Genomic DNA, 56566 nt, shown 5'->3' on the forward strand with positions numbered 1-56566 from the left:
GTGGTCGCCAGCCAACAGGACGTGGACGCCGGCAGTGGCCGCGAGCGCTTCCCGGCGCAGGCGCTGCCCAACCTGGCGATTGAAGCCAAGGCCAACCAGCCGCTGGAAGCGCTGTCCAACTTCCTCGGCGACTTCCCTGGCCGCGTGCTGTTTACCGCCGAATCCGCCGGGCGCCGCGAAGTGCTGCTGGAGTTGCTCGAACGCCTGAAGCTGCGGCCGAAAACCGTCGACAGCTGGCCGGACTTTGTAAAAAGCAAAGACCGCCTGGCGATCACCATCGCGCCGCTGGACGAAGGCTTGCTGCTGGAAGACCCCGCCCTGGCGCTGATCGCCGAGAGCCCGTTGTTCGGCCAGCGCGTGATGCAGCGCCGTCGCCGTGAAAAACGTGCCGACGCCAACAACGACGCAGTGATCAAGAACCTCACCGAGCTGCGCGAAGGCGCGCCGGTGGTGCATATCGACCACGGTGTGGGCCGTTACCTGGGCCTGCAAACCCTGGAGATCGACAACCAGGCCGCCGAATTCCTCACCATGGAATACGCCGAGGGCGCCAAGCTGTACGTGCCGGTGGCCAACCTGCACTTGATCGCGCGCTACACCGGCAGCGACGATGCGCTGGCGCCGTTGCACCGCTTGGGCTCCGAGACCTGGCAGAAAGCCAAGCGCAAAGCCGCCGAACAAGTGCGCGACGTGGCAGCCGAATTGCTCGACATTTATGCCCGCCGCGCCGCGCGCGAAGGCTACGCGTTCGCCGACCCGAAAGCCGACTACGCCACCTTCAGCGCCGGCTTCCCCTTCGAAGAAACCCCGGACCAGCAAACCACCATCGAAGCGGTGCGCGCCGACATGCTCGCGCCCAAGCCGATGGACCGCCTGGTCTGCGGCGACGTGGGCTTCGGCAAGACCGAAGTGGCCATGCGCGCCGCCTTCATTGCGGTACACGGTGGCCGCCAGGTGGCCATCCTGGTGCCCACCACCCTGCTCGCCCAGCAGCACTACAACAGCTTCCGCGACCGCTTTGCCGACTGGCCGGTGACCGTCGAAGTGATGAGCCGCTTCAAGTCGGCCAAGGAAGTGAATGCCGCGGTCGCCGATTTGGCCGAAGGCAAGATCGACATCGTGATCGGCACCCACAAGCTGCTGTCGGACGATGTGAAGATCAAAAACCTGGGCCTGGTGATCATCGACGAAGAACACCGCTTTGGGGTGCGCCAGAAAGAACAGCTCAAGGCCCTGCGCAGCGAAGTCGACATTCTGACGCTGACCGCCACGCCGATTCCGCGCACGCTGAACATGGCGGTGTCGGGCATGCGTGACCTGTCGATCATCGCCACGCCACCGGCGCGCCGCCTGTCAGTGCGTACCTTCGTGATGGAGCAGAACAAAAGCACGGTCAAGGAAGCGTTGCTGCGCGAACTGCTACGCGGCGGGCAGGTGTACTACTTGCACAACGATGTGAAGACCATCGAGAAATGCGCCGCCGACCTCGCCGAGCTGGTGCCGGAGGCGCGTATCGCCATCGGCCACGGCCAAATGCGCGAACGCGAACTCGAACAAGTGATGAGCGACTTCTACCACAAGCGCTTCAACGTGCTGATCGCCTCGACCATCATCGAGACCGGCATCGACGTGCCGAGCGCCAACACCATCATCATCGAACGCGCCGACAAGTTCGGTCTGGCGCAGTTGCACCAATTACGCGGCCGGGTTGGGCGTAGTCATCACCAGGCGTATGCCTACTTGCTGACACCGCCCCGCCAACAGATCACCTCCGACGCAGAAAAGCGCCTGGAAGCCATCGCCAATACCCAGGACCTGGGCGCCGGTTTTGTACTGGCCACCAACGACCTGGAAATCCGTGGCGCCGGCGAACTGCTGGGGGACGGCCAGAGCGGGCAGATCCAGGCGGTGGGTTTCACCCTGTACATGGAGATGCTCGAACGTGCGGTGAAGGCCATCCGCAAGGGCGAGCAACCGAACCTCGATCAACCGCTGGGCGGCGGCCCGGAGATCAACCTGCGCTTGCCGGCGCTGATCCCCGAGGATTACCTGCCCGACGTGCATGCGCGGCTGATCCTGTACAAGCGCATTGCCTCGGCCACCGACGAAGAAGGTCTCAAGGACTTGCAGGTGGAGATGATCGACCGCTTCGGCCTGTTGCCGGAACCGACCAAGAACCTGGTACGCCTGACCCTGCTCAAATTGCAGGCCGAGCAGCTTGGAATAAAGAAAGTCGATGCCGGGCCGCAAGGCGGACGCATCGAGTTTGAAGCGCAGACGCCGGTGGACCCGCTGGTGTTGATCAAGCTGATCCAGGGCCAGCCCAACCGCTACAAGTTCGAAGGGGCTACGCTGTTCAAGTTCATGGTGCCGATGGAACGTGCCGAAGAACGCTTTAATACCCTGGAGGCGTTGTTCGAGCGCCTGATCCCGAAACCTGTATGAAGGACGCCACAATGCGCCTGTTCCGCATGTTGAGCCTGTTGTTGGTGGTCGTGGCCCCTGCGGCGTTCGCCGACAGCCCGTACCAGGTGGAAATGATCCTGGTGCGCCAGAACGCCGAGCCGGTGATCAACAGCCGCGCTGCGCCGGAAAACTGGGATGCTGGCGCCGTGCGCCTGGGCGATACATTGAGCCCGCCGCGCCTGAACAACATCGTCGACAAACTCAGCGCCGACAACAGCTACACCGTGTTGGCGCACAAGGCATGGGAGCAAAACCTCGGCGAGCAGGCGGTGAAGATCGCGATCACCGACGGCCAGGAGCAGTTCGGCCAGTTTCCCATCGAAGGCGTGCTGAACCTGCAACTGGGGCGCTTCACTGACATTGACGCAGACTTCTGGATCAACCAGTTCGACAGCAACGGCAGCGTAATCGCCAGCGAGCACCTGAGCCAAAAAGACGTGCGCACCAAGAACAACCAACTCAACTACCTGGACGGTGGCCATTTGGCGCTGCTGATCAAGATCACTTCGCTGACCGCCAAACCACCCAGCGCACCACCGCCCGACATTCAGGACTGATCCCGCACCATGTCCCTGACGTCGCAGTTGACCAAACCCCTGGCCCCTTCGTGGGCCAATCGCTTTAAAGAGCAAAGCCTTGAGCGCGGCCGGCGTTATGCCCTGGAGAACCGGGTGCGCATTGTCGAATCCGGTGACAGCACCATCGTCGCCAGTTGCGAAGGCTCAGGCGGCAATGTTTATCGCCAGACCATCTCACTGCGCGAATCGGCCAAAGGCACGCTGATCCTGGTGGACAGCCGCTGTACCTGCCCGGTGCACACCAACTGCAAACATATCGCAGCCGTGCTGCTCAAGGTCCAGGAAACCCTGGCCTACCCGGCCGCGGCTCAAGATGCCGAACTGCTGGAAAAACTCCAGGCCGTGCTGGATAACCGCGTGGTGCTGCCGCAAGTGGTGATGGAGGATGTCAAACCGATACCGCGCCTGTGGCTGGCCAGTGTGGAGTTCAGCGCGTTTGAGCCGCGCAACGGCAAGATGCAGCGCTATATCCAGCACCGCGCGGCGCTGTCGTTCAACTATTTGGGTAACTACGTCAGCGGGCAGAAGAACGCCGATATCGTGGTGCGCCAGGAAACCCAGAGCCTGCGGATCAAGCGGCATCCGGAGCTTGAGCAGCCGTATCGCGAACAGTTGCGCCTGCTGGGTTTCAAGATCGCCACGCGCCAAAGCAAGGCCTTGCCGGAGAGCGCCGGCGAGCTGTTCGAGATGGTCAATGACAGCGCCTGGCTAAACTTCACCCTCAACGTTTCACCCACCCTGCGCACCGAAGGTTGGGAGCTGCAAATCGATGAAGATTTCGGCTTCGACCTCAGCGCCGTCGATGACTGGTACGCCACGGTCGACGATGGCCCGGAGCGTGATTGGTTTGACTTGGAGCTGGGCATCATCGTCAACGGCGAGCGGCTGAGCCTGTTGCCGATCCTGTTGAACTTGATGCGCTCCCACACCGAGATCCTCAACCCGGAGAAGCTTGCACGGCGCCGCGATGATGAGCTGATCCTGGTGAATATCCCAGGCCTGCCCAACGGTCATGGCCCGCTGCAAGTGGCATTGCCCTACGGCCGACTGAAACCCGTACTGGCGACCCTCGGCGAGTTTTACCTACAAGAATCCGGCACCACCACGTTACGCCTGGCCAAGGCCGATGCGATTCGCTTGAACCCGCTGGAAGACCTGCCTCTGCAATGGGAGGGCGGCGAAAAGATCCGCAACTTCGCCCAACGCCTGCGGGATATCAAGGATTTCAGCTGCGTGGCACCCGAGGGGTTGAACGCGACCTTGCGCCCGTATCAGTTGGAAGGCTTGAGCTGGATGCAGTCGCTGCGCCAGCTCGACGTTGGCGGGATTCTTGCGGATGACATGGGCCTGGGTAAAACCCTGCAAACCCTGGCGCATATTCTGACCGAGAAAGCCGCCGGGCGCCTGGATCGCCCCTGCATGGTGGTGATGCCCACCAGCCTGATCCCCAATTGGCTGGATGAGGCGGCGCACTTCACGCCGCAGCTCAAGGTAATGGCGCTCTATGGCGCGGGGCGCAAGAAACATTTCGCGAACCTGCAGGACTATGACCTGCTGCTGACCACCTACGCCTTACTGCCCAAGGACATCGAACAACTGGCCGCCCTGCCCTTGCACGTACTGATCCTCGATGAGGCCCAATACATCAAGAACCCATCCAGCAAGGCCGCTCAAGCCGCGCGCGAGCTGAATGCCCGGCAACGCCTGTGCCTGAGTGGCACGCCGCTGGAAAATCACCTGGGCGAGCTGTGGTCACTGTTCCACTTCCTGCTGCCGGGTTGGCTGGGGGACGTCAAAAGCTTCAACCGCGATTACCGCGTGCCCATCGAAAAGCGCGGCAGCGATGTACGATTGCAGCACCTCAACGGTCGAATCAAACCCTTCCTGCTGCGCCGCACCAAAGAGCAGGTGGCCACGGAGCTGCCGCCCAAGACCGAGATCATCCACTGGGTCGACCTCAACGAAGCCCAGCGCGACGTATACGAAACCATGCGCCTGGCGATGGACAAGAAGGTCCGCGACGAGATCACCCGCAAGGGCGTGGCGCGCAGCCAGATCATCATTCTTGAAGCGCTGTTGAAGCTGCGCCAGGTGTGCTGTGACTTGCGCCTGGTCAACGATGCCACCCTGCCTACCCGAGGCAGTAGCTCGGGCAAGCTCGACAGCCTGATGGAAATGCTTGAAGAACTGTTTGCGGAAGGACGGCGGATTTTGCTGTTTTCCCAGTTCACTTCGATGCTCAGCCTGATCGAAGTCGAGCTGAAAAAACGCGGGATTTCCTACGCCCTGCTAACGGGCCAGACCCGGGACCGGCGAACGCCGGTGAAGGATTTCCAGAGCGGCAAGCTACAGATCTTCCTGATCAGCTTGAAGGCCGGCGGTGTGGGCTTGAACCTGACCGAAGCCGACACCGTGATTCACTACGACCCGTGGTGGAACCCGGCCACGGAGAATCAGGCCACCGACCGCGCGTATCGCATCGGCCAGGAGAAGCCGGTATTCGTTTACAAGATGATTGCGCGGGGTACGGTGGAGGAGAAAATCCAGCACTTGCAGAAGGAAAAGTCCGATCTGGCCGCGGGTGTTCTGGATGGGCGCACGACTGGGGATTGGCAGTTGGGTAATGAGGATATCGAGGCGTTGTTTGCGCCTTTACCGCACAAACAAGAGAAGCGCTGACTGTCCGATTGCTATCGCAGGCAAGCCAGCTCCCACAGGGGAATGCATTCCAAGTGTGGGAGCTGGCTTGCCTGCGATGGCCACAACGCGGTTTTCAGTCGATCAATTGAGCATCACGCAACGCTGTCAGCGCCGCCAACCAACGCGGGTCCTGCTTATAGTCCGTCGAAGCAATGGCTTGCCCACGCATCCGCGCAATCCGCGCAGACGGCGTTACCTTCATCCTCTGGGCAGCGCTCAGCGCCAACTCTGCAGCAGCACGGTCGTTACACACCAACCCCATGTCACAACCCGCCGTCAGCGCAGCCTCGATACGGCTGGCCGCATCGCCCACCACATGGGCACCGGCCATGGACAGGTCATCGCTGAAAATCACCCCGTCGAACTGCAACTCGCCACGCAAGATGTCTTGCAGCCAGCAACGGGAGAATCCAGCCGGCTGCGCATCGACCTGCGGATAAATCACGTGAGCTGGCATCACGGCCGCCAACTGCTTGCTCAGACGTGCGAAAGGCACCAGGTCATTGGCGCGAATCTGCTCCAGGCTGCGTTCGTCATTGGGGATCGCGACGTGGGAGTCGGCCTCGGCCCAGCCGTGGCCTGGGAAGTGTTTACCGGTGGCGGCCATTCCGGCGCTGTTCATGCCGCGAATGAATGCGCCCGCTAGCACGGCGGCACGTTCAGGATCACCTTCGAAGGAACGGGTGCCGACGACTGCGCTGCGTTGATAATCCAGATCGAGCACCGGGGCGAAGCTGAGATCAAGGCCCACAGCCAGCACTTCGGTGGCCATGATCCAACCGCACTGCTCGGCCAGGTATTCGGCGTTGGGGTTGTCGGCCAATGCGCGCATGGCCGGCAGACGCACAAAGCCCTGGCGTAGACGCTGCACCCGGCCGCCCTCCTGGTCGACCGCCAACAGCAGGTCCGGGCGTACTGCGCGAATCGCCGCGCTCAGTTCCCGCACTTGGCGCGGATGCTCGATATTGCGCGCAAAAATAATCAGGCCACCCACCTCAGGCTGGCGCAACAGATGACGATCCTCGGCCGTCAGCCAGGTACCGGCAACGTCGACCATCAATGAACCTTGCAGGGCAGCAGTCATAAACCTTCCTTAAATAACGCACACAACCCGTTGCCCTTACCAGGCACGGTGAGGGCAACGGGTTGCGGATAAATAGCTGAAATCGGCATGGCGGCTAGCTTAGCGGATGCAAGCGGCCGCGCACACCCGGGACGGTCACGCCTTGGCGGCGGGCGGTGCGGTTTTGCTGCGCGGGCGCAGTTGGGCGGCAGCCATGGCAGGGTCGGTCACCCCGGTTTCGGCACGCATGCCGGCAGCGAGGAATGGCACCATCAGGCGCATGACTTGCTCAATGGAGGTGTTGACGCCGAAATCGGTCTCGGCAATGGCGCGCAATGCCTTGATCCCGGACATGCTGAACGCCGCCGCGCCGAGCATAAAGTGCACACGCCAGAACAATTCAATAGGAGGAATACGCGGAGCGGCCTCGTTCACCAGCAGCATATAACGACGGAAAACCTTGCCGTACATGTCTTCCAGGTAGCGCCGCAGGTGACCCTGGCTCTGGCTGAATGCCAGGCCGAGCAAGCGCATGAAGATCGACAGGTCGTTGCCACTGCGCGGCTGCACCACCAGCGCCTGCTCCACGAGCATTTCCAGCAGGTCTTCAAGGGAAGGCTTATTGTCGGCCTTGGCCTGGCGCCGTTCCAGCTCGCGATCAAGGCTGGCGCAGAATGGCCCCAGGAAGCGCGAGAACACCGCCTGGATCAGGGCCTTTTTCGAGCCGAAATGGTAGTTCACGGCCGCCAGGTTCACCCCGGCCTTGCTGGTAATCAGCCGCAATGAAGTTTCAGCAAATCCTTTTTCCGCGAACAATTGCTCGGCAGCATCGAGAATGCGTTCAACGGTTTCCGACTGGGCCATGGCTACTCCGCCTGACAAACACTTGTTTGAAACATACGTTTCAGGGTGTGTCTTGTCAAGCCTGCGGGTTCGTATTCCGGCCGGGCAGTCATGTATTTCAGCGCTATTTAATCACATCCGCCAACGTCTGTAGGCAGCGCTATCTCTGCCTCGTAGGACAGATGACGAATGACCGTCCAGCGGAGTCGCCAAAAAGGATGATTGCCAAGCGCAGTTCACTGTATATAATCCCAGTCACTGTGTAAAAAGACAGAGCGATCAACATGCTAAAACTGACGCCACGCCAAGCTGAGATTCTGGCTTTTATCAAGCGCTGCCTCGACGACAACGGCTACCCGCCGACCCGAGCGGAAATTGCGCTGGAACTGGGGTTCAAGTCCCCCAACGCCGCCGAAGAACACCTCAAGGCCCTCGCACGCAAAGGCGCGATCGAGATGACCCCCGGTGCTTCACGCGGCATTCGTATCCCTGGCTTTGAAGCCAAGGCCGACGAATCGACACTGCCCATCATCGGCCGCGTTGCCGCCGGTGCGCCGATCCTGGCACAGCAGCACGTCGAAGAATCCTGCAACATCAACCCGACCTTCTTCCACCCTCGCGCCGACTACCTGTTGCGGGTACATGGCATGAGCATGAAGGACGTGGGCATCTTCGATGGCGACCTGCTGGCCGTCCACACCACCCGCGAAGCCCGTAATGGCCAGATCGTCGTCGCCCGCATCGGCGACGAGGTCACCGTCAAACGCTTCAAGCGCGAAGGCAGCAAGGTCTGGCTCCTGGCCGAGAACCCTGAGTTCGCCCCGATTGAAGTGAACCTGAAAGATCAGGACCTGGTGATCGAAGGCTTGAGCGTCGGCGTCATTCGCCGCTAAAGGAGGCATCATGCAGCTCGTGCACACCCCACAACACACACAACTGTCGCTGTTCGAGGCCTTTATGGCCCAACCCCTTGCGCCCATCCTCAAGGAAACGGTCGAGGCGCCCTGGAGCGCCGAGCCGGAGGCGTTCAGTGAATTGTCGTTGCGCGGTGCTGCTGGCAGTTGCCTGAGCCTGCTGGCGCCGATCCTTCGCGAACTCAGCGAGGAACAGGATGCTCGCTGGCTGACGCTGATCGCCCCGCCCGCCAGCCTGACCCAGGCCTGGCTGCGGGACGCCGGCCTCAACCGTGAGCGTATCCTGTTGCTGCAACCGCGCGGCGCGCAGAGCGCCCAGCAGTTGACGTGCGAAGCGCTGCGCCTGGGCCGTAGCCATACGGTGGTGAGTTGGTTGAATCCGCTGAATGCGAGCGCAAAGCAGCAACTGATCAGCGCCGCGCGTACGGGCGATGCCCAGAGCTTGAATATTCGATTGGGATAGTTTTTTGTAGTGAGCGGGCTTGCCCCGCGCTAGGCTGCGAAGCGGCCCTAGAAAGGTTAATGCGGTATATCAGTCATTACGCGGTGCCAGGTTTTGGGGCCGCTTCGTAGTCCAGCGCGGGGCAAGCCCGCTCACTACAACAGCTCACCGTCACTCAGTGCAGCACCCGCGGCCCATCTTCCTTCTCTGGCTCACCTTCCGCCAAACGACCCGCCATCTGCACACCCACGCTCAACATGGCTTTTGCCACTTCCACGTGCTGGCCTTGCAGGAACGCTTTGGCGTCTTCGGAAAAATCCAGAATAACCAGAGAACCCTCGTCCTCAGCCCGACGCAGCTCGATTCGGCCGTCAGGCAACTCTACGATTTCAAGAAAGGACGTTGGCATAAAAATCAGTTCTCCACGAAAGGCCGGGATTATATCAGTCATCCACCCGGCATCGCTGAGGATCTGAAGAGGTTTCTTTACAGCTTGATGAACGGTGCACTCTGCTGTGTATCTGAATAATGGGGATGCATCAGCACTCGTTCAAGCCTTCGCGAAACCGCAGCGCCAGCTTTTTCAGCTCCTGACGCCAGCTTTCCAGCTCTTCCCGGCTCAGCGGCTTGGGTTCGTCTTCTTCCAGCGCAACAGCGACGATCAATGGTTGAGTGACGTCGCCCTTGGGCACATGGGGAATACGAGGCGGCTGGAACATATCAGCATGAGCCTTGAGCAAACGCGCCACCCAGCTATCCGGGCTCTGGGCCATTTCCACCAACTCAGCCAGCTCAGGAATGGCCATGGTCTCCAGCACTTCACGGGTCATGATCGCTTCTGCACGCGGCGCACCGGCCTGAGGCAAGCGGTAGAACCCGGCGATTTCATGGCACAGGCCCAGCAAAGCACCGTAGAGGTGGAACAACGCCGCTTCACGCCCCGCCTGGACCAGCGCGATGGCGTTCATCTCCTTCCCTTCCTCGGCGCGACCAAGGGCTTCCAGAGACAAACCCGCGAAGTAAATTTTCTGATTGGTACGGGTATAGAGTTCGTTGGCCATAACGGCAGTCTCCACAACGAAAAGGGCGTGATGCTGGCTTACTTAATTGTGGCGAGGGAGCTTGCTCCCGCTGGGGTGCGCAGCGCCCCCAAAAGCTGGGGCCTGCTGCGCAGTCCAGCGGGAGCAAGCTCCCTCGCCACAGCAAGCTCGCCCCCTACAACTCGGACAGATTAGTCGATCAAGCGCCTTGGCGCTTGTCCTCGACCTTCCACTTGCCGCCCTCGTAGAACGCTTTCCAGCCAGTCGGCTTGCCGTCCACTTCGGTCTGCACGTACTGCTCCTTGGTCTTGCGGCTGTAGCGGATCACGGCTGGGCGACCATCCGGGTCCTTCTTCGGCGCTTCACACAGGAAGTGGTACTTCGGATCGATCTCATCCTTGTGCGGCACGATTTCCAGCACCAGTGGTGCACGGGTCTCGCGGTTTTTCGGGAACTGGCTAGCGGCCAGGAACAGGCCCGAAGCACCGTCACGCAGGATGTAAGTGTCGTTGACCTTCTCGCACTTGAGCTCCGGCATCTTCACCGGATCCATCTTCGGCGGCGCCGCATCGCCGCTTTTCAGCAGCTTGCGGGTGTTCTTGCACGTCGGGTTGGTGCACCCGAAGAACTTGCCGAAACGGCCGGTCTTGAGTTGCATCTCGCTGCCGCACTTGTCGCATTCCAGGCTCGGGCCTTCATAGCCCTTGATGCGATAGGTGCCCTCTTCAATCTCGTAGCCGTTGCAATCCGGGTTGTTACCGCAGATGTGCAGCTTGTGTTTCTCGTCCAGCAGGTAGGCGTCCATCGCCGTGCTGCAGATCGGGCAACGGTGCTTACCACGCAGTACCAGCGATTCGGACTCACCCTCGTCGTCAGCAGCGATTTCATCACCCGGCACCAGGTTGACGGTGGCCTTGCAGCGCTCTTTCGGCGGCAGGCTGTAGCCCGAGCAACCGAGGAACACCCCGGTGGACGCCGTACGAATCTGCATCGGGCGGCCACAGGTCTGGCACGGGATGTCGGTCATCACCGGCTGGTTGGCGCGCATGCCGTTTTCCGGGCTTTCGGCTACTTCGAGCTTCTTCTTGAAGTCGCCGTAGAACTCGTCCAGCACGTTTTTCCAGTCGCGTTCGCCCTGGGCCACGTCATCGAGGTTCTCTTCCATGCCGGCGGTGAAGCCGTAGTCCATCAGGTTGGAAAAGCTCTCGGACAGGCGCTCGGTCACGATATCGCCCATCTTTTCCGAGTAGAAACGACGGTTGTGCAGCGCCACATACCCACGGTCCTGGATGGTCGAGATAATCGCCGCGTAGGTCGAAGGACGACCGATACCGCGTTTTTCCATCTCTTTCACCAGGCTGGCTTCCGAATAACGCGCCGGCGGTTTGGTGAAGTGCTGGGACGGGTCGAGCTTGATCAGCTTGAGCGTGTCGCCCTGGGCCATGTCCGGCAGCACGTCGTCATCGCCTGGCTTGGCGATTTGCGGCATGACGCGGGTGTAGCCGTCGAACTTGAGGATACGGCCCTTGGCACGCAGCTCGAAGTCGGATGCCGCCACGGTGACCGTGGTGGACAGGTATTGCGCCGGCAGCATCTGGCAGGCCAGAAACTGGCGCCAGATCAGCTCGTAGAGGCGTTCAGCGTCGCGCTCCATGCCGCTCAGCTTGGAAGGCTCGGTGTTGGCGTCGGAAGGACGAATCGCTTCGTGAGCCTCCTGTGCGCCTTCCTTGCTGCTGTAGACGTTCGGCTTCTCCGGCAGGTACTTCTTGCCGAATTCGCTTTCAATATAAGTGCGCGCCATCGCCACTGCGTCCACCGACAGGTTGGTGGAGTCAGTACGCATGTAAGTGATGTAGCCGGCTTCGTACAAGCGCTGGGCCATCATCATGGTTTTCTTCACGCCGAAGCCCAGGCGGTTACTCGCGGCCTGTTGCAGGGTGGAGGTGATGAACGGCGCCGAAGGCTTGCTGCTGGTCGGTTTGTCTTCACGCTTGACGATGCTGTAGCTGGAAGCCTTGAGCTTCTCCAGCGCAGCCATGGCCTGGGCTTCGTTCAGCGGCTTGAAGGCTTCGCCTTTCTCGCGAGCGACTTCAAAGCGCACGTTGGCGCCCTTGGTGGTGCCGAGGTCGGCGTGGACTTCCCAGTACTCTTCGGGAATGAACGCACGGATCTCGCGCTCACGCTCCACCACCAGCTTGACCGCGACCGATTGCACACGGCCGGCGGACAAGCCACGGGCGATCTTGGCCCACAGCAACGGCGAGACCATGTAACCCACGACGCGGTCGAGGAAACGACGCGCTTGCTGGGCGTTGACACGGTCGATGTCCAGCTCGCCCGGCTTGGAGAAGGCTTCCTGGATGGCTTTCTTGGTGATTTCGTTGAACACCACGCGCTTGTAGCGGCTGTCGTCACCGCCGATGGCTTCCCGCAGGTGCCAGGCAATGGCTTCCCCTTCGCGGTCCAAGTCCGTCGCGAGATAGATGGTGTCAGCATCCTTGGCGAGCCGGCGCAGCTCTTCGATGACCTTTTCCTTGCCAGGAAGGATCTCGTACTTGGCTTTCCAGCCATGATCCGGGTCCACACCCATGCGCGAGACCAGCTGCTTGCGCGCTTTCTCTTTAGGGGTGAGCACCGGACCTTCGCCCGCAGCGGCCTTGCCGCGCTTGGCGGCAGGCTCCTTGCTGGCGCTAGCCGAACCGCTGGTGGGCAGGTCTCGGATATGGCCGATACTCGACTTCACCACGTACTCGTTGCCCAAGTACTTGTTGATGGTCTTGGCCTTAGCCGGGGATTCCACAATGACCAGCGATTTGCCCATGGATCGGAGTATTCCTGAATTCGAGAAGTGAAAGGCAGTTGGCGCCTGTCGCGGCAACGCTATATATAGTGGCAACCGGGTGAGGTCAAGCGCAGCATTCTGCGCGGCCCGCCGTTATTGCCCTGAAAAAAGACTGGGTTCGGCCTGCACCAAAGCAAAGCGCGGGACCTGCTCGCCGTCAACTTCGACGGTCTCCAGGAACATGCTCAAAGGGCGCACCCAAAAGCCGTAATCGCCATACAGTGCTTGGTAGAACACCACTTCTTCTTCCGTCTCGGAGTGCCGCGCCACGTTAAAAACACGGTACTGCGGACCTTTATAATGTTGGTAGAGCCCTGGTTCGACTTTCATGCTCTGGCCCTCTCACAAAAAATTGTTAAAAAAAAAATACAAAACTGCCAAAAAACAAAAACCGGGGCACTGGGCCCCGGCTTCCGTCAACCCAACGCTTAAACGCGTTCGAAGACGGTGGAAATGCCTTGGCCGAGACCAATGCACATGGTGGCTACCCCGAGGTTGCCGCCATTTTGCTTCATCACGTTAAGCAAAGTGCCGGAGATACGTGCACCGGAGCAACCGAATGGGTGGCCCAGGGCAATCGCGCCGCCGTGCAGGTTAACCTTCTCATTCATCTTGTCGAGTACTTTCAAATCTTTCAGCACTGGCAAGGCCTGTGCGGCGAAAGCTTCGTTGAGCTCGAAGAAGTCGATGTCGTTGATGGTCAGGCCCGCGCGCTTCAAGGCTTTTTGTGTGGCCGGTACTGGACCATAGCCCATGATCGCCGGGTCCACACCCGCCACGGCCATCGAGCGGATCACGGCCAGCGGCTGGATACCCAGGTCTTGGGCACGCTGCGCCGACATCACGATCATGCACGAGGCACCGTCGGTAATTTGCGACGAAGTACCCGCCGTCACGGTGCCGCCCTTTGGATTGAATGCCGGCTTCAAGGCCGCCAGGCTTTCCAGGGTGGTGTCCGGACGAATGGTTTCGTCGTAGTCGAACAGTTTCAGGAAACCGTTCTCGTCGTAACCGTTCATCGGGATGATTTCATCCTTGAACTTGCCTTCCACGGTTGCCTTGTGGGCCAACTGGTGGGAACGCAGGCCGAACGCGTCCTGGGCTTCACGGGTGATGCCGTGCATCTTGCCGAGCATTTCCGCTGTCAGGCCCATCATGCCCGAGGCTTTTGCCGCGTACAGCGACATGTGCGGGTTAGGGTCGACGCCGTGCATCATGCTGACGTGGCCCATGTGCTCCACGCCACCGACCACGAACACATCACCGTTGCCGGTCATGATCGCCTGGGCGGCAGTGTGCAGCGCGCTCATCGACGAACCGCACAGGCGGCTCACAGTCTGGCCCGCGGCGGTGTGCGGGATCTGGGTCATCAGCGACGCCATGCGCGCGATGTTCCAGCCCTGCTCCAGGGTCTGGTTGACGCAACCCCAGATCACGTCCTCGACTTCGTTCGGGTCGACCTTGTTGTTGCGTTCCAGCAGTTTGCTGATCAGGTGCGCCGACATGTCTTCGGCGCGGGTGTTGCGGTGCATGCCGCCCTTGGAGCGGCCCATCGGAGTGCGACCGAAGTCTACAATCACGACGTCTCTTGGATTCAAGCTCATAAATAGTCTCGCTCTAGTCGTTTGGGCGCTTAACCGAAGAAGCTCTGGCCGTTCTTGGCCATTTCACGCAGCTTCGCGGTCGGGTGGTACAGCGGGCCCAACTCAGCGTATTTGTCAGCCAGGGCAACGAACTCGGCCACACCGATGGAGTCGATGTAACGCAGCGCACCGCCACGGAATGGAGGGAAACCAATACCGTACACCAGGCCCATATCGGCTTCGGCGGCGGTCTCGACGATGCCGTCTTCCAGGCAGCGCACAGTTTCCAGGCACAGGGCGATCATCATCCAGTTGATGATGTCCTCGTCGGACACCTCACGCTGCTCGTAGATGACCGGAGCCAGCACTTCGTGCACCGACGGGTCGGTCACTTTCTTCTGCTTGCCCTTCTTGTCGGCCTCGTAGGCGTAGAAGCCTTTGCCATTCTTCTGGCCCAGGCGCTTGGCCTCGTACAGCGCGTCGATCGCCGAACGACGGTCGTCTTTCATGCGGTCCGGGAAGCCTTCAGCCATGACGTCGCGACCGTGGTGGCCGGTGTCGATGCCGACCACGTCCATCAGGTACGCCGGGCCCATCGGCCAGCCGAATTTTTCCATGACCTTGTCGATGCGCACGAAGTCCACGCCAGCGCTGACCAACTTGGCGAAACCGCCGAAGTACGGGAACAGCACACGGTTGACCAGGAAGCCCGGGCAGTCATTGACCACGATCGGGTTCTTGCCCATTTTCTTGGCGTAGGCAACGGTGGTGGCAACGGCCAGCTCACTGGACTTCTCGCCACGGATCACTTCCACCAGCGGCATCATGTGCACCGGGTTGAAGAAGTGCATGCCGACGAAGTTCTCAGGACGCTTGAGGGCCTGGGCCAGCAGCGAGATGGAGATGGTCGAGGTGTTCGAAGCCAGGATGGTGTCGTCTTTGACCTGGGCTTCCACTTCGGCCAGTACGGCTTGCTTGACCTTCGGGTTCTCGACAACCGCTTCGACCACCAGGTCGACGTGGCCGAAATCGCCGTAGGACAGCGTAGGACGAATACCGTTGAGCACTTCAGCCATCTTCGCGGCGGTCATGCGGCCTTTATCCACGCGGCCCACCAGCAGCTTGGCGGCTTCCGCCAGGCCTTGCTCGATACCGTGCTCGTTGATGTCTTTCATCAGGATCGGCGTGCCTTTGGACGCCGACTGATAGGCGATACCGCCGCCCATGATCCCGGCGCCGAGTACGGCAGCCTGTTTCACGTCGCGGGCGATTTCGTCGTAGGCCTTGGCCTTTTTCTTCAGTTCCTGATCGTTCAGGAACAGGCCGATCAGGCTCTGGGCAGCGGAGGTTTTCGCCAATTTGACGAAGCCAGCTGCTTCCACTTCCAGGGCTTTGTCGCGACCGAAGTTCGCGGCTTTCTGGATGGTCTTGATCGCTTCAACCGGCGCCGGGTAGTTCGGGCCGGCCTGGCCAGCGACGAAACCTTTGGCGGTTTCGAACGACATCATTTGTTCGATGGCGTTGAGCTTGAGTTTTTCCAGTTTTGGCTGACGCTTGGCCTTGTAGTCAAATTCGCCGCTGATGGCGCCTTTGATCAGGTTCAGCGCGGCTTCGGCCAGTTTGTCCGGAGCAACCACAGCGTCGACAGCCCCGACTTTCAGTGCGTCTTCTGCTTTGTTTTCCTTGCCGGCGGCGATCCACTCGATGGCGTTGTCGGCACCGATCAGGCGCGGTAGGCGAACAGTGCCGCCGAAACCTGGGTAGATGCCCAGCTTGACTTCGGGCAGGCCGATTTTTGCAGTAGCGGACATGACACGGAAATCCGCCGCCAGGCACATTTCCAGGCCGCCGCCCAACGCGATGCCATTGATCGCGGCAACGGTCGGCACGTTGAGGTCTTCGAAATCGCTGAAGATCTTGTTGGCTTCGAGGTTGCCAGCCACCAGCTCGGCATCGGGCAGCTTGAAGTTGTCGACGAATTCGGTGATGTCAGCGCCGACGATAAACACGTCCTTGCCGCTGGAGACGATCACGCCCTTGACCGAAGCATCTGCTTTGATGGTGTCTACGGCCTGACGCAATTCATTCAGGGTTAGACGGTTGAACTTGTTGACGGACTCACCCTTGAGGTCGAATTTCAATTCGACGATGCCACTTTCAAGAGCCTTAACCGTGATGGCTTTACCTTCGTAAATCATCAACTGATCTCCACGATATGGAAGCTGAACAGTACACACTGGACGCTGGCCTAGGCTTGGACATTGATGATTTGGTCAATGTTCACGCCCATTCGCCAGGCACACCCGCCAATGCGATAGTCGGGATTCTGTATGAGTCGTCTGACAGACAAACGCTCAATTCATACGCCCGTTTGATTTGGGTATGCCACCTTCATCCAATTCCGGACAATTGTCAATCGCTCAAAAAGACTAGGAAAAACGCGACTTTCCAGTCATTTCAGAACCCCGACCATAAGCCCGCACTTCGTCAATATTCAATTATTCACGAAATCAATAATGGAAAAGTTATGGGAAAAGGCTGTACATAGCGCGATATGCGGCTAGGCTAGCCGCAACGCAAAACGCGCCTGGATGAACATCCGACGCGGGGAACCACAGATTTACCGGCCTGCCTGGCCAACTCCAGCCCGATGATGATGTCGGGCTTTTTATTGCGTTGCGTTTCTACAGGGGCGGGGTCAGGCCAGGGCCTTGAGCAACGCATCAATGTCTTTCAGGACGCTCACCTCGCCCTTCTCGCCCCAGTACAGGGCGATCATCTGCTTGTCAGCCTCGATCTTGTAGACGTTGTCCGGCAGCGTCGCAAAATACGGCAACAACTTCTCATCGACGCACACTTCGCGCCATTGATTGACCCACACACCCGGTTCCAACTGCCAATAACTCCAGAGCGCCGGCGTGCTGCCGCGCCGTGGCCGACAGTACTGCGCACACGGGCTCGGCGGCTCTTGCTTCAGCCAATGCGGCCACTCCTGAGGCGCCAATTGCATGGCCAGGCCGATGCGGCGCGCCTCCATTCGCAGGGCCATGCGCCCACTCTGATGACGCGACGGACGCAGCCATGCCAAAGGGCTCAGAACCACCACAAGGATTGACACCACTATCCAGACCGTCATATGTGTACTCCCGAATTTCTAAATGAGCGGATTTGACCTGACGCAACCCCATCCGCTTGAAAGCAGCCATACTGAAGTTATTGCAGTCCCCTGGAGGAACGCCTCATGCCCTACGAACATATCCTGGTCGCTGTCGATTTGACCGAAGAGTGCGATCCCGTGATCAAGCGCGCACAGGAATCGGCACTGGCCAATGGCGCCGTATTGTCGCTGGTGCATATCGTCGAGCCCATGGCCATGGCTTTTGGCGGTGATGTGCCGATGGACCTTTCCCAGTTGCAGCAACAACAATTTGACCAGGCCAAGGAGCGCCTGGACCGTTTGATCCTCAAATACCCGCATTTGAAAAAGGAAGACTGCCACCTCACCTACGGCCAACCGCGCCAGGAAATCCACCATCTGGCCAAGGAAAAGGGTTGTGACCTGATTGTGGTCGGCAGCCACGGTCGTCACGGTTTGGCGTTATTGCTGGGTTCTACCGCCAATGACGTGCTGCACGGTGCGCCGTGTGATGTGCTGGCCGTAAGACTGGTCAAAGCCCCTTCTTAAATCAATGAAGGTCAAATGTGGGAGGGGGCTTGCCCCCGATGGCGGAGTGTCAGTCACCAGATGTATCAACTGACAGACTGCTATCGGGGGCAAGCCCCCTCCCACATTCAAACTGCATTCTCATATGAAAAACCCGGTGCTCATCAGATGAGCACCGGGTTTTTTAATGCTGGAAAATCACTCAGGCATCCAACTCAGCCCAACGCTCAACCAGTACTTCCAGTTCCTGGTTCAACGTCTCCAGCGAAGCAATGACCTTGGCGGTTTCAGCCGCCGGACGCAGGTAGAACCCACCGTCAGCCATTTCCGCTTCTACCGCGGCAATCTGCTGCTCCTTGGCGTCGATATCACCCGGCAAGGCTTCCAGCTCACGCTGCAGCTTGTAGCTAAGCTTCTTCTTGCCGGCCGGCGCGGCTTCCTGGGCAGGCGCAGCAGTGGCCACCGGAGTCACCACCGCAGAATTCAAGTCGGCCTTGCCGGACTTGCTCTCGGTCACGCCCAGCAGGCGCGGCGAGCCGCCCTGGCGCAGCCAGTCCTGATAACCACCGACGTATTCACGCACCTTGCCTTCGCCTTCGAAGACCAGCGTACTGGTGACCACGTTGTCGAGGAATGCCCGGTCGTGGCTGACCATCAGCACGGTGCCGTTGAAAGTCAGCAGCACTTCTTCCAGCAGTTCGAGTGTTTCCACGTCGAGGTCGTTGGTCGGTTCGTCGAGTACCAGCAGGTTGGCCGGCTTGCTGAACAGCTTGGCCAACAGCAGGCGCGCACGCTCGCCACCGGACAAGGCTTTCACCGGAGTACGTGCACGCTGCGGGCTGAACAGGAAGTCGCCCAGGTAGCTGAGCACGTGGCGGCTCTGGCCGTCGATGTCGATAAAGTCGCGGCCTTCGGCCACGTTGTCGATCACGGTTTTTTCCAGGTCCAACTGGTGGCGCAACTGGTCGAAGTAGGCCACGTCGATCTTGGTGCCCTCCTCCACCTTGCCGCTGGTGGGTTGCAGGCCACTGAGCATCAATTTGAGCAAGGTGGTCTTGCCGGTGCCGTTGGCGCCGAGCAGGCCGATACGATCGCCGCGCTGCAGGACCATGGAGAAGTCCTTGATCAGGAACGGACCGTCCGGGTGATGGAAGCTGACGTTTTCCAGCACCATCACTTGCTTGCCCGACTTCTCGGCGGTGTCCAGCTGGATATTCGCCTTGCCGGTGCGCTCGCGGCGTTCGCTGCGCTCAACGCGCAGGGCCTTGAGGGCACGCACGCGGCCTTCGTTACGGGTGCGACGGGCCTTGATGCCCTGGCGGATCCAGACCTCTTCCTGGGCCAGCTTTTTGTCGAACAGGGCGTTGGCGGTTTCTTCGGCCGCCAGCGCAGCTTCCTTGTGCACGAGGAAGCTGGCGTAGTCGCCGTTCCAGTCGATCAGGCCGCCACGGTCCAGTTCAAGGATGCGCGTGGCCAGGCTTTGCAGGAAGGCACGGTCGTGCGTGATGAACAGCACGGCGCCCTGGAAATCCTTGATGGCTTCTTCCAGCCAGGCAATGGCACCGATGTCCAGGTGGTTGGTCGGTTCGTCGAGCAGCAGCAAATCCGGCTCGGACACCAGGGCCTGGGCCAGCAGCACGCGACGACGCCAGCCACCGGACAACTCGGCGAGGGTCTTGTCGGCCGGCAGTTGCAGGCGGCTCAGGGTGCTGTCTACCAGTTGCTGCAAGCGCCAGCCGTCACGGGCTTCGAGGGCCTGCTGCACGTGCATCAGCTTGTCCAGATCGGCTTCGGTGACGCAGTTCTGCGCCAGGTGATGGTATTCGGCGAGCAAGGCGCCCACGCCATCGAGGCCTTCGGCAACCACGTCGAACACTGTCCGTCCGTCGGCCACCGGCAATTCTTGCGGCAATTCGCCGATCTTGAGGCCCGGGGCACGCCACACAGAGCCGTCATCGGGCTTCTGGTCGCCTTTAACCAGCTTCATCATGCTGGACTTGCCGGTGCCGTTGCGGCCGATGATGCACACCCGCTCACCACGGGCGATCTGCCAGGACACCTTGTCCAACAACGGCATAGCGCCGATAGCAAGGGACACATCGCTGAATTTGAGCAGGGTCATACGCTTCTCCAAAAACTGGGCGCGCATTCTACCTGAGTTGAGGGTGGGATGCGGCCAGCATTTTCGCTACAGACATGTTCTGTAGGACATTTCCGTCGAACCTGAACGAACCGGCCGGCAAAGCTTTCGTAGGTGTCGGGCAAAAGGCTAAGCTAGGGACAATCAGTGTCGGCAGTGCCGGCGCTCTTCGTGATTTCTCTGCACGGACGTCTCATGCGCAGCCGCCTTTTCAACTTTTTATCTTGTCTGCTTCTTTCCGCCACTGCCGCTCAATCCGCCCAGGCCGTGGACCTCACCACCCAACGCCAGTATTACGATGAAGCCAAGCGCGCCCTGGCCAAAGGCGACAGCGGCCCGTACATGCAATACAGCCAGGCCCTGGCCGATTATCCGCTGACGCCGTACCTGGCCTACGACGAGCTGACTGCACGCCTGAAAACCGCGAGCAACCAGGAAATCGAACAATTCCTCGCCAAAAACGGCGACCTGCCCCAGGCCAACTGGATGAAGCTACGCTGGTTGCGCTGGCTGGCCGACCGTGGCGACTGGCAGACCTTTGAAAAGTACTACGACGCCAAGCTCAATTTCGTCGAGCTCGACTGCCTGCATGGCCAGTACCAGCTCACCCATAATCTGAAAGCCGAAGGCTACAAGACCACCGAAAAACTCTGGATGACCGGTAAATCCCAACCGGCCGCCTGTGATGCCACCTTTGGCCAGTGGGCCGCCGATGGCCAACTCACCGAACAGAAAATCTGGGACCGCGCCAAACTCGCCGCCGAAGCGCGCAACTACGCGCTGGCCAACAGCCTGGTGAAAACCCTGCCCACCCTCGGCGCCCAAGGCCGCTTGATGGTGGACGTGGCGCAAAAGCCCGACATGCTCAGCGACCCATCGCGCTTCCTGCCGGCCAACGAGGCCATGTCCGACGCCGTAGGCCTGGGCCTGCGCCGCCTCGCGCGTCAGGACCCGGAGAAGGCCATGGCCTTGCTCGATGGCTACGCCAGCAGCATGCACTTCTCCCGTGACGAAAAAGTGTCGATCGCCCGGGAAATCGGCCTGACCCTGGCCCGTCGCTATGACCCGCGCGCCTTGGACGTGATGACCCAATACGACCCAGAGCTGCGAGACAACACCGTCTCCGAATGGCGCCTGCGCCTGCTATTGCGCCTGGCCCGCTGGGAAGATGCCTACCAGCTTACCCGCAAGCTCCCACAAGACCTGGCGACCACCAATCGCTGGCGCTACTGGCAGGCGCGCAGCCTGGAGCTGGCCGAACCGAAGAACCCACAGGCCCTTGTGCTGTACAAGAACGTGGCCAAGGAGCGGGATTTCTACGGTTTCCTGGCGGCTGACCGCTCCAAGTCGCCTTACCAGTTGACCAACAAGCCGCTGGTGATGAGCCAGGCGTTGATCAACAAAGTGCGCAACACCCCCGGCGTACGCCGCGCGCTGGAGTTCTACGCCCGTGGCCAGATCGTCGATGGCCGTCGTGAGTGGTACCACGTCAGCCGCCACTTCAACCGCGATGAGATGGTCGCCCAGGCCAAACTGGCCTACGACATGAAGTGGTACTTCCCGGCAATTCGCACCATCAGCCAGGCGCAATACTGGGATGACCTGAATATCCGCTTCCCGATGGCCCACCGCGACACCCTGGTGCGTGAAGCCAAGGTGCGTGGCCTGCACTCCAGTTGGGTGTTCGCCATCACCCGTCAGGAAAGTGCGTTTATGGACGACGCCCGCTCCGGCGTCGGCGCCAGCGGCCTGATGCAACTGATGCCCGGCACCGCCAAGGAAACCGCACGCAAATTCAGCATTCCGCTGGCCTCCCCGGCCCAGGTGCTGGACCCGGATAAAAACATCCAGCTCGGCGCCGCATACCTGAGCCAGGTCCACAGCCAGTTCAACGGCAATCGTGTGCTCGCCTCCGCCGCCTACAACGCCGGCCCAGGCCGCGTGCGCCAATGGTTGCGCGGTGCGGACCACCTGAGCTTCGATGTGTGGGTGGAAAGCATTCCGTTTGACGAAACCCGCCAGTACGTACAGAACGTGCTGTCTTATTCGGTGATCTACGGGCAGAAGCTCAACTCACCGCAGCCGCTGGTAGATTGGCATGAGCGGTATTTTGATGATCAGTAAGGCGTGACGCTTAAATGAAAATGCCCGCATTGAGAAATGCGGGCATTTTTTATGGCGCCGCTGGACGCTCACTTTGCACAGCCTCAGCCAGCGCCTGGCTCAGAGCCTGTAGCATGAACTCGACGAAAGGTGTCGCTTCTGCCTGTCGATCGGCATCTGACAGCGCGGCGTAGTAGGCATCCTGCTGTTCCCGTATCACCGCCTCTACCGGAAGGTACGCCAGTACGGGGCGCCATTCGCTGAGGATCAGGGTTTGCCAGAGCCGCCCCATCCGCCCGTTACCATCGGCGAAAGGATGGATAAACTCGAACTCGTAATGGAATACGCAACTAGCGATCAACGGGTGCCAGTCCGAACCCGACAGCCATTGCAGTAAGTCGTCCACCAGATGTGTCACTCGGCTCGCGGGCAAAGCCATATGCACCAGTTGTTCGCCCCGGTAGATACCAACCCCAGACTGACGAAATTGTCCTGCATCGTCGATCAATCCATACATCAGCAGTTCATGTGCTTGCAGTAGAGCGACACGCTCACTCGGACGCCATTGCGGCATGGCCTCGTACGCTGCAAATGCATTACGCACCTCCTGGATTTCCCGAGGCAGGCCCAATACTCGCTTTCCCTCCAGAACAGCGGTCACCTGTTCGACGCTGAGGGTATTGTTCTCAATAGCCAAGGAGGCCTGAATGGTGCGGATTCGGTTGCCACGCCGCAACTGAGGCGTTTGGCGATTATCGCCGGCCACTGATAGTTGACCGATCTGCTCACTGATATCGGCAACCAGCGCCAGCATCTTGGTGGTCAAGGTCAACGGAGGTTGATAGCGGCTCATGTCCTCATCCAGTTCAATCAACGAAAGGCCCTATGATGCCCTAAGGGCTCGACGCTGCGCAGCTTCAATCAGCTTGCGCCCCATCACTGAACTGCAACGCCGCCAACCGCGCATACAGCGGATTGCTCGCAATCAACTGCTGATGCGTGCCCACCGCCACCAACTTGCCCTGGTCCATCACCGCAATGCGGTCGGCGTTCTTCACGGTCGCCAGTCGATGGGCGATGACCAGCGTGGTGCGGCCTTGCATCAGTTGCGGCAAGGCTTGCTGGATCAGGTGTTCACTCTGGGCATCCAAAGCGCTGGTGGCCTCGTCCAGCAGCAGGATCGGCGCATCCACCAGCAAGGCGCGGGCGATGGCCAGGCGTTGGCGCTGGCCGCCGGAGAGGCCCATGCCGCCGTCGCCGAGGTGGGTCTGGTAGCCGTTGGGCATTTGCAGGATGAAATCGTGGGCGTGAGCGATGCGGGCGGCGGCTTCGACTTGCGCGGTGGTCGCCGTCGGGTTGCCGTAGCGGATGTTTTCCTCGACGCTGCCGAAGAACAACGCCGGGCTTTGGGAAACCAGCGCGAAGTGTCGGCGCAGGTCCATGGGATCCAGGTCGGTCAGCGGATGGCCTTCGAGCAGGATGCGGCCGTGCTGTGGGTCGTAGAAGCGCAGCAACAAGTCGAAGATCGTCGACTTACCGGCACCGGAAGGGCCGACCAACGCCAGGGTTTCACCGGGATTGATCGTCAGGTTCAAGCCATCGATGGCGTAGCTGTCGGGCCGTGACGGGTAGGAAAAACGCACATCCTGCAATTCCATGCGACCGCTGACGCGCTCGGGCAATTGAACGGTTCCCGCAGCGGGCGCCTTGATCTCGTTGCTCGACTGCAACAACTCGCCAATACGCTCAGCCGCACCGGCGGCACGCTGCAACTCGCCAAGCACTTCGCTCAGGGTGCCGACGGCGCTGCCGACGATCAGGCTGTAGAACACGAACGCCGCCAGTTCACCACCGGAAATGCGCCCGCCGATCACGTCCATGCCGCCGACCCACAACATCACACCGACGGCGCCCAGCACCAGCATGATCACCAGGGTAATCAGCCAGGCACGCTGGACGATGCGTTTGCGCGCGGTCGTGAAGGCCTCTTCCACGGTCACGGCGAAGCGCTGTTCGTCCTGAACCTGGTGGTTATAGGCCTGAACGGTCTTGATCTGCCCGAGGGTCTCGGACACGTAGCTGCCTACATCGGCAATCCGATCCTGGCTCTGGCGCGACAGGCTGCGCACGCGACGCCCGAAGATCAGGATCGGCGCCAGCACCAGCGGCAGCGCCACCACCACAATGCTGGTGAGCTTAGGATTGGTGACAAATAGCAACACGATCCCGCCCAACACCATCAAGGCATTGCGCAGGAACAGCGACAGCGAAGAACCGATCACCGATTGCAGCAACGTGGTGTCGGTGGTCAGCCGTGATTGGATTTCGGAACTGCGGTTGTTCTCGTAGAAACCGGGGTGCAGGTAGATCAGGTGGTTGAATACCTGGCGCCGGATGTCGGCCACCACCCGCTCACCGATCCACGACACCAGGTAAAACCGTGCAAAGGTGCCCACGGCCAGGCCCAGCACCAGCAACATGAACAGGCCGATGGACTGGTTAAGCAGGTGCGGCGATTGGGTCATGAACCCCTGGTCCACCAAAAGGCGTATGCCCTGCCCCATGGACAAGGTGATGCCTGCGGTCACGACCAGCGCCAGCAAGGCGCCCAGCGCCTGCCAACGGTAGGGCGCAATAAAGCGGCTGGCCAGGCGAATCGCACGACGTTGGCGGACTGAGAACATGGGAGGGCATCACCGATGAGGAACCTGTAGCCCTACATGGGGGGAACTTGGGCGAATAACAATGAGTCAGGTTAATTATGCCCGTCGCTTAGGGACCCTAGAGGCTATCGGTCTAATGGCTGGCTGGAGTTTTGTATCGGTTTCTGGTGGACTGGATGTTCGAACCGCCGATCGTGTATGGCGTTGTAACAGCGCGGTCACGCGGGGGTATTAGAGTAGGTACACAACCTGATGAGGAGACAGGCCATGACCTTGCACACTAGCAGCACTGACAAAGTAGAAGTCGTCCGCAAAGAACATCAGGCACACCTGGGTTGCTCGATTATCGACGCCCAAGGACGTGAGGTGCCGATCACTGAGGACATGATCCAGCAAGCGTGCCGCGAGCTGGAACTGCGACTGGTCAAGCCTGCGCAGCAAGGCTGAAGCGCCTAAGCTCTTTCAAAACCGGCCCGGGTGGCCGGTTTTTTTATGGCCGTTTAAATGACTTGAGCGCCCAACGCCTCGACGATCTGCGACAAGGCCGCCGATTCGCCGTTGATGCGCACCTTCAAACCGTCGATCTCGCGGCGTGCAGGATAGTGCTTGCGCAGCAGGTCGAAGGCCTTACGCTGCTCTTCCACTGTGCCTACCAGGCTGCGGCGGAAATCCGCATCATCCCGGCGCGGGTCGAACACACTGCGACACAGGGTCGCCAATGCCCACGCCGGATCGGTCTCGGCATTCAGGTGCACTTCAGCCAACCATAACGGCGGCAACAGGTCACTCAGCTGAATACTCGGCGCCTGCCCCAGATGTGCACAGAACGCCTGATAAATCTGCGCCGTGCCGCGCTGGCGGCCTTCCAGGCTGTAGCCGGCGATATGCGGCGTAGCCAGTACGCACAGGTCTGCCAGGTCGACATCCACTTCGGGCTCGCCTTCCCAGACGTCGAGTACCGCTTGCAGGTCTTCGCGCTCCAGCAACACTTCGCGCAGGGCGGCGTTATCCACCACCGGGCCACGGCTGGCATTGATCAGCCACGCACCGGGCTTGAGCTGGTTGAGGCGTGTACGGTCGAACAAGTGCCAGGTCGAGCCATTGCCGGATTTGGTCAGTGGCGTGTGCAGGCTGATCACATCGCACTGCTCGATGATCTGTTCCAGGCTGACGTAGTCGCCGTCCTCGGCGATCTGCCGCGGCGGGTCACACACCAATACATTCCACCCCAGGCCCTTGAGCACCTTGACCAGTCGCCCACCGACTTCACCGGCCCCCACTACGCCGTAAGTGCGTTGGTTGAGGTCGGCGCCTTCGATCTCGGCCAGGGTCTGCAGGCTGCCCAGCACGTAATCCACCACGCCACGGGCGTTACAGCCCGGTGCGCTGGACCACTGGATGCCGGCCTGCTGGAAGTAGTCGAGGTCCAGGTGATCGGTGCCGATGGTGCAGGTGCCGACAAAGCGCACCTTGCTGCCTTCCAGCAAGGCACGATTGACGTTGGTCACCGAGCGCACCAGCAAGACATCAGCCTGCTCGACGGTGGCGCGGTCGATGGAACGGCCGGGCACGCGGCGGATCTCGCCAAACCCTTCGAAGAAGGCATCGAGCAGCGGAATATTTTCGTCGGCAACAATCAGCATGGCAGGCTCCTTTGGCGGATGGGCAGTGTACACATATCCACTGTGGGAGGGGGCAAGCCCCCTCCCACAGTGGATCTACAGTGTTCGGGGGAGTGCTTACAAATCCCCAACACAGGTTTTTTCCTGACCAATGCGTCAAGGCGTAGAATCCGCCGTCCTTGCGTTCCCCTTATTCCTGGACACCCCGTACGTGAACACTGCCACCACCGCCCTCACCCGCCCCGCCCGCATCAGCCGGGAAGTGCGCGACCTGTTGACGCTCGCCCTGCCGATCATGATTGGTCAACTGGCGACCACCGCCATGAGCTTCGTCGATGCGGTGATGGCCGGGCGCGTCAGCCCGCAGGACTTGGCGGCGGTGGGCCTGGGCAATTCGATCTGGATTCCGGTGTACCTGCTGATGACCGGTACGTTGCTGGCGACTACGCCGAAAGTCGCCCAGCGCTATGGCGCCGGCCAGTTCAGCGAGATTGGGCCGTTGGTGCGTCAGTCGCTATGGCTGGCGCTGGTGGTCGGGATTACGGCAGCGCTGTTGCTGCTCTGCGCCGAACCGATCCTGCACGCGATGAAGGTCGAAGCCGACCTGATCAAACCGTCCATGGGCTACCTGCACGGCATCGCTGCCGGTATGCCGGCCATCGCCTTCTATTACGTATTGCGCTGCTTCAGCGACGGTCTGGGCCGCACCCGTCCCAGCATGGTCATGGGCCTGTGCGGCCTGGCGCTGAATATTCCTCTGAACTACATCTTCATCTACGGTCACTTCGGCGTACCGGCCATGGGCGGCGTGGGCTGTGGCTGGGCCACGGCCATTGCGATGTGGGTGATGATGCTTGGGCTGGCCGGCTGGACGCGGTTCGGCCCGGCTTACCAGAGCAGCGAACTGTTCAAGCGCTTCGACTGGCCGCAATGGGCGATGATCAAGCGCGTGCTGGGCATCGGCCTGCCGATTGGCGTGGCGATTTTTGCCGAGTCGAGCATCTTTGCGGTGATCGCCCTGTTGATTGGCAGCCTGGGCGCCACCGTGGTGTCCGGCCATCAGATCGCGCTGAACGTCAGCTCCCTGGTGTTCATGATCCCTTATTCGCTGAGCATGGCCGTCACCGTGCGCGTCGGCCAGGCTCTGGGCCGTGGGCAACCGCGTGAAGCGCGCTTCGCCGCCGGGGTCGGCATCGGCACGGCGCTGACATACGCGTGCCTGTCCTGCAGCCTGATGCTGGTGTTCCGCGAACAGATTGCAGCGATCTACAGCCCGGACCCGATCGTGATCCACCTGGCCTCGACGCTGATCGTGTTTTCCGCGCTGTTCCAGTTCTCGGACTCGATCCAGGTCACGGCGGCCGGTGCATTGCGGGGCTATCAGGACACCCGGGTGACCATGGTGCTGACGTTGTTCGCCTATTGGGGCGTGGGGCTGCCGGTGGGTTACGCCCTGGGGCTGACCGACTGGCTCGGCCAGCCCAGCGGCCCCAGCGGCTTGTGGCAAGGCCTGATCGTGGGCCTGAGTTGCGCGGCGGGGATGTTGCTGGTGCGCCTGGCGCGCAGCGCACGCCGATACATCCGCGCCGCCAAGGTGCAGGGTTAAGCGGACTTCTTGCGAATCCAGTACAGGTAGGTGCCAGCCTGTTCCTGCTGATCCACCAGCTCGTGGTCGAGGAACACGCAGAACTTGGGAATGTCACGGCGGGTGGACGGGTCGGTGGCGATCACCTTGAGCAAGCCGCCCGGCGGCAGGTCGCGGATGTGCTGGTGCAGCATCATCACCGGCTCCGGGCAGTTGAGGCCGGTGGCGTCCAAGGTGCCGTCGACGGGTAGATCTTGGGTTTGGCTCATCTCTCACTCCTGAAACCGGCCCGCTCTTGTGTGGGAGCGGGCTTGCCCGCGATGACCGGGGCACATTCAACATAGATATAGACAGTTATACCGCTATCGCAGGCAAGCCAGCTCCCACATTTTGAGCTGTGCTCGGCTTCAAATCAGCGGGTCTTGGGTTTCTTCGGGGTTTCCAGGCGGCGCAAGTGGCACGTCACCTCCTCGCGGTCGTGATACAGCTGCTTGCAGCCAATCTCCACCCGGATACCCCGCGCTTTAAAGCCTTCCTCGATACGCTCCAGCAAACGCTTCACCTCGGCATATCGCTGTTTCATCGGTAACTTGAGGTTCACCACCGCCTCACGGCAATGCCCCTCGCCGATCCAGGTTTCCAGCAAGGCGGCATTGCGCGCCGGTTTCTCGACGATATCGCAGACCATCCAGTCCACCGGCTGCTTGGGCACGAAGGTGAAACCGTCGGCCATCAAGTGCTGCACCAGGCCAGTGTCCATCAGGCTTTCGGCCATGGGGCCATTGTCGATGGCGGTCACCAGCATGCCACGGTTAACCAGTTGCCAGGTCCAACCGCCAGGGGCCGCGCCCAGGTCGACACCGGTCATGTCGCCATGGAGGCGTTCGTCCCACTGGTCGCGGGGGATAAAGTGGTGCCAGGCTTCTTCCAGCTTCAAGGTCGAGCGGCTCGGCGCTTCACGCGGGAACTTGAGTCGCGGGATGCCCATGGGCCACATCGCCGAGTTGTTCGACTCGGCCAGGCCCATAAACACTTCGCGGCCACTCTTGAACGTCAGCAACAGGCGCGGCTTGCTCGGGTCGTCCACCAGCTTGCCGGCGTTGAGCAAGGCTTTGCGCAGGTGCACTTCGAATTTCTTGCAGAAGTTCGACAGTTCCTTGCCGTCGTTGGTGTCGACCATCTCCAGCCACAGGCTGCCGCACACCGGGAAATCTTGCAGGTGGGCGAGGATCACGCTGATACGGTCGGTTTCCGGCAGGTCGATAAATACCCCGCGCGCCCACTGCCTTGGGAAGATCAGCTCGGCAAAGCGTTGGCCGTGCATCAGGCGCTGGGCGCCGTCTTCTTCGGTGCAGACAAATTCGGCGCAGGCGCTGCCGGTCTTGGCCTTGGCGTAGCCGGAAACGTTCAGGCGCGCGGCGTGTTCCGCGATCTCGGAACAGACTTCACCTTCAAAACCCGGGCGGCAGTGCATAAAAAGGGTGTTCATCAACTCTCCTGGTGACTCGACGGATGTTGCGCTATCGCAATGTCTGTCATGAAAACGCGCGCATGATAGCCGAGTTCGGAACCTTGGACTTAACCATAGAGTCCAGTTATTAGCCTGCTAATGAAAACAGGGCTAGCTTTAAAGCTCTGTTCGTCCCGTCAGGTCCGTAGCCGTGCGGACCATAAGGAGTCGTGTCATGTCATCGCTTGATAGCCTGAGAACCCTTAAGACCCTGGAAATAGACAGCAAAACCTACCACTACTTCAGCCTGCCCGAAGCCGCCAAGAGCCTGGGTGACCTGGACAAGCTGCCGATGTCCCTCAAGGTGCTGCTGGAAAACCTGCTGCGCTGGGAAGACAACAAGACCGTCACCGGCGCCGACCTCAAGGCGATTGCCGCCTGGCTCAAAGAGCGCCAGTCCGACCGCGAGATCCAATACCGCCCCGCCCGCGTGCTGATGCAGGACTTTACCGGCGTACCCGCCGTGGTCGACCTGGCCGCCATGCGTGCCGCCGTGGCCAAGGCCGGTGGCGACCCGCAGCGCATCAACCCGCTGTCGCCGGTGGACCTGGTGATCGACCACTCGGTGATGGTCGACAAGTTCGGCAACCCCGACGCCTTCGAGCAAAACGTCGATATTGAAATGCAGCGCAACGGCGAACGCTACGCCTTCCTGCGCTGGGGCCAGAGCGCCTTCGACAATTTCAGCGTGGTGCCGCCGGGCACCGGCATCTGCCACCAGGTCAACCTCGAATACCTCGGCCGCACCGTGTGGACCAAGGACGAAGACGACCGCACCTATGCGTTCCCCGACACCCTGGTGGGCACCGATTCCCACACCACCATGATCAACGGCCTCGGCGTACTCGGCTGGGGTGTGGGCGGGATTGAGGCGGAAGCCGCCATGCTCGGCCAGCCGGTGTCGATGCTGATCCCGGAAGTGATCGGCTTCAAGCTCACCGGCAAGTTGAAAGAAGGTATTACCGCCACCGACCTGGTGCTGACGGTGACCCAGATGCTGCGCAAAAAAGGCGTGGTGGGCAAATTCGTCGAATTCTACGGCGACGGCCTGGCCGACCTGCCCCTGGCAGACCGCGCCACCATCGCCAACATGGCCCCGGAATACGGCGCCACCTGCGGCTTTTTCCCGGTGGATGAGGTGACGCTGGACTACTTGAGCCTGTCCGGCCGTCCGTCCGAAACCGTGAAATTGGTGGAGGCTTACACCAAGGCCCAAGGCCTGTGGCGCAACGCCGGCCAGGAACCGGTGTTCACCGACAGCCTGGCGCTGGACATGGGCAGCGTCGAAGCCAGCCTCGCCGGACCAAAACGCCCGCAGGACCGCGTGGCACTGCCGAATGTCGGCCAAGCGTTCAGCGATTTCCTCGACCTGCAGTTCAAACCCGCCAGTAAAGAAGTCGGCCGCCTGGAAAGTGAAGGCGGCGGCGGTGTGGCGGTGGGCAATGCCGATCTGGTGGGCGAAGCTGACTACGAATATGACGGCCAGACCTATCGCCTGAAAAACGGCGCCGTGGTGATCGCCGCGATCACGTCCTGCACCAACACCTCCAACCCCAGCGTGATGATGGCCGCCGGCCTGGTGGCGAAAAAAGCCGTGGAAAAAGGCCTGACGCGCAAACCCTGGGTAAAAAGCTCCCTGGCCCCCGGTTCCAAAGTGGTCACCGACTATTACAAGGCCGCAGGTCTCACCCAATACCTCGACAAACTCGGCTTCGACCTGGTGGGTTACGGCTGCACGACGTGCATCGGCAACTCCGGCCCACTGCCCGAGCCGATTGAAAAAGCCATCCAGAAAGCCGACCTCGCCGTGGCTTCGGTGCTGTCCGGCAACCGCAACTTCGAAGGCCGCGTGCACCCGCTGGTGAAAACCAACTGGCTGGCCTCGCCGCCACTGGTGGTGGCCTATGCGTTGGCGGGCACCGTGCGTATCGATATCAGCAGCGAGCCGCTGGGTAACGATCAGGACGGCAAGCCGGTGTACCTCAAAGACATCTGGCCGAGCAGCCAGGAGATCGCCGATGCCGTGGCCCAGGTCAACACCGAAATGTTCCACAAGGAATACGCCGAGGTGTTTGCCGGGGACGCGCAGTGGCAAGCCATTGAAGTGCCGCAAGCCGCCACCTATGTGTGGCAGAAGGACTCCACCTATATCCAGCATCCGCCGTTCTTCGACGATATTGCCGGGCCGTTGCCAGTGATCAAGGACGTCAAGGGCGCCAACGTGCTGGCCCTGCTGGGCGACTCGGTGACCACCGACCACATCTCCCCCGCCGGCAATATCAAGGCCGACAGCCCCGCCGGGCGCTACCTGCGCGCGCAAGGCGTAGAGCCGCGGGACTTCAACTCCTACGGCTCACGCCGGGGCAACCATGAAGTGATGATGCGCGGCACCTTTGCCAATATCCGTATCCGCAATGAAATGCTCGGCGGTGAGGAAGGCGGCAACACGCTGTACATCCCTACTGGCGAAAAGATGGCGATCTACGATGCGTCGATGAAATACCAGGCGTCGGGTACGCCGCTGGTGGTGATTGCGGGGCAGGAATACGGCACCGGCTCCAGCCGTGACTGGGCGGCCAAGGGCACCAACCTGCTGGGCGTGAAGGCGGTGATTGCCGAGAGTTTCGAGCGGATTCACCGTTCCAACCTGGTGGGCATGGGCGTGTTGCCGTTGCAGTTCAAGCTGGATCAGAACCGCAAGACGCTTAAGCTCACGGGTAAGGAGAAGATTGATGTGCTGGGGCTGACGGGCGTGGAGATCGTGCCGCGGATGAACCTGACGCTGGTGATTACGCGGGAGGATGGCAGTACAGAGAAGGTCGATGTGTTGTGTCGGATTGATACGCTCAATGAAGTGGAATACTTCAAGTCCGGCGGCATCCTGCATTACGTACTGCGGCAACTGATTGCCAGCTAAAGAACACTGGAGATCAAATGTGGGAGGGGGCTTGCCCCCGATAGCAGTGGGTCAGGTATAGATGCTTAGCCTGACACACCGCAATCGGGGGCAAGCCCCCTCCCACATTTTGACTGTATTGACAGTTTGAGATCAGCCGAACAACCACTTCCACAGCAGCACCAGCACAACCACCGCCAACACAGGCCGAGCAATGCGATACGCCTTGGGATGCTTGCGCTTCCACTGCTTCACCACCCCACTGAACTTGTCGCTGAACGTCTTGCTCCAGGCATACGCCTGGTTGATCCCGCCCACACGTTCATCGTCCAGGTTCTGCGGCGCCGTGGCGCGGCCCAGTTGTTTGCTGACCCAACGGTTGACGCGGGTCATCAGGCCATTGCTCAGTGGTCGCTCGATGTCGCAGAACAGGATCACACGGGTCATTTCGGTTTCGTTCTTCACCCAGTGCACGTAGGTTTCGTCGAACATCACGTCGTCACCGTCACGCCAGGCGTACTCTTCGCCATCGACAAAGATGCGGCAAGCATCGGAGTTCGGCGTGGACAAGCCCAAGTGATAACGCAGGGAACCGGCGAACGGATCACGGTGCGGGTTCAGGTGGCTGCCACCCGGCAACAGCGCGAACATCGCGCCTTTCACATTGGGAATGCTGCTGACCAACGCCACGGTCTTCGGGCACAGCGCCTCGGCCGAGGGCAACGGTTTGTCGTACCACTTGAGGTAGAAACGCTTCCAGCCCTTCTTGAAGAACGAACCGAAACCGGCGTCGTTGTTCTTTTCGGCGGCGCGGATATAGCCCTCGTCAAACAGGTGCATGGCCTCTTCGCGGATCACTTCCCAGTTGTCCTTGAGTACATCCAGTTCCGGGAATTTGCTGCGGTCCAGGTACGGCTTGGACGGCACCGCCGAAAACAGGTACATCAAGGCGTTATACGGGGCGAACAGCGCCGAATGGTTGACGAACTGGCGCAACACCGGCAAACGGGCCTTGCCGCGCAGGTGCACGTACAAGGTGCTGCCGATAAACACCAGCAACACCGACAGCTTGGCGGCCAAAGAAAAGGTCATGCAGCAACTCCTGAAAATATGCGCCGGGCATCATAAACACTTGAGCCAGTATGCAGAAGGCCCAAGGTCTGGGTGCTGACACACGTCAAGCCTGGTTTTCCTGCTCGGTAAACAGATCGCTGAACAGCATGCTCGACAGGTAGCGCTCGCCGGAGTCCGGCAAAATCACCACGATAGTCTTGCCCTGCATCTCCGGTTTCTGCGCCAGACGCACCGCCACGGCCATTGCCGCGCCGCAGGAGATACCGCACAGAATCCCCTCTTCCTGCATCAGGCGCAGGGCCATGGCCTTGGATTCTTCATCGCTGGCCAGCTCCACGCGGTCCACCATGGACAAGTCGAGGTTCTTCGGCACAAAACCGGCGCCGATGCCCTGGATCTTGTGGGGACTGGGCTTGATCTCTTCACCGGCCAGGGCCTGGGTGATCACTGGCGACACAATCGGCTCGACGGCCACCGACAGGATCGGCTTGCCCGCGATGTTCTTGATGTAACGCGACACACCGGTGATGGTGCCTCCGGTGCCCACGCCCGCCACCAGCACGTCCACGGCGCCGTCGGTGTCGTTCCAGATTTCCGGACCGGTGGTTTTCTCGTGGATCGCCGGGTTGGCCGGGTTTTCGAACTGGCTCGGCATAAAGTACTGGGCCGGGTCGCTTGCAACGATTTCAGCGGCTTTTTCGATGGCGCCCTTCATGCCCTTGGCAGGTTCGGTCAACACCAGTTCGGCGCCGAGGGCCTTGAGCACTTTGCGGCGCTCGATGCTCATGGACGCCGGCATGGTCAGCAGCAATTTATAGCCACGGGCGGCGGCGACAAAGGCCAGGCCAATCCCCGTATTGCCGGAGGTCGGTTCGACAATGGTCATGCCCGGCTTGAGTTTGCCGGTGCTTTCTGCATCCCAGATCATGTTGGCGCCAATGCGGCACTTCACCGAATAGCCCGGGTTACGCCCTTCGATCTTGGCCAGGATGGTCACGCCACGCGGTGCGATACGGTTGATCTGAACCAGGGGCGTATTACCGATGGAGTGCGCGTTGTCTGCAAAGATGCGGCTCATAACGGGTCCTATAGTGGCGGTGTTCAGGAAGGCCACAAGGGTATGCCTCGAGGTGCAAAGCGTCCAGTCAGAGGAACGTTGCGCGTTCTCCAGCGGTCAATCGCCTACTTGTACGGAGAACACCCCATGAAACGTCGCTACAGCTGGCCACTCTGGACCATTGCCGGGCTGGTGGTGCTGCTGGTCATTCTGGACCTCGCCCTGCCCTATCTGGTGCGCAACTACTTGAACGACAAGCTTGCCGACATGGGCGACTACCGTGGCCAGGTGGCCGATGTCGACCTGGCGCTGTGGCGCGGCGCCTACAAGATCAACGGCCTGGAGATCGTCAAGGTCGACGGCAAGGTGCCGGTGCCGTTCGTCAAGGCGCCGTTGATCGACCTGGCAGTGAGCTGGTCATCGCTGATCAATGAACATGCGGTGGTGGCCAAGGTGCGCTTTATCAACCCCGAGGTGAACTTCGTCGACGGCGGCGCCAACAAACAGGCGTCCCAGACCGGCCAGGGCACCGACTGGCGCGAGCAACTGGGCAAGCTGTTGCCCATCACCCTTGATGAAGTGCGCATCGAAGACGGCAAGATCGCCTTTCGTAACTTCAACTCCAAGCCACCGGTGAATATCAACGCTACAGCGGTCAACGCCAGCTTCTACAACCTCACCAACGTGGTCGACCTCAAGGGCAAGCGCGACGCCCGCTTCGAAGGCAAGGCCCTGCTGCAAGGCCAGGCCCCGCTGGAAGCCACCGCCACCTTTGATCCGCTGAGCAATTTCGAGAACTTCGAGTTCCGCTTTCGCGCCAAGGACTTGCAACTCAAACGCATGAACGACTTCGCCTCGGCCTATGGCAAGTTTGATTTCAAGGCCGGCAGCGGCGATGTGGTGATCGAAGCCCAGGCCGAAAAAGGCCAACTCACCGGCTATATCAAGCCGCTGCTGCGGGATGTGGAAGTGTTCGACTGGCAGCAGGACGTGGAAAACAAGGACAAGAATATCTTTCGCTCGATCTGGGAGGCGGTCGTGGGTGCCAGTGAGACCGTGCTGAAAAACCAGCGCAAAAACCAGTTTGCCACCCGCGTGGAGCTGAGTGGCAGCGTGCATCAGCAGAATATCAGCGCGTTTTCTGCGTTTTTGGCGATTTTGCGTAATGGGTTTATCCAGGCGTTTAACGCGCGCTACGAGCAACCCAAGCCGAGCGCAGATTAAATGTGGAAGCCGACCAATGTGGGAGGGGCGGTGCGACGATTCGACTTGCCCCCGATAGCGGTGGTTCAGTTATTGATGTGTTGACTGACACACTGCTATCGGGGGCAAGCCCCCTCCCACATTTTCCTGCATACACATTCAGGTTGTGGAGTGACTGGCCATTCAGAGACTGAATAACCCGTCTGCGTTCACAGTCGCCGGGGCTGCGCGGTATAGTCCGGGCATTGATGAATGCGAGGAAACACCGATGAAGTTCGAAGGCACCCAGGCCTATGTGGCTACCGATGACCTGAAACTGGCCGTCAACGCCGCCATCACCCTGGAGCGGCCGCTGCTGGTCAAGGGCGAGCCCGGCACCGGCAAGACCATGCTCGCCGAGCAACTGGCCGAGTCCTTCGGTGCCAAGCTGATCACCTGGCACATCAAGTCCACCACCAAGGCCCACCAGGGCCTGTACGAGTACGATGCGGTGAGCCGCCTGCGCGACTCGCAACTGGGCGTGGACAAGGTGCACGACGTGCGCAACTACCTGAAAAAGGGCAAGCTCTGGGAAGCGTTCGAATCCGACGAGCGGGTAATCCTGCTGATCGATGAAATCGACAAGGCCGACATCGAATTCCCCAACGACCTGCTGCAAGAACTCGACAAGATGGAGTTCTACGTCTACGAAATCGACGAGACCATCAAGGCCAAGAAACGCCCGATCATCATTATTACCTCCAACAACGAAAAAGAGCTGCCGGACGCGTTCCTGCGTCGCTGCTTCTTCCACTACATCGCCTTCCCCGACCGCACCACCCTGCAAAAAATCGTCGATGTGCACTACCCCGACATCAAGAAAGACCTGGTCAGCGAAGCGCTGGACGTGTTTTTCGACGTGCGCAAAGTGCCAGGCTTGAAGAAAAAACCGTCCACCTCGGAATTGGTGGACTGGCTCAAGCTGCTGATGGCCGACAACATCGGTGAAGCCGTGCTGCGCGAACGCGACCCGACCAAGGCCATCCCGCCCCTGGCCGGCGCCCTGGTGAAGAACGAGCAAGACGTGCAGTTGCTGGAGCGTCTGGCGTTCATGAGCCGTCGCGGTAATCGCTGATGCTGCTCAACCTGTTCAATGAAATGCGCGCCGCCAAGGTGCCGGTGTCGGTGCGCGAGCTGCTCGACCTGATCAACGCGCTGAAAATGCGCGTGACCTTCGCCGACATGGACGAGTTTTATTACTTGGCCCGGGCAATCCTGGTGAAGGACGAGCGGCATTTCGACAAGTTCGACCGGGCCTTCGCCGCGTATTTCAACGGCCTGGAAAAGCTCGACGACCACTTGCAGGCGTTGATCCCCGAAGAGTGGCTGCGCAAGGAGTTCGAGCGCTCGCTGACCGACGAGGAGCGCGCACAGATCCAATCTCTTGGCGGCCTCGACAAGTTGATCGAGGAATTCAAAAAGCGCCTGGAAGAACAGAAGGAACGCCACGCCGGCGGCAACAAATGGATCGGCACCGGCGGCACCAGCCCGTTCGGCTCCGGCGGCTATAACCCGGAAGGCATTCGCGTCGGCGACGCCGGCAAACGCCAGGGCAAGGCGGTGAAGGTCTGGGACCAGCGCGAGTACAAGAACCTCGACGACCAGGTGGAACTGGGCACGCGCAACATCAAAGTGGCCCTGCGCCGCCTGCGCAAGTTCGCACGCCAGGGCGCGGCGGAAGAACTGGACATCGATGGCACCATCGACCACACCGCCCGCGATGCCGGCTTGCTGAATATCCAGATGCGTCCGGAGCGGCGCAACACCATCAAGCTGCTGCTGTTGTTCGATATCGGCGGTTCGATGGATGCCCACGTGAAGATCTGCGAAGAATTGTTCTCGGCCTGCAAGACCGAGTTCAAGCACCTGGAGTACTTCTACTTCCATAACTTCGTGTACGAGTCGGTGTGGAAGAACAACCAGCGCCGCACTTCGGAACGCACCTCGACCCAGGACCTGCTGCACAAGTACGGCGCGGACTACAAAGTGATCTTTATCGGCGATGCGTCGATGGCGCCGTATGAGATTACCCAGGCTGGCGGCAGCGTCGAGCATTGGAATGAAGAGCCGGGCTACGTGTGGATGCAGCGCTTCATGGCCAAGTACAAGAAGCTGATCTGGATTAACCCGTACCCGAAGGACACCTGGGGGTATACCGCGTCGACGGGGATTGTGCGGGAGTTGGTGGAGGATCAGATGTATCCGCTGACGTTGCGGGGGTTGGAAGAAGGAATGCGTTTTCTCTCGAAGTGAGTGAAGATTCAGAGAATGTAGCCAATCAAATGTGGGAGGGGCGGTGCGACGATTCGACTTGCCCCCGATAGCAGTGTGTCAGCCAAGTAATAGGTAGCTGATCCACCGCCATCGGGGGCAAGCCCCCTCCCACATTTGGTCCTCTGTGTTACTCAGAGCGTGGCGAACTTCTGCAAAAAGTCGACATGCTGCCGATGCGCCGTCTCCTGCACCACCGGCGCCAACCTCACCTTCTCCCCCGGCAGACACTGCGCCAACCGTGCCAACGACAACGGCGTCAACGCGCCCAAACGCGGGTAACCACCAATGGTCTGCCGATCATTAAGCAACACAATCGGCTGCCCATCCGGCGGCACCTGGATCGCCCCCAACGGAATCCCCTCGGAAATCAGCGACGGCCCCTGGTACTGCAACGGCGTGCCCAGCAAGCGCATGCCCATGCGGTCGGCACGGCTGTCCAGCGACCATTCGGTATTGAACGCATCAAACAGGCTTTGCCCGCTGAATTGGCCGATTTGCGCACCGACGATGACATCCAGTGCCGCCTTGGCCGGCAGATTCGGTTCGCTTAACACCTTCATCGCACCGCCTACGCCGGAGTAGGCCAAGCGCCCGCCTTCGACCAACGCTTTGCCAAACCCATCCACGCCACCCAGTTCCTCACGCACCACCGTGGCGCAACTGCCCAGCACCTGCGGCGCATTAAACCCGCCCGGCGCCGCCAGGTAAGCCCGCGCGCCGTTGAACGGCTGGGTGAAGCGCAAACGCTGGCCCTTTTGCAGGATAAAACTGCGGCCGGGGCTGATGGCGCGCTCGTCGATGAAGGCGCCCAAGTCGGCACCGGCCAGGGCCAGCAGGCAATAATCCTCGGCCAACACGGTAAAGCCGCCCAGGGTGATTTCCACCACCGGCGCGTCCAGCGCATTGCCCAGCAGCCAGTTGGCCCAAGACATCGACACCCAATCCAGCGCCCCGCCCTGGGTCACACCCAGGTGGCGCACGCCGAAACGACCGGCGTCCTGCAACAGGCACAGCGGCGTGCTGGCCTCGATGATCAAGCGGCTCATGCCTGCGCCTCCAACGGCGTGTCATCGCCACCCAATTTTATAAATTCCGCATGATCGACCGCTTCGAAACGCACCGTGTCGCCGGGCTGCATCAAGCTATAGCCGTCACGCTCGCGGTCGAACAATTTGGCCGGGGTGCGGCCGATCAGGTTCCAGCCGCCCGGCGACACCACGGGGTAAGCGGCGGTTTGTCGTTCGGCAATGCCGACACTGCCCGCCGCTACGCGTTTACGCGGGGTGTTGAGCCGAGGGGTGGCGAGGATTTCATCCACCAACCCCATAAAGGCGAAACCCGGTGCGAAACCGAGGGCAAACACCTGGTATTCATGGGCGCTGTGGCGACGGATCACATCGCTCACCGACAGGCCGCTACGCTGGCTGAGCAAGGTCAGTTCGGGGCCGACGCTCAGGTCGTACCACACCGGCAGCACATGGCACTGGCCGCTGCCCTGGGCCTGCGGTTGCAGGTCGGTCAGTGCCTGGTCAATCAGCTCCCGCGCCCGGGCCGGGCTCAGTGCGGTGAGGTCGTAATGCACCATCAAGGTGGTGTAGGACGGCACCAGGTCCACCAACGCCGCGCCGAAACCTGCGCGCAGACGCTGGGTGGCCGCGAGCATCCACGGCATGTTGGCTTCGGCGATCACATCAAACAGACGCACCATCAGGCAGTCGATGGCGACTACTTCAATCCGTGGCTTCATGCGGGCTTCAAGGCCTCACGGATGCGCTGCACGGCGGCGATCGAACTGGCGTTGTCGCCGTGCACGCACAGGGTGTTGGCTTGCAGCAGCAGTGGGCTGCCGTCGCTGGCGGTCAGCACTTCGCCACGGGAAAGGGTCAAGGCTTGCTGCACGATGGTCTCGGCATCGTGGTGTACGGCGCCCGGCAGTTGGCGCGACACCAGATGGCCCCGGTTGTCGTAGGCGCGGTCGGCGAAGGCTTCAAACCACAGGGTGACGCCGTACTCATCGCCCAAGGCCTGCGCTGCGCTGTTGTCGCGGGTGGCCAGCAGCATCAGCGGCAAGTCGCCGTAGGCGGCGATGGCCTGGATCACGGCACGCAACTGCGCCGGGTTGGCCATCATGTCGTTGTACATCGCGCCATGGGGCTTGACGTAGCTGACGCGCGCCCCTTGGGCGCGGCAGATGCCATCGAGGGCGCCGATCTGGTAGTGCAACAGGTCCTGGATTTCCTGGGGTGTGTAGGCCATCGAACGGCGACCAAACCCTTGCAGGTCCTGATACGCCGGGTGTGCGCCTACTTGCACGCCATGCTTGAGCGCCAGGCTCACAGTCTTGCGCATGATGCTCGGGTCGCCGGCATGAAAGCCGCAGGCCACGTTGGCGCAATCGATGAACGGCATGACCTCGGCGTCCAGACCCATGGTCCAGTTGCCAAAGCTTTCGCCGATGTCGCAATTCAATAGCAGGCGGCTCACTGTAGGGCACTCCTGTAGGCATTATTTTTTTGTAGTGTGGGATTTTTTACGCAGAACTCGCAACTTGTCCTGACACCCCCACGGCGCTTATCGTGGAATAGCTCGATTTTTGGCGCTGGCCCCGTGCGGCGTCCAACTAATAAAAACCGATCCATGCATAAGAAAAAGTTGATCCCATGAATTTGAAGTTCCTCGAAACCTTCGTCTGGGTGGCCAAGCTCAAGAGCTTTCGCCTGACCGCCGAGAAGCTGTTCACCACCCAGGCGTCGATTTCCAGCCGCATCGCGGTACTGGAAACCGAGCTGGGGGTGAAGTTGTTTCTGCGCGACTCACGCGGTGTGAGCCTGACCCCGGAAGGCTTGAAGGTGCTCGACTACGCCGAACAGATGCTGGTGACCATGCAGGGCTTGAAGCAGTCCCTGGAAACCACCAGCAGCAAGGTCGGGCGTATCCGTATCGGCGCAATGGACACGGTGATCCACACCTGGCTCAGCCCGTTGGTGGCCGAGTTGATGGACCATTTCCCGCTGGTGGAAATCGAGTTGGTCGCCGATACCGCGCTCAACCTCAGCGATCAGTTGCAAAAAGGCTTCCTCGACCTGATCCTGCAAACCGACCTGCTGCGCCTCGAAACCGTGCGCAGCCTGGAACTGTGCAGCCACCCCATGGCCTGGATCGTCGCCAGCCAGTCGATCTACCACCGCGACTACGCCTCCCTGGCCGAACTGGCCCAGGAACGCATCATCACTTATTCGAAAAACTCCCACCCGCACCAGGACGTGTTGAGCTTGATGCAAGCCAACGGCGTGGCAGCGCCGCGCATGAACTGCGTGAACTCGGTATCGGCGATTACCCGGTTGTTGCGCGATGGCTTCGGCATTGGCGCGCTGCCGCCGGTGCTGGTGATGGAGGAGTTGGCGCGGGGGGATTTGGTGATGCTGCCAATGGAGCAGCGACTGCCGAATTTGCAGGTGGTGGTGTCGTGGCGGGTGGGGGTGGAGTTGGTGGAGGAGATTGTGGGGTTGTGTCAGAAGGTGGTCGCGCGGTATGCCGAAGAAGTCGGCGAAGACAGAATGCAACTGAGCCCACAAACCTCACTGAAAAAATAGAGATTCAAATGTGGGAGGGGCGGTGCGACGATTCGACTTGCCCCCGATAGCGGTGCTTCAGTCACAGATGTATTGACTGACCCACTGCCATCGGGGGCAAGCCCCCTCCCACACTTGACCGAGTTGGATGTTAGAGGCCTTTGAGGTCCCGCTCTTCGATCGGCCGGCTCTGGCGCAAACGCTTGCCGCCCAGCACCACCCAGTCGATCAGGCGGAACAGGCATTCCAACCCGAATGACAATAGCATCGCCCCGCCCAACCCCCAGCCCATGGCCTCCGGCGTCAGCAGGATCTGGTAGCTGTAGCCATTCCAGGTCTCCAGGCGAATATCCGGATCAGCCGCCACCGCCACTTGCAGCGCGCGGATGTACCACGGCCCTTGCATGGCCTGGAACTGCTTATCCAGCGCCACCTGGCGATCGAGCATGGCGCCGAGACTGCTGGCGTCGCTCTGGAACACGGGATCATCGCTGGCGCGGTAATGCGCGACCAAGGCTTTCAAGTCGCCATTGAAGAACTGCTGTGCGGTGGATTCAAACCCACGCAGGCCGGTCTGGGCCTCGATCAGGTGAGCCTCGACGCGCTTGGCGTAATCGTTGATAAACCCCGGCACCTGTACGCCGACCAACAAACCGATGGCAAACAACACCAACCGCAGATAGCTGAGCAACATGGTCGATATCCTTACTCAGTAATGCCCTGGCTGACGCATTCACCACGTCGCCACAGGCTCCATTGGCCCGGTTCGTAGCGGGTCCAGTTTTCGTTGTCGGTCAAGGGTTCGGTGGCGATCACCGTGACCACATCGTTTGGCGTGGTTTCGGCCTGAAAATCGACGATCACGTCGACATCTTTCAAGCGCGCCGGGCCGAACGGGGCACGTCGGGTAATCTGCGCCAACTTGGTCGAACAGTAGCAAAACAACCAGTCGCCATCGCTGAGCAGGCAGTTGAACACGCCTTTGCTGCGGTATTCGGCACAGGCGGCGATCAGGTCCGGCAGCATCTGTTCAATGTCCACCGGCTCCGGGAAGGCTTCGCGTACGCGGTTGAGCAAATCGCAGAACGCCGCTTCGCTGTCGGTATCGCCCACTGGCCGGTAGAAGGTGGCGCGGGGGTTGAAGTCCGCCAACTGGCCGTTATGCGCAAAACACCAGTTGCGCCCCCACAGTTCGCGCACGAACGGGTGGGTGTTGGACAGGCACACCTTGCCCACGTTGGCCTGGCGGATATGCCCGATCACCACTTCGCTTTTGATGGGATAGCGCTGCACCAACAGTGCAACTTCCGATTCGCTGCTGGCCGCCGGGTCCTGGAACAAGCGCAGGCCACGGCCTTCGTAGAAGGCGATGCCCCAACCGTCGCGGTGGGGGCCGGTGCGCCCACCGCGCTGCATCAGCCCGGTAAAGCTGAACACGATATCGGTGGGGACGTTGGCACTCATGCCCAATAATTCACACATGCCAGGGCTCTCGCTGCAACGTTAAAGGCGCGGTTCGACACGCATGCCGCTGACCGGCGCAGGACGGCGGAAAGGTTCGTCGTCTTCGGCGATCTGGGCAGCCAAGGCCGCGTCGGCGGCGGCCTTGCGCTCACGGCGGGCGTTGGCCGCACGCTCGATGGGCCAGCGAATCAACACAATCACGAGGTACACGGCAAAGGCGATCATCGTGTACATGAACAAATCGGAAATGGCCCGCCAAGCGTTATTGCCGACCTTGAGCAACAGGTCCAGGGCAGTGATGGCCACGGCAGGCGCGAATTGGGTCTTGACCGGATCGACGATGGTCGGGCTGAACAGCAACACCGCCATCAGTAATTGCAGCGGCTCGCGCAACCAGCGCCAGATCCAGCGGGTCATGCGCAGCCACACCAACAGGCAGCCCAAAGCGGCGAAGGCGTAGAGGCCCCAAGCGGTCAGATAGTCGTTCTCGGTCATGGTGTCCATGGCAACGTAGGCAAACAGGCGGCTATGATAACGGCTTTTCCGTGTCGCGGCTGAAATGCCTGCCACCGTCCGCCAGACAGAGAGTGATCCATGCCTACATCGACCGCCCCGATTGCCCGCAAGGCCGAAGGCCAAGACCCTTACGCCTGGCTGCAAGAACGTGACAGTGCAGAAGTGCTCGACTACCTCAAGGCCGAAAACGCCTGGCAGGAAGCCCAGTTGGCCGACCAGAAAGCCCTGCGTGAAAGCCTGTTCGAAGAGATCAAGGGCCGCATCCTCGAAACCGACCTGTCCCTGCCCTCGCCGTGGGGTCCGTACCTGTATTACACGCGTACCACCGCCGGCGACGAATACGCCCGTCACTACCGTTGCCGCCGCCCGGCCGATGACAGCAATCAGGTGGACGACAGCAGCGAAGAACTGCTGTTGGACCCAAACGCACTGGCCAATGGTGGCTTTTTCTCCCTCGGCGCGTTCAGCATCAGCCCCGACCACCAGCGCCTGGCCTACAGCCTCGATACCAGCGGTGAAGAGATCTACACCCTGTTCGTGAAGGAATTGGCCACCGGCAAGGTCAGCGAACTGGAGTTCCAGGACTGCGACGGCAGCATGACCTGGGCCAATGACAGCCTGACCCTGTTCTTCGGCGAGCTGGACGACACCCATCGCCCGCACAAGCTGTATCGCTATCGCCTGGATGGCACGGCGGCGCAGGAAGTGTTCCACGAGCCTGACGGACGTTTCTTCCTGCACTGCTACCGTTCCAGCTCCGAGCGCCAGTTGCTGCTGGCGCTGGGCAGCAAGACCACCAGCGAAATCTGGGCCCTGGACGCCGAGCAGCCGCACCTGGACTTCACCTGCCTGGCACCCCGGGTCGAGGACCATGAATACGATGTCGACCATGGCCAACTGAATGGCGCCTGGACCTGGTTTATCCGCAGCAACCGCGATGGCATCAACTACGCGCTGTTCGTGGCCACTGACATCGGCGACGTGCCAACCGAAGCCGAATGGCAAAACCTGATCCCCCACAGCGATGAGGTAATGCTCGACGGTGTCAGCCTGAACACCAGCGCCATGACCTTGAGCCTGCGCATCGGCGGCCTGCCGGTGATCGAAGTGCACCCACAGGGCCTGCCCGCCTATCGCGTGGAATTGCCCGACGCTGCCTACAGCCTCTACGTACAGAACAGCCTGGAGTTTGCCAGCGACAAAATCCGCCTGCGCTACGAAGCCCTGAACCGTCCGGCCCAAGTGCGCCAGCTGGAACTGGCCAGCGGCGCGCAGCAAGTACTCAAGGAAACCCCGGTGCTGGGCGTGTTCAACGCCGACGATTACGTCAGCCAGCGCCTGTGGGCCACCTCCGCCGATGGCACCCAGGTGCCCATCAGCCTGGTGGTCAAGCGCGACCAACTCGGCAAACCCACACCGCTTTACCTGTATGGCTACGGCGCCTACGGTTCGAGCCTCGACCCGTGGTTCTCCCATGCGCGCCTGAGCCTGCTGGACCGGGGCGTGGCGTTCGCGATTGCCCACGTACGCGGCGGCGGCGAGCTGGGCGAGGCCTGGTACCGCAACGGCAAGCAGGAACACAAACAGAACACCTTCAGCGACTTTATCGCCTGCGCTGAACACTTGATCGCCGAGGGCCTGACCACGTCCAAGCAACTGGTTATCAGCGGCGGCAGCGCCGGCGGCCTGTTGATTGGCGCGGTGCTCAACCAGCGTCCGGAACTGTTTCAGGCGGCGATTGCTGAAGTGCCGTTCGTCGACGTGCTCAACACCATGCTCGACCCGGAATTGCCGCTGACCATCACCGAATACGACGAGTGGGGCAACCCGCAAGAGCCCGAGGTGTACGCGCGCATCAAGGCCTACGCGCCGTACGAAAACGTGCGCGCCCAGGCTTATCCGCACCTGCTGGTGATCGCCGGCTACAACGACAGCCGTGTGCAGTACTGGGAAGCGGCCAAGTGGGTGGCCAAGTTGCGTGATACCAAGACCGACGACAACCTGCTGCTGCTCAAGACCGAACTGGGCGCCGGCCACGGTGGAATGAGCGGTCGTTACCAGGGATTACGTGACGTAGCCCTCGAATATGCATTTGTGTTCAAGGCGCTGGGGTTGATTTAGGAACTTCGCGCGGCGGTCCTGTCTGAACACAGGACCGCTTACCTGTTTGATGGACCCAGACCTGTCATGTCACAACCGACCCTGCTCAATAACGAAATTCGCGACATGCTGATGGACTGCGGCCTGTTCGATCCCTTGTTGCCCGAAGATTTCCACGTGGCCGCCGGCTACTTCAATATCAGCAGCATCGCCCGCGACGAGGTGATTTTCCTCGAGGGCGACGCCGGCACCTTTATGTGCATCATCCACAGCGGTCAGGTGGCGGTGCAGAAAACCAACCACGACGGCCAACGCCTGACCATCGCCACCCTGCGCAGTGGCCGGGCCTTTGGTGAAATGGCCGTGCTCGACGGAGAGCGGCGCTCGGCCAGTTGCGTGGCCGCCAGTGACTGCGTGCTGTTGAACCTGGGCAAGGACTCCCTGGAAAAGATGCTCAACGAAGCCCCGCGGGTGGCCGCGAAGATCATCCGCGCGATTGCCATTGCCCTGTCCAAGCGCCTGCGCATGGTTGACGGGCAACTGCTCTCGCAACAGTTTTAACCGCCGGGGGTCTTCGGCTTGCTGTCGTTTTGCAGCAGGCCGGGCACCGTCTGGTCCTTGGGTGGCGTGGGCAACACGATGGGCACCAAGGGGGGCGAGCCGTTGGTTTTAGGCACCGCCGGCGGGGTGACTTGCGGGTAAAGCGTCGGTGTTGGCGTGCCCGGCGCACCGGGGGTTGGCGCGGGCGCGACCGGCACGGTTTGCACCTCTTGCGCCTGCGCTGCACCCAATGTGAGCGCGCCAAGCACAATGACCGTTAGAATGCTGCACTTCATCGATGGCTCCATGGCCTGACCGGAATGCCACAAGGCTACTCCCAACCGCGCAAGAATGCCCTTCCCAATGAGATTCCCATGAAACGTTTCGTTCTGCTGGACACCACCCCGATCCCCGACAATGGCGGTGCCTTGTGCCTGTTCGAATACGGTGAAGACTTTGTCATCAAGATCCAGGGCGGTGACGGCGGCCAGTTGATGAACACGCGCATGCACGGTTCCGAAGATGCGCTGGCGGAGATCCCCTGCCGCAAAGTGGCCGGGCGTGCAGATTCACGGGTCTTGATCGGCGGCCTGGGCATGGGGTTTACCCTGGCGTCGGCGCTCAAGCATCTGGGCAAAAGCGCCGAAGTGGTCGTCGCCGAGTTGGTCCCCGGCGTTGTGGAATGGAACCGTGGCCCATTGGGAGAAAAGTCCGGCCGCCCACTGCTGGACCCACGCACGGTGATCCGCCAGGAAGACGTGGCCAAGGTGCTCCAGGCCGAACCCCAGGGGTTTGACGCGATCATGCTCGATGTGGACAACGGCCCCGAAGGCCTCACGCAAAAAGCCAACAGCTGGCTCTACTCCGCCGCTGGCCTGGCCGCCTGCGCCAAGGCCCTGCGCCCCAAGGGCGTACTGGCCGTGTGGTCGGCCAGTGCCGACAAGCTGTTCAGCGACAAACTGCGTAAAGCCGGTTTCAAGGCCGAAGAAGTGCAGGTGTTTGCCCACGGCAACAAGGGCACGCGGCATACCATCTGGATTGCCGAGAAGCTCAAGGGCTGAACCACGCTTAACCAAGCACCAAATATCCAATGTGGGAGGGGCGGTGCGACGATTCGACTTGCCCCCGATGGCGGAGTGTCAGGCAACTTATCTGTAGCTGACACACTGCCATCGGGAGCAAGCCCCCTCCCACATTTTTGATCGCGTTAATTTAAGGATTTACGGTACTCGATCACATACGGCACTTTCTTGTCGAAGGTCTTTTCCAGCTCATCGCGATCAAGCTGGGTAAACCCACCCAACTGCTGGGCCGTGAAGCCGCTGCCCCCCACCTGTGAACCCGGCGCCAGGCTGACCATGCGCTTGGCCACCGCTTCGATAGCGTCCTTGTAGCCACCCTTCTTGTTCAGGTTGAACGCCCCCAGGTCGATCTGGTTGCGCAGCCAATTGCCCCAATAGAACTCCAGAAACTCCGGCGCCACCGTGCCATCCTCCGGCTTGCCATACGCGGCCTTGCGGGTGAAATACACCAGGCTACGGAACGTATCGTCCTGCAAGTGCTTGAAGCCCAACTGCGCCGGCAGTTGCGCAGGCGGCAAGGTCTGGCCCTGGTTGTCCTTGAGCCAGACCTTGCGTGCTGCCTCCATGCGTTGCCAGAAGGTGGCGAGGTCCGGGCTATTGCTGAAGTCATCGGTGACCTTGACCCACATTTTCAACTGCGGGCCACCACCGGGCACCTCCCACAGGGTGGTGAAGCTGTGATGACCGTCGGTCAGGTACAACTGGCCTGCGGGGCCGACCACCACGGTTTTCATGTCATCGGGATGGGTGCCCACCGGGTCTTTGCAGGTGAAGCTGGCGGGACGGTGCAGGTCGGCGTCCTTGGGCACCTTGTCGGCTTCGCCCTGGCCATTGGTCTCGCAGTATTCGTCGAAGAGCTTCGTCCGCTTATCGGCAAAGAGCCCGAGGTTGTAGTAGATCTGGTCAAACCCCACCACAGCCTGGGTGGGGTGCAGTCGTTCGAGGGCCACCTCGATCACTTGCCCGGGTTGAGGCGTAGACAATGCCTGGGCCTGGGCGGTGATGACACACAGCAATAACGCAACAATCCATGAATGCAGACGCATAAGTTTCAAATCCCTATAGGTAAAGTCTAGAATCAAGCCTATCCGTGAACCGCACATAGCCAGGAGCCATGATGAGCTCGACCAACCCGCCCTCCCACACCGCCAAGCTGGACCGCATCCTTGCCGATGCCCAGCGCGACCGGGAAATGGGCTACCGCGACAAAGCCTTGAAGATGTACCCCCACGTGTGCGGCCGCTGCGCCCGCGAGTTCTCCGGCAAACGCCTGAGTGAACTGACCGTACACCACCGAAACCACAATCATGATGACAACCCGCAGGACGGCTCCAACTGGGAACTGCTGTGCCTGTATTGCCATGACAATGAACATTCGCGGTATACCGACCAGCAGTATTTCGGCGACGGTTCCACCAGCAGCCCGACGATTGCCAAGGCCACGCATAACCCGTTTGCGGCGTTGGCGGGGTTGATGAAGAAGGGCGACTGAAGATCTTTGTTGGCTGTACCGGCCTCATCGGGGGCAAGCCCCCTCCCACACTGACCGAGTTCCAATGCTGGAATGCAGTCAAAGTGGGAGGGGGCTTGCCCCCGATAGCTTTAGCCCAAGCAATACATCATCTCCTGGCCGTATAATCGCCGTTTTCCTTCAAGGCACCCTTCCCCGTGGGCAATAAACGCTACAGCTGCATCGGTCTGTATAACCCCAAATCCCCCGAAAACGTTGGTTCGGTCATGCGTGCCGCCGGCTGCTACGGCGTGGCCTCGGTGTTTTACACCGGCGTGCGTTACGAGCGTGCGCGGGATTTCATCACCGACACCAAGAAGGTCCACCACGACATTCCGCTGATCGGCATCGATGACCTGAAAAAGATTCTGCCGCTGGGCTGTATTCCCGTCGCCGTGGAGTTGGTGGAAGGCGCTCGCCCGCTGCCCGAGTACACCCACCCGGACCGTGCGCTGTACATCTTCGGCCCCGAAGACGGTTCCCTCGATAAAGAAATCCGCGAGTGGTGTGAAGACGTGGTGTACATCCCGACCACCGGTTGCATGAACCTCGCGGCCACGGTCAACGTGGTGCTTTATGACCGCCTGGCCAAAGGCAACAACACCCGTTCGGGCCCCAAGTACTGATTTTTCGGGAACATCCGGCGCGTGCGCGCAGTCAGCTACTTATCACTTGCCCTTGTTGGAGACAGATCATGAGCGACAGCAAAACCTTGCGACCTATCATCGAACACACTCCGTTCGAAACCCAACCGACACAAAACGTGCACGGCTGGGAGCGTATCGGCTCAGTGGCCGGTGGCGTGATGATGGTGGGCAAAGGCCTGCGCCGTGGCGGGATTTTCGGCTTGATCCAGGTGGCGATTGGCGGCGTGGCGCTGGCTCGCGGGTTTACCGGGCATAGCTCGCTCAAGGACAAGCTGGAGCAAGGGCGTCAGGAGATGAATACCGTGCGTACGAAAATTGAGCGGGCGGGTGCGGAGCTTAAGAATTTGAAGACCAAGGCCGAAGTGGCGGCTGAGAAAACCACTGGCTAACCGCGATCTCCTAGGTATCGGAGATCTAAATGTGGGAGGGGCGGTGCGACGATTCGACTTGCCCCCGATGGCAGTGTGTCAGTCACCACCGCTATCGGGGGCGAGCCCCCTCCCACATTATTAACCCTGCACAAGGCTGGGGATTAGTGCAATAACTTGCTGTCGAGCACTACCGATGGTTCACCGAGAATGCTCTCGGCCAGCTTCACGAATTCCGCCGTGGTAATGCTGTTCGCCCGCATCACCGCCTGCGCCAGGTCATCCAGCGAGCGCTTGTTGTGGGTCTTCACCCGAATCTCGCGATCCAACTCCTGCAACACCACCACCGCCCGTGACACCGTGGCGCCGGTGACGTGTTCGCCACGCAGGCTGGTCACGGCTTTGCCTTCCTTGGTCAATCGCGCCTGGATCGCCTGATAGCGCTCATCGGTAATGCCACCGGCACGCCGCACCAGTTCGATGGCGTAATACTCCGCCATGCCTTCGCTGATCCAGTCACTGGTGTCGTGATCGCTAAAGCGCCCAATCGTCTGCACCACTTCGCGAATCAACGGGCTGCTGCCGTTTTCGCTGATCAGTGGCGTGCGGCTGCTGAGGTAGATCGAGTCGCGCGAGGCGAAGGCGCCACGGCGCATCGGGTCGCTGGCGCCCACTATCAGTAATTTGGCCGGATGCCGGGGGAACGCCGCTTCCACCTGGGGCCAGACGAAGGTCAGCAACGTCAGCACATCCATGCGGCGCATCGCCTGGCCCTTGGGTGAGGCCACGGTGACTTCGGTCTCGCCCAGGCGCACGCGGCGGCTGCCGAGGCTACCGGCGAGCATCCAGCCGGTCGGGCGGTCGAACAGACGGGACACGTTGTCGATACGGAACTTGTTCTTGCCGATGCGTGGCCAGGCGGTTTCGATGCTTTTCCAGCCGGCGGGCAATTCGACGATCAGCCGCGAGACCAATTCGACGCCGTCTTGCTGGTCGAGCCGTGCCGGTGGCACCAGGTCTTCGCCGCGAAACAGCGCCCAGCTTGGCGTCATGCGGGCTTCATAGACACCGGGTTTGCGTGCATGGGTGAGGCGTACGCGGTAGGTCAGGCTGGCCTTGCTCGCGCCGGGTTGCCACACGCCACGGCTGCCAGTGACTTTCCATTGGCCATCGGCCTTGAAATCACTGTAGGTGCCATCGCGGCCCAGGGCGAAATCCAGGCTGCGTACCGCCGAGCCTTGGGACAGGCTGACGCGCACCTCGGCCTGATCGCTCTGGGGCAGCAGCTTGACGTGATAATCCAGGTCGACTTTCTTCGCGCACCACGCGGGCGTGCTCAATGCCAACAGCACCAGGCTTGCTGCCAGCCGGGTTCCCCCCCTCATACACACTCCTCAGGTATCAGCCTGCGCGGAAAATCAGATAATCCTCCCAGTCGTCTTCGGGCACGCTGCCTTCGCTGAGCATGCGCCCGGACTGGGAAATGCGTTCGTGGTGCACAGCGTCACGGTCGCCGCAAACCAGGTGGTGCCACAGGGGCAAGTCCTTGCGCTCACTGACCAGGCGGTAGCCGCAGGTCGGCGGCAGCCATTTGAACTGGTCGGCCTGGCCTGGGGTGAGCTGGATGCAGTCGGGCACCGAGGCGCGACGGTTGGGGTAATCCGTGCACTGACAGGTTTTCAGGTCGAGCAACTTACAGGCGATGCGCGTGTAATAGACGCTGTTGTCCTCTTCGTCCTCAAGCTTTTGCAGGCAGCACAGGCCACAGCCGTCGCACAACGATTCCCACTCCTCCTGGTCGAGGTGTTCAAGGGTTTTACGTATCCAGAAAGGTTCGACTTTGGCGGCCATAGCTCTACATCAGTATCGGTAGGTGAAAAGGCCGCCAGTCTAGTGCCCCAGCCTCGTGGAACCAAGCGCTTACGACTGGCGGTGTAACAACACTTGTCAGTCTAGCGGGCGCGCAGTAGCTTTGAACGCCGAATTGACCCTCAGGAACCGCTGCCCATGACACGTGTTGCCGATTACCCGATCCACACTCAGTTCACCGAACGCTGGTCACCGCGCGCCTTTACCGGCGAGAGCATCCCGCAAGAAACCCTGCTGAGCTTCTTCGAAGCCGCGCGCTGGGCGCCGTCGGCCTATAACTCGCAGCCATGGCGCTTCCTCTATGCACGCCGTGACACGCCGGACTGGGAACGTTTCCTGGGCCTGCTGAATGAGTTCAATCGCAATTGGGCGCAGCATGCCTCGGCCTTGGTGATCATCGCCTCGAAGACCGACTTCACCGCGCCTGGCGCCAGCGAAGAAACCCCGGCGTTGTGGCACACCTTCGACACCGGCTCGGCCTGGGGCCACCTGGCGCTGCAAGCCAGCCTCAGCGGCTGGCACACCCATGGCATGGCCGGTTTCGATCAGGAGCTGACGCGCAAGGAGCTGAAAATTCCGCAGGGGTATGCACTGCATGCGGCCGTGGCCGTGGGCAAGCTGGGGGACAAGTCGACGTTGCCGGAGTATTTGCAGGGTCGTGAAGTGCCGAGCCCGCGTCGTCCGTTGAGCGAGTTGGTGTCTGAAGGCGACTTTAGCCTCTAAGCCAGACGCAGTAAAAAAATGTGGGAGGGGGCTTGCCCCCGATGACGGTGGGTCAGTAACAGAAATGCTGACTGTCACACCGCTATCGGGGGCAAGCCCCCTCCCACATTTTTTACTGTGTTGTGTCAGTAACCGCGTGCGAAATCCACTTCGCCGCGCAACGCTTCCTTGGCCTGATACGCCCGCACATTCTGCATAAACAACGCCACCATCAATTCCGGTGAAGTCGGCGCCGAACTGTGCCCGGTCAGCAGCAGCCCCCACGCCGTCCAGAACGGATGGCGTTGCGGCAACGGTTCCTGGCGGCACACGTCAATCACCGCGCCCGCCAAGTGCCCTTCCTTCAATGCCTCGACCAAATCAGCGTCCACCACGGCCACGCCGCGCCCGACGTTGATAAACAAGCCGGTCGGCTTGAATTGCTTGAACAGCGCGGCGTCGTACAGGTCATGGGTACTCGGCGTGTTGGGCAGCAGGTTGATGACGTAATCCACCTCCCCCACCAAGCGGTCCAGTTGATCGAGACCCGCCACTTCGATAAACGGTGCCTGTTCCCGTGCGGTGCTAGCGATGCCGTACAGCTTCACGCCAAACGGCAGCAAAAACTCAGCCACACTTTGGCCGATATCACCGGTGCCGACGATCAGCACTTTGCGCCCCGCCAGGCTCTGGCCGGTGCGGTTGTCCCACTTGCGTTCCACTTGGCTGACCAAGCGCGCCAGCACTTCGCGCTCGTGGCCGAGCATATAGGTGAGGACAAATTCGGCCATGACCTGGCCATAGATGCCCACGGCACGGGTGAGCCGATAGTTGCGCGGCAAGCCGTCGGCCAGCAACGGCGTGATGCCGGCCCACGTCGATTGCAGCCACTGCGGCTGATGGCCCTGGCGCAACAGGGTGGCCAACAGGTCCGGCTGGCCCAGCCATACCGGGCAATCGGCGGCCAGGCGGGACAGTTCGGCCGAGTCGCCGCTGGTGAGCACTTCAAGGTCCGGCGCCACTTCGCCCAGCAGTTGGGCGTAGAGCGGGTGATCCTGTTCAGCAATCAGAACACGCATGCTTAAAACCTTTCTAAAACAGTGCAGACGGCCGCCCGCATCCTTACGGCCACCGTCCACTTATACGAGTGCATTGAAGAATGTGCCCCGGCTTACACCGGGTCGTTGCGGCGCAGCAGCTCTTCGGGCAAGTGCTCGATGTACTCGTCCTCGGCCGGTGGCATTTGCAGGTGGTAGCCCTGCTTGTCGAGGTTTTCCAGGACTTGGACGATGTCTTCCTGTTGCAGCTTGCGCTCAGGCGTCAGCACCAGGTCGAACGCGTGCACAGGCTTGCCGAACACCGCGACCAGACCTTCGGGCACACGCTCCAGGGCGTCGCTTTTCAGGACGTAGAGGTACATACCGGCGCGTTTGGGGCTGCGGTAGATGGAGCAGATACGTTTCAAGGCTGTTCTCCGGCGGTGGCCAGGCTGTCGAGCAGCGCTTGGCCCATCAACTCGCGGCGCCAGCCACGCAGCGAGTCTGGCAATTGGTAAGGTCCATCGGGGTAGCCGCTTTTAACCAGGGCTTCGAGGGTTTTCTTGCGCAGCATCAGTTCCGGCGCCATCTCCAGGCGCTCGGCTTCGGCCTGGCCCAGGGCGCGCAGTTGCTTGATCAACGCGGCGGCATCCACCGGCAACGGTTCGGCAACGGCGGGCGGCCATTGGTCGATGGACACACTGCCGGCACGCTTGATCAGGTCCAGCAGGAACTGGCCATCCTGACGCACGGTGCGCGGGTGCATGTCTTCGATCTTGCCCAGGGCGGCGAGATTGTCCGGCTGGGTCTTGGCCAAGGGCCACAACGAATGCTCGCGGATGATGCGGTTGCGCGGCAGGTCTCGGGCTCGGGCTTGCTGCTCGCGCCAGGCGCACAGTTCACGCAGTACGGCGAGTTGGGCGCGGGACAGTTTCCAGGCCAGCTTGGCGTCGCGGTACACCTCGTACGGGTCGACTTCGCGGCGCAGGTTGGCGACCAGTTCGGCGCCGTCCTCCAGCACCCAGGCGTACTTGTCGTCCGACAACTGCGGGCGCAGACGTGTGTAGACCTCGGCCAAATGCAGTGCATCTTCGGCGGCGTAGCTGATCTGCGTCTCGGACAACGGCCGCTGCAGCCAGTCCGAACGGGTTTCACCCTTGGGCAGTTCGATATCCAACACGGCTTGCACCAGGCGCGAGTAGCCCATGGAGAAACCGAGGTTCAGGTACGCCGCCGCCAGTTGGGTGTCGAACAACGGCACCGGCAGGCTGCCGGTCAGGCGCAGCAACACTTCGAGGTCTTCGCTGCAGGCGTGCACTACCTTGATCACCGCCGGGTTTTCCAGCAAGGCGGCCAAGGGTTGCCAGTTGTCGATGGTCAGGGGATCGATCAGGTAAGCGCGCACGCCATCACCGATCTGGATCAGCCCGGCAATGGGGTAAAAGGTGTCGACCCGCATGAATTCGGTGTCGAGGGCGACGAATGGCAACTGCTGCCATTCGGCGCAATGCTGGCCGAGGCTATCGTTGTCGCAGATCCAGTGAATATCGATGGCCACACGGCTCTCCCTTGAAGAATGGCGCGCAGTATATATCGCGAACGGGACTTGCGAGCATCCGCAGTGCACAGGCAGCCATGAAAACTCTGACAGGATATGAAGAATAGTCCGACAGACGGGACTTATCCTCTCTTACGTAGCACGTAGACCCGCCACAGTTTGGAGCCGGGCATGAATTCCTGATGAGCCAGAATCGTGAAACCGGCCTGGCGAAACTCGTCCTCTACTGCGGTACGAGCGTTGACCGAGACAATCACGGTGTCCCGGCTGACCCGCTGGAACTCGCGCAACAGCGCAAGGCGCCCGTCGCTGCTGGGTACATGGCGAAACAGTTCCAGGCAGAAGATGCAGTCCACCGCGTTGGCCGAGAGGCCGATGGAAAACGCCGAACCCTGGAATGTCTTGACCCGCTTGAGCAACGCTGCCGGATGATGGGTGCGGGCATGGTCGAGCATGTCCTGAGAGTTGTCCGAGGCCAGGATGACCCGGTTGACGTGCTCGGCCAGCACCGGCCAAAACCGCCCCGAGCCGCAGGCCAGGTCAAGGATCAGCCCTGGTTCGCCCGCGACTTTCAGCGCGTGGCGCACCAGCCGTTCATCGCGCCACGACGCCAGGCGCTGCATCAGCCCAGGCGGGCGCGTGTCGCCGCAGACCCGTGCATGTTCACGGTCACAGCGCTCGGCGTATTCGATCTCGATGGAGGATGGAGGTTGTGGCGACATCACGGGCTCATGTGAGTGAAACGGTAGTGAACGACCTTGATTCGCAGCTTAACCACAGCAACGTGAAAAAAAGGTTGAAACCACCACCGCCCCCAAACCCCTTACGCCTGGTGCAGATACCAGCGCCAATCCTGCTCCCCCACCTCCCCCATGAACTGGCGATATTCCGCACGTTTCACTGCCAGGTAAACGCCAAGAAACTCGCTGCCAAACGCATCCCGCGCCCAGCTGGAGCCCTCCAGCGCCCGCAACGTAGTGAGCCAGTCGGTGGGCAGCAATGCCTTGGCCTGGGCGTAGCCGTTGCCTTCCACCGGCGCGCCGGGGTCGCACTGTTCACGGATACCTCGGTGGATGCCGGCAAGGATCGCCGCCGCGGCCAGATAAGGATTGGCATCTGCCCCGCAAATGCGGTGTTCGATATGCCGCGAGTGGGCCGGGCCACCCGGCACCCGCAGGCTGACGGTACGGTTGTCCACACCCCAGGTGGCGGCCAGCGGCGCGTAGCTGTTGGCCTGGAAGCGGCGATAGGAGTTGGCGTTGGGGCAAAACATCAGCAGCGAGTCGAGCAAGGTATTGAG

At 60.9% G+C, this 56566-nt stretch carries 52 protein-coding genes and 1 pseudogene (2 of these 53 only partly in view); 21 read left to right on the forward strand and 32 right to left on the reverse strand.

The window, feature by feature from the left end; genetic code table 11:
- The 3 genes in view from mfd to DYL61_RS00610 are tightly spaced (at most 11 nt apart) and all read left to right on the forward strand, a layout consistent with a single transcriptional unit that may run on beyond the window.
- Positions 1 to 2445 carry the 3' portion of a transcription-repair coupling factor gene (gene mfd / locus DYL61_RS00600; RefSeq protein WP_135306772.1) on the forward strand. It extends 1005 nt beyond the left edge of the window, so the window shows 2445 of its 3450 coding nt (coding positions 1006-3450); its start codon lies off the left edge, out of view; its stop codon occupies positions 2443 to 2445.
- An 11-nt stretch (positions 2446 to 2456) separates the two neighbouring features.
- Positions 2457 to 3023 (forward strand): CsiV family protein, encoded by a 567-nt coding sequence (locus tag DYL61_RS00605; protein ID WP_105696850.1) that lies wholly within the window; start codon positions 2457 to 2459, stop codon positions 3021 to 3023.
- A gap of 9 nt (positions 3024 to 3032) precedes the next feature.
- Entirely contained in the window at positions 3033 to 5723 is a 2691-nt protein-coding gene (locus DYL61_RS00610) for a DEAD/DEAH box helicase (protein WP_135306773.1), read from the forward strand.
- A gap of 94 nt (positions 5724 to 5817) precedes the next feature.
- Here the strand turns inward: DYL61_RS00610 and nagZ are convergent, their stop codons facing one another.
- A complete protein-coding gene (gene nagZ / locus DYL61_RS00615) occupies positions 5818 to 6828 on the reverse strand; it encodes a beta-N-acetylhexosaminidase (RefSeq protein ID WP_135306774.1) in 1011 nt (336 codons plus the stop codon).
- Positions 6829 to 6963: 135 nt separating this feature from the next.
- Complete coding sequence (locus tag DYL61_RS00620; protein ID WP_135306775.1) at positions 6964 to 7671, reverse strand: TetR/AcrR family transcriptional regulator; 708 nt, start codon at positions 7669 to 7671, stop codon at positions 6964 to 6966.
- Between the two features lie 263 nt (positions 7672 to 7934).
- Between DYL61_RS00620 and lexA the strand changes: the two genes are divergently transcribed.
- Together lexA and sulA are read left to right on the forward strand one after the other, a co-directional pair.
- Entirely contained in the window at positions 7935 to 8543 is a 609-nt protein-coding gene (gene lexA, locus DYL61_RS00625) for a transcriptional repressor LexA (protein WP_003172575.1), read from the forward strand.
- Between the two features lie 10 nt (positions 8544 to 8553).
- A complete protein-coding gene (gene sulA / locus DYL61_RS00630) occupies positions 8554 to 9027 on the forward strand; it encodes an SOS-induced cell division inhibitor SulA (protein ID WP_058425063.1) in 474 nt (157 codons plus the stop codon).
- A gap of 154 nt (positions 9028 to 9181) precedes the next feature.
- Here the strand turns inward: sulA and DYL61_RS00635 are convergent, their stop codons facing one another.
- The 7 genes from DYL61_RS00635 to DYL61_RS00665 all read right to left on the reverse strand — a co-directional run bounded on the left by DYL61_RS00635 (position 9182) and on the right by DYL61_RS00665 (position 17607).
- Complete coding sequence (locus tag DYL61_RS00635; protein ID WP_017254451.1) at positions 9182 to 9415, reverse strand: hypothetical protein; 234 nt, start codon at positions 9413 to 9415, stop codon at positions 9182 to 9184.
- Between the two features lie 130 nt (positions 9416 to 9545).
- Positions 9546 to 10067, reverse strand: coding sequence for a DUF6586 family protein (locus tag DYL61_RS00640; RefSeq protein ID WP_105696721.1), 522 nt, complete (start codon positions 10065 to 10067; stop codon positions 9546 to 9548).
- A gap of 178 nt (positions 10068 to 10245) precedes the next feature.
- Positions 10246 to 12867, reverse strand: coding sequence for a type I DNA topoisomerase (topA, locus tag DYL61_RS00645; protein WP_135306776.1), 2622 nt, complete (start codon positions 12865 to 12867; stop codon positions 10246 to 10248).
- A 114-nt stretch (positions 12868 to 12981) separates the two neighbouring features.
- A complete protein-coding gene (locus tag DYL61_RS00650; RefSeq protein WP_021490990.1) occupies positions 12982 to 13218 on the reverse strand; it encodes a DUF1653 domain-containing protein in 237 nt (78 codons plus the stop codon).
- 98 nt (positions 13219 to 13316) lie between these two features.
- Entirely contained in the window at positions 13317 to 14492 is a 1176-nt protein-coding gene (gene fadA / locus DYL61_RS00655; protein WP_105696723.1) for an acetyl-CoA C-acyltransferase FadA, read from the reverse strand.
- Between the two features lie 29 nt (positions 14493 to 14521).
- Complete coding sequence (gene fadB, locus DYL61_RS00660) at positions 14522 to 16669, reverse strand: fatty acid oxidation complex subunit alpha FadB (RefSeq protein WP_135306777.1); 2148 nt, start codon at positions 16667 to 16669, stop codon at positions 14522 to 14524.
- Between the two features lie 500 nt (positions 16670 to 17169).
- Positions 17170 to 17607 (reverse strand): hypothetical protein, encoded by a 438-nt coding sequence (locus DYL61_RS00665; RefSeq protein WP_135306778.1) that lies wholly within the window; start codon positions 17605 to 17607, stop codon positions 17170 to 17172.
- A gap of 105 nt (positions 17608 to 17712) precedes the next feature.
- On the opposite strand from DYL61_RS00665, the gene DYL61_RS00670 reads away from it, so the two are divergent.
- A complete protein-coding gene (locus DYL61_RS00670) occupies positions 17713 to 18156 on the forward strand; it encodes a universal stress protein (RefSeq protein ID WP_135306779.1) in 444 nt (147 codons plus the stop codon).
- A gap of 181 nt (positions 18157 to 18337) precedes the next feature.
- Here DYL61_RS00670 and DYL61_RS00675 read toward each other — a convergent pair whose 3' ends face one another.
- Positions 18338 to 20257 carry an ATP-binding cassette domain-containing protein gene (locus DYL61_RS00675; RefSeq protein ID WP_135306780.1) on the reverse strand — a complete coding sequence of 640 codons (1920 nt, stop codon included), beginning with the start codon at positions 20255 to 20257 and terminating at the stop codon, positions 18338 to 18340.
- Positions 20258 to 20470: 213 nt separating this feature from the next.
- Between DYL61_RS00675 and DYL61_RS00680 the strand changes: the two genes are divergently transcribed.
- Positions 20471 to 22399, forward strand: coding sequence for a transglycosylase SLT domain-containing protein (locus tag DYL61_RS00680; RefSeq protein WP_135306781.1), 1929 nt, complete (start codon positions 20471 to 20473; stop codon positions 22397 to 22399).
- Positions 22400 to 22466: 67 nt separating this feature from the next.
- On the opposite strand, the pseudogene DYL61_RS00685 reads toward DYL61_RS00680, so the two are convergent.
- Both DYL61_RS00685 and DYL61_RS00690 read right to left on the reverse strand, forming a co-directional pair.
- Positions 22467 to 23231 (reverse strand): annotated as a pseudogene (locus DYL61_RS00685) (Fic family protein); the annotation flags it as partial.
- 64 nt (positions 23232 to 23295) lie between these two features.
- The gene (locus tag DYL61_RS00690; protein WP_135306783.1) at positions 23296 to 25062 is read right to left on the reverse strand and encodes an ABC transporter transmembrane domain-containing protein; all 1767 of its coding nucleotides are present in this window, start codon (positions 25060 to 25062) and stop codon (positions 23296 to 23298) included.
- Between the two features lie 246 nt (positions 25063 to 25308).
- On the opposite strand from DYL61_RS00690, the gene DYL61_RS00695 reads away from it, so the two are divergent.
- Positions 25309 to 25488, forward strand: a complete 180-nt coding sequence (locus DYL61_RS00695; protein ID WP_105696731.1) for a PA1571 family protein — start codon at positions 25309 to 25311, stop codon at positions 25486 to 25488.
- 53 nt (positions 25489 to 25541) lie between these two features.
- Here DYL61_RS00695 and pdxB read toward each other — a convergent pair whose 3' ends face one another.
- Positions 25542 to 26684 (reverse strand): 4-phosphoerythronate dehydrogenase PdxB, encoded by a 1143-nt coding sequence (gene pdxB / locus DYL61_RS00700; RefSeq protein ID WP_135306784.1) that lies wholly within the window; start codon positions 26682 to 26684, stop codon positions 25542 to 25544.
- Positions 26685 to 26874: 190 nt separating this feature from the next.
- Here pdxB and DYL61_RS00705 point away from each other — a divergent pair, with 190 nt between their 5' ends.
- Positions 26875 to 28269 carry an MATE family efflux transporter gene (locus DYL61_RS00705; RefSeq protein WP_135306785.1) on the forward strand — a complete coding sequence of 465 codons (1395 nt, stop codon included), beginning with the start codon at positions 26875 to 26877 and terminating at the stop codon, positions 28267 to 28269.
- On the opposite strand, the gene tusA is transcribed toward DYL61_RS00705, so the two are convergent.
- Both tusA and rlmM read right to left on the reverse strand, forming a co-directional pair.
- A complete protein-coding gene (gene tusA, locus DYL61_RS00710) occupies positions 28266 to 28517 on the reverse strand; it encodes a sulfurtransferase TusA (RefSeq protein ID WP_135306786.1) in 252 nt (83 codons plus the stop codon). The genes DYL61_RS00705 and tusA overlap by 4 nt on opposite strands.
- Before the next feature lie 143 nt (positions 28518 to 28660).
- Positions 28661 to 29737: a 23S rRNA (cytidine(2498)-2'-O)-methyltransferase RlmM gene (gene rlmM / locus DYL61_RS00715; protein ID WP_135306787.1), complete on the reverse strand. Its 1077-nt coding sequence runs from the start codon at positions 29735 to 29737 to the stop codon at positions 28661 to 28663.
- Positions 29738 to 29933: 196 nt separating this feature from the next.
- On the opposite strand from rlmM, the gene acnA reads away from it, so the two are divergent.
- Positions 29934 to 32675 (forward strand): aconitate hydratase AcnA, encoded by a 2742-nt coding sequence (acnA, locus tag DYL61_RS00720; RefSeq protein ID WP_135306788.1) that lies wholly within the window; start codon positions 29934 to 29936, stop codon positions 32673 to 32675.
- A 132-nt stretch (positions 32676 to 32807) separates the two neighbouring features.
- Here the strand turns inward: acnA and DYL61_RS00725 are convergent, their stop codons facing one another.
- Entirely contained in the window at positions 32808 to 33746 is a 939-nt protein-coding gene (locus tag DYL61_RS00725) for an aspartyl/asparaginyl beta-hydroxylase domain-containing protein (RefSeq protein WP_135306789.1), read from the reverse strand.
- 85 nt (positions 33747 to 33831) lie between these two features.
- Entirely contained in the window at positions 33832 to 34806 is a 975-nt protein-coding gene (gene cysK, locus DYL61_RS00730) for a cysteine synthase A (RefSeq protein WP_135306790.1), read from the reverse strand.
- Positions 34807 to 34932: 126 nt separating this feature from the next.
- On the opposite strand from cysK, the gene DYL61_RS00735 reads away from it, so the two are divergent.
- The 3 genes from DYL61_RS00735 (at position 34933) to DYL61_RS00745 (ending at position 38280) form a co-directional block, all read left to right on the forward strand.
- A complete protein-coding gene (locus tag DYL61_RS00735; protein WP_135306791.1) occupies positions 34933 to 36009 on the forward strand; it encodes a DUF748 domain-containing protein in 1077 nt (358 codons plus the stop codon).
- Positions 36010 to 36256: 247 nt separating this feature from the next.
- On the forward strand, positions 36257 to 37102 hold the full coding sequence (locus DYL61_RS00740) for an AAA family ATPase (protein ID WP_034112447.1): 846 nt from the start codon (positions 36257 to 36259) through the stop codon (positions 37100 to 37102).
- Positions 37102 to 38280, forward strand: coding sequence for a vWA domain-containing protein (locus tag DYL61_RS00745; RefSeq protein ID WP_135306792.1), 1179 nt, complete (start codon positions 37102 to 37104; stop codon positions 38278 to 38280). The genes DYL61_RS00740 and DYL61_RS00745 overlap by 1 nt, the downstream gene beginning before the upstream one ends.
- Positions 38281 to 38432: 152 nt before the next feature.
- Here the strand turns inward: DYL61_RS00745 and DYL61_RS00750 are convergent, their stop codons facing one another.
- The 3 genes from DYL61_RS00750 to DYL61_RS00760 are packed head-to-tail and all read right to left on the reverse strand — an operon-like array spanning position 38433 to position 40785.
- Positions 38433 to 39347: a 5-oxoprolinase subunit C family protein gene (locus tag DYL61_RS00750; protein ID WP_135306793.1), complete on the reverse strand. Its 915-nt coding sequence runs from the start codon at positions 39345 to 39347 to the stop codon at positions 38433 to 38435.
- Complete coding sequence (locus DYL61_RS00755; protein ID WP_135306794.1) at positions 39344 to 40048, reverse strand: 5-oxoprolinase subunit B family protein; 705 nt, start codon at positions 40046 to 40048, stop codon at positions 39344 to 39346. The genes DYL61_RS00750 and DYL61_RS00755 overlap by 4 nt, the downstream gene beginning before the upstream one ends.
- Positions 40045 to 40785 carry a 5-oxoprolinase subunit PxpA gene (locus DYL61_RS00760; RefSeq protein ID WP_135306795.1) on the reverse strand — a complete coding sequence of 247 codons (741 nt, stop codon included), beginning with the start codon at positions 40783 to 40785 and terminating at the stop codon, positions 40045 to 40047. The genes DYL61_RS00755 and DYL61_RS00760 overlap by 4 nt, the downstream gene beginning before the upstream one ends.
- Positions 40786 to 40961: 176 nt before the next feature.
- Here DYL61_RS00760 and DYL61_RS00765 point away from each other — a divergent pair, with 176 nt between their 5' ends.
- Positions 40962 to 41894, forward strand: coding sequence for a LysR family transcriptional regulator (locus DYL61_RS00765; protein ID WP_135306796.1), 933 nt, complete (start codon positions 40962 to 40964; stop codon positions 41892 to 41894).
- A 130-nt stretch (positions 41895 to 42024) separates the two neighbouring features.
- Here the strand turns inward: DYL61_RS00765 and DYL61_RS00770 are convergent, their stop codons facing one another.
- From DYL61_RS00770 to DYL61_RS00780, 3 genes are read right to left on the reverse strand one after another with little or no spacing between them, the layout of a single operon-like run.
- Complete coding sequence (locus tag DYL61_RS00770) at positions 42025 to 42567, reverse strand: DUF2937 family protein (RefSeq protein WP_105696745.1); 543 nt, start codon at positions 42565 to 42567, stop codon at positions 42025 to 42027.
- A gap of 11 nt (positions 42568 to 42578) precedes the next feature.
- The gene (locus DYL61_RS00775) at positions 42579 to 43355 is read right to left on the reverse strand and encodes a class II glutamine amidotransferase (RefSeq protein ID WP_105696746.1); all 777 of its coding nucleotides are present in this window, start codon (positions 43353 to 43355) and stop codon (positions 42579 to 42581) included.
- A 21-nt stretch (positions 43356 to 43376) separates the two neighbouring features.
- On the reverse strand, positions 43377 to 43907 hold the full coding sequence (locus tag DYL61_RS00780; protein WP_135306797.1) for an MFS transporter: 531 nt from the start codon (positions 43905 to 43907) through the stop codon (positions 43377 to 43379).
- 24 nt (positions 43908 to 43931) lie between these two features.
- Here DYL61_RS00780 and DYL61_RS00785 point away from each other — a divergent pair, with 24 nt between their 5' ends.
- Both DYL61_RS00785 and DYL61_RS00790 read left to right on the forward strand, forming a co-directional pair.
- Complete coding sequence (locus tag DYL61_RS00785; protein WP_135306798.1) at positions 43932 to 45974, forward strand: S9 family peptidase; 2043 nt, start codon at positions 43932 to 43934, stop codon at positions 45972 to 45974.
- A gap of 66 nt (positions 45975 to 46040) precedes the next feature.
- A complete protein-coding gene (locus DYL61_RS00790; protein WP_135306799.1) occupies positions 46041 to 46514 on the forward strand; it encodes a cyclic nucleotide-binding domain-containing protein in 474 nt (157 codons plus the stop codon).
- Here DYL61_RS00790 and DYL61_RS00795 read toward each other — a convergent pair.
- Entirely contained in the window at positions 46511 to 46789 is a 279-nt protein-coding gene (locus DYL61_RS00795) for a hypothetical protein (protein WP_105696750.1), read from the reverse strand. The two genes, DYL61_RS00790 and DYL61_RS00795, sit on opposite strands and share 4 nt — an antisense overlap.
- Before the next feature lie 78 nt (positions 46790 to 46867).
- Here DYL61_RS00795 and DYL61_RS00800 point away from each other — a divergent pair, with 78 nt between their 5' ends.
- On the forward strand, positions 46868 to 47554 hold the full coding sequence (locus DYL61_RS00800) for a spermine/spermidine synthase domain-containing protein (protein WP_135306800.1): 687 nt from the start codon (positions 46868 to 46870) through the stop codon (positions 47552 to 47554).
- 146 nt (positions 47555 to 47700) lie between these two features.
- Here the strand turns inward: DYL61_RS00800 and DYL61_RS00805 are convergent, their stop codons facing one another.
- The gene (locus DYL61_RS00805; protein ID WP_135306801.1) at positions 47701 to 48621 is read right to left on the reverse strand and encodes a ParB/Srx family N-terminal domain-containing protein; all 921 of its coding nucleotides are present in this window, start codon (positions 48619 to 48621) and stop codon (positions 47701 to 47703) included.
- 71 nt (positions 48622 to 48692) lie between these two features.
- Between DYL61_RS00805 and DYL61_RS00810 the strand changes: the two genes are divergently transcribed.
- From DYL61_RS00810 to DYL61_RS00820, 3 genes are all read left to right on the forward strand, one after another.
- Positions 48693 to 49067, forward strand: a complete 375-nt coding sequence (locus tag DYL61_RS00810) for a YajD family HNH nuclease (RefSeq protein WP_105696753.1) — start codon at positions 48693 to 48695, stop codon at positions 49065 to 49067.
- Between the two features lie 176 nt (positions 49068 to 49243).
- Positions 49244 to 49711: an RNA methyltransferase gene (locus DYL61_RS00815; protein ID WP_105696754.1), complete on the forward strand. Its 468-nt coding sequence runs from the start codon at positions 49244 to 49246 to the stop codon at positions 49709 to 49711.
- A gap of 68 nt (positions 49712 to 49779) precedes the next feature.
- Positions 49780 to 50121 carry a YgaP family membrane protein gene (locus tag DYL61_RS00820; protein ID WP_135306802.1) on the forward strand — a complete coding sequence of 114 codons (342 nt, stop codon included), beginning with the start codon at positions 49780 to 49782 and terminating at the stop codon, positions 50119 to 50121.
- 143 nt (positions 50122 to 50264) lie between these two features.
- Here the strand turns inward: DYL61_RS00820 and DYL61_RS00825 are convergent, their stop codons facing one another.
- Complete coding sequence (locus tag DYL61_RS00825) at positions 50265 to 51485, reverse strand: M61 metallopeptidase family protein (RefSeq protein WP_135306803.1); 1221 nt, start codon at positions 51483 to 51485, stop codon at positions 50265 to 50267.
- 16 nt (positions 51486 to 51501) lie between these two features.
- Complete coding sequence (locus tag DYL61_RS00830; protein WP_016971382.1) at positions 51502 to 51951, reverse strand: YcgN family cysteine cluster protein; 450 nt, start codon at positions 51949 to 51951, stop codon at positions 51502 to 51504.
- Positions 51952 to 52107: 156 nt separating this feature from the next.
- On the opposite strand from DYL61_RS00830, the gene DYL61_RS00835 reads away from it, so the two are divergent.
- On the forward strand, positions 52108 to 52692 hold the full coding sequence (locus DYL61_RS00835) for a nitroreductase family protein (protein ID WP_135306804.1): 585 nt from the start codon (positions 52108 to 52110) through the stop codon (positions 52690 to 52692).
- Positions 52693 to 52817: 125 nt separating this feature from the next.
- Here the strand turns inward: DYL61_RS00835 and DYL61_RS00840 are convergent, their stop codons facing one another.
- The 5 genes from DYL61_RS00840 to DYL61_RS00860 form a co-directional block, all read right to left on the reverse strand.
- Positions 52818 to 53750 (reverse strand): D-2-hydroxyacid dehydrogenase, encoded by a 933-nt coding sequence (locus DYL61_RS00840; RefSeq protein ID WP_135306805.1) that lies wholly within the window; start codon positions 53748 to 53750, stop codon positions 52818 to 52820.
- Positions 53751 to 53842: 92 nt separating this feature from the next.
- Positions 53843 to 54136 (reverse strand): YcgL domain-containing protein, encoded by a 294-nt coding sequence (locus DYL61_RS00845; RefSeq protein ID WP_135306806.1) that lies wholly within the window; start codon positions 54134 to 54136, stop codon positions 53843 to 53845.
- Positions 54133 to 55266, reverse strand: a complete 1134-nt coding sequence (rnd, locus tag DYL61_RS00850) for a ribonuclease D (protein WP_105696760.1) — start codon at positions 55264 to 55266, stop codon at positions 54133 to 54135. The genes DYL61_RS00845 and rnd overlap by 4 nt, the downstream gene beginning before the upstream one ends.
- A gap of 122 nt (positions 55267 to 55388) precedes the next feature.
- Positions 55389 to 55988: a class I SAM-dependent methyltransferase gene (locus tag DYL61_RS00855; protein WP_135306807.1), complete on the reverse strand. Its 600-nt coding sequence runs from the start codon at positions 55986 to 55988 to the stop codon at positions 55389 to 55391.
- Positions 55989 to 56089: 101 nt separating this feature from the next.
- Positions 56090 to 56566: the 3' portion of a glutamine synthetase family protein gene (locus DYL61_RS00860; protein WP_135306808.1), read on the reverse strand. Its footprint extends 894 nt past the window's final position; the window shows 477 of its 1371 coding nt (coding positions 895-1371); the start codon falls outside the window, past its right edge — the gene reads right to left on this strand; its stop codon occupies positions 56090 to 56092.

The organism is Pseudomonas nabeulensis (genome assembly GCF_004682045.1).
GTDB classification, from domain to species: Bacteria; Pseudomonadota; Gammaproteobacteria; order Pseudomonadales; family Pseudomonadaceae; genus Aquipseudomonas; species Aquipseudomonas nabeulensis.

What these genes read in the sequence shown, in the direction of transcription:
- DYL61_RS00835 (WP_135306804.1), top strand. Translation starts at nt 52,108, where the DNA reads ATGACACGTGTTGCCGATTACCCGATCCACACTCAGTTCACCGAACGC.
- DYL61_RS00680 (WP_135306781.1), top strand. Translation starts at nt 20,471, where the DNA reads ATGCGCAGCCGCCTTTTCAACTTTTTATCTTGTCTGCTTCTTTCCGCC.
- acnA (WP_135306788.1), top strand. Translation starts at nt 29,934, where the DNA reads ATGTCATCGCTTGATAGCCTGAGAACCCTTAAGACCCTGGAAATAGAC.
- DYL61_RS00805 (WP_135306801.1), bottom strand. Translation starts at nt 48,621, where the DNA reads ATGCGTCTGCATTCATGGATTGTTGCGTTATTGCTGTGTGTCATCACC.
- DYL61_RS00640 (WP_105696721.1), bottom strand. Translation starts at nt 10,067, where the DNA reads ATGGCCAACGAACTCTATACCCGTACCAATCAGAAAATTTACTTCGCG.
- DYL61_RS00770 (WP_105696745.1), bottom strand. Translation starts at nt 42,567, where the DNA reads ATGTTGCTCAGCTATCTGCGGTTGGTGTTGTTTGCCATCGGTTTGTTG.
- DYL61_RS00620 (WP_135306775.1), bottom strand. Translation starts at nt 7,671, where the DNA reads ATGGCCCAGTCGGAAACCGTTGAACGCATTCTCGATGCTGCCGAGCAA.
- DYL61_RS00775 (WP_105696746.1), bottom strand. Translation starts at nt 43,355, where the DNA reads ATGTGTGAATTATTGGGCATGAGTGCCAACGTCCCCACCGATATCGTG.
- DYL61_RS00635 (WP_017254451.1), bottom strand. Translation starts at nt 9,415, where the DNA reads ATGCCAACGTCCTTTCTTGAAATCGTAGAGTTGCCTGACGGCCGAATC.
- DYL61_RS00745 (WP_135306792.1), top strand. Translation starts at nt 37,102, where the DNA reads ATGCTGCTCAACCTGTTCAATGAAATGCGCGCCGCCAAGGTGCCGGTG.
- DYL61_RS00725 (WP_135306789.1), bottom strand. Translation starts at nt 33,746, where the DNA reads ATGACCTTTTCTTTGGCCGCCAAGCTGTCGGTGTTGCTGGTGTTTATC.
- cysK (WP_135306790.1), bottom strand. Translation starts at nt 34,806, where the DNA reads ATGAGCCGCATCTTTGCAGACAACGCGCACTCCATCGGTAATACGCCC.
- DYL61_RS00740 (WP_034112447.1), top strand. Translation starts at nt 36,257, where the DNA reads ATGAAGTTCGAAGGCACCCAGGCCTATGTGGCTACCGATGACCTGAAA.
- lexA (WP_003172575.1), top strand. Translation starts at nt 7,935, where the DNA reads ATGCTAAAACTGACGCCACGCCAAGCTGAGATTCTGGCTTTTATCAAG.
- rlmM (WP_135306787.1), bottom strand. Translation starts at nt 29,737, where the DNA reads ATGAACACCCTTTTTATGCACTGCCGCCCGGGTTTTGAAGGTGAAGTC.
- DYL61_RS00855 (WP_135306807.1), bottom strand. Translation starts at nt 55,988, where the DNA reads ATGTCGCCACAACCTCCATCCTCCATCGAGATCGAATACGCCGAGCGC.
- DYL61_RS00735 (WP_135306791.1), top strand. Translation starts at nt 34,933, where the DNA reads ATGAAACGTCGCTACAGCTGGCCACTCTGGACCATTGCCGGGCTGGTG.
- fadA (WP_105696723.1), bottom strand. Translation starts at nt 14,492, where the DNA reads ATGAGCTTGAATCCAAGAGACGTCGTGATTGTAGACTTCGGTCGCACT.
- DYL61_RS00795 (WP_105696750.1), bottom strand. Translation starts at nt 46,789, where the DNA reads ATGAAGTGCAGCATTCTAACGGTCATTGTGCTTGGCGCGCTCACATTG.
- DYL61_RS00825 (WP_135306803.1), bottom strand. Translation starts at nt 51,485, where the DNA reads ATGAGGGGGGGAACCCGGCTGGCAGCAAGCCTGGTGCTGTTGGCATTG.
- DYL61_RS00840 (WP_135306805.1), bottom strand. Translation starts at nt 53,750, where the DNA reads ATGCGTGTTCTGATTGCTGAACAGGATCACCCGCTCTACGCCCAACTG.
- DYL61_RS00650 (WP_021490990.1), bottom strand. Translation starts at nt 13,218, where the DNA reads ATGAAAGTCGAACCAGGGCTCTACCAACATTATAAAGGTCCGCAGTAC.
- topA (WP_135306776.1), bottom strand. Translation starts at nt 12,867, where the DNA reads ATGGGCAAATCGCTGGTCATTGTGGAATCCCCGGCTAAGGCCAAGACC.
- fadB (WP_135306777.1), bottom strand. Translation starts at nt 16,669, where the DNA reads ATGATTTACGAAGGTAAAGCCATCACGGTTAAGGCTCTTGAAAGTGGC.
- DYL61_RS00810 (WP_105696753.1), top strand. Translation starts at nt 48,693, where the DNA reads ATGAGCTCGACCAACCCGCCCTCCCACACCGCCAAGCTGGACCGCATC.
- DYL61_RS00750 (WP_135306793.1), bottom strand. Translation starts at nt 39,347, where the DNA reads ATGAGCCGCTTGATCATCGAGGCCAGCACGCCGCTGTGCCTGTTGCAG.
- sulA (WP_058425063.1), top strand. Translation starts at nt 8,554, where the DNA reads ATGCAGCTCGTGCACACCCCACAACACACACAACTGTCGCTGTTCGAG.
- DYL61_RS00675 (WP_135306780.1), bottom strand. Translation starts at nt 20,257, where the DNA reads ATGACCCTGCTCAAATTCAGCGATGTGTCCCTTGCTATCGGCGCTATG.
- DYL61_RS00610 (WP_135306773.1), top strand. Translation starts at nt 3,033, where the DNA reads ATGTCCCTGACGTCGCAGTTGACCAAACCCCTGGCCCCTTCGTGGGCC.
- nagZ (WP_135306774.1), bottom strand. Translation starts at nt 6,828, where the DNA reads ATGACTGCTGCCCTGCAAGGTTCATTGATGGTCGACGTTGCCGGTACC.
- DYL61_RS00665 (WP_135306778.1), bottom strand. Translation starts at nt 17,607, where the DNA reads ATGACGGTCTGGATAGTGGTGTCAATCCTTGTGGTGGTTCTGAGCCCT.
- DYL61_RS00605 (WP_105696850.1), top strand. Translation starts at nt 2,457, where the DNA reads ATGCGCCTGTTCCGCATGTTGAGCCTGTTGTTGGTGGTCGTGGCCCCT.
- DYL61_RS00820 (WP_135306802.1), top strand. Translation starts at nt 49,780, where the DNA reads ATGAGCGACAGCAAAACCTTGCGACCTATCATCGAACACACTCCGTTC.
- DYL61_RS00765 (WP_135306796.1), top strand. Translation starts at nt 40,962, where the DNA reads ATGAATTTGAAGTTCCTCGAAACCTTCGTCTGGGTGGCCAAGCTCAAG.
- DYL61_RS00830 (WP_016971382.1), bottom strand. Translation starts at nt 51,951, where the DNA reads ATGGCCGCCAAAGTCGAACCTTTCTGGATACGTAAAACCCTTGAACAC.
- DYL61_RS00755 (WP_135306794.1), bottom strand. Translation starts at nt 40,048, where the DNA reads ATGAAGCCACGGATTGAAGTAGTCGCCATCGACTGCCTGATGGTGCGT.
- DYL61_RS00670 (WP_135306779.1), top strand. Translation starts at nt 17,713, where the DNA reads ATGCCCTACGAACATATCCTGGTCGCTGTCGATTTGACCGAAGAGTGC.
- DYL61_RS00800 (WP_135306800.1), top strand. Translation starts at nt 46,868, where the DNA reads ATGAAACGTTTCGTTCTGCTGGACACCACCCCGATCCCCGACAATGGC.
- pdxB (WP_135306784.1), bottom strand. Translation starts at nt 26,684, where the DNA reads ATGCTGATTGTTGCCGACGAAAATATTCCGCTGCTCGATGCCTTCTTC.
- DYL61_RS00690 (WP_135306783.1), bottom strand. Translation starts at nt 25,062, where the DNA reads ATGTTCTCAGTCCGCCAACGTCGTGCGATTCGCCTGGCCAGCCGCTTT.
- tusA (WP_135306786.1), bottom strand. Translation starts at nt 28,517, where the DNA reads ATGAGCCAAACCCAAGATCTACCCGTCGACGGCACCTTGGACGCCACC.
- DYL61_RS00695 (WP_105696731.1), top strand. Translation starts at nt 25,309, where the DNA reads ATGACCTTGCACACTAGCAGCACTGACAAAGTAGAAGTCGTCCGCAAA.
- DYL61_RS00790 (WP_135306799.1), top strand. Translation starts at nt 46,041, where the DNA reads ATGTCACAACCGACCCTGCTCAATAACGAAATTCGCGACATGCTGATG.
- DYL61_RS00785 (WP_135306798.1), top strand. Translation starts at nt 43,932, where the DNA reads ATGCCTACATCGACCGCCCCGATTGCCCGCAAGGCCGAAGGCCAAGAC.